This is a genomic window from Cellulosimicrobium sp. 4261 (assembly GCF_040546915.1).
GTDB classification, from domain to species: Bacteria; Actinomycetota; Actinomycetes; order Actinomycetales; family Cellulomonadaceae; genus Cellulosimicrobium; species Cellulosimicrobium cinnabarinum.
Map to the genome: position 1 here is coordinate 57,672 of NZ_JBEPOQ010000010.1, position 57,401 is coordinate 115,072.

Below are 57,401 nucleotides of genomic sequence, written 5' to 3' on the forward strand. Positions count from 1 at the left end.
CGGTCGCCTCGCGCTCCTGCGCATCTTCAACGGCGAGCTGCGCAAGGGCCAGGTCGTCGCGTGGGCGCGCCACGACGGCACGCTCCAGAGCGTGAAGATCACCGAGCTGCTGGAGACGAAGGCGCTCGACCGCGTCCCCACGGACAAGGCCCGCCCCGGCGACATCGTCGCGGTCGCGGGCATCGCCGACATCACGATCGGCGAGACGCTCACCGACCCCGACGACCCGCGCCCGCTGCCGCTCATCACGGTCGACGACCCGGCCATCTCGATGACCATCGGCATCAACACCTCGCCGCTCGCGGGCAAGGGCGGCAAGGGCCACAAGGTCACGGCCCGCCAGGTCAAGGACCGCCTCGACGCCGAGCTCGTGGGCAACGTGTCGCTGCGCGTGCTCCCGACCGACCGCCCCGACGCGTGGGAGGTCCAGGGCCGTGGCGAGCTCGCGCTGGCGATCCTCGTCGAGCAGATGCGCCGCGAGGGCTTCGAGCTCACGGTCGGCAAGCCGCAGGTCGTCACGCGCACCATCGACGGCAAGACGCACGAGCCGATGGAGCGCATGACGATCGACGTCCCCGAGGAGTACCTCGGCGCGGTCACCCAGCTCCTCGCCCAGCGCAAGGGCCGCATGGAGACCATGTCGAACCACGGCACGGGCTGGATCCGCATGGAGTTCATGGTCCCGGCGCGCGGTCTGATCGGGTTCCGCACGCGGTTCCTCACCGAGACGCGCGGCACCGGCATCGCGTCGTCGATCTCCGAGGGCTACGAGCCGTGGGCCGGTCCCATCGAGACCCGCACCACGGGCTCGCTCGTCGCCGACCGCGCGGGCAAGGTGACCCCGTTCGCGATGATCAACCTCCAGGAGCGCGGCTCGTTCTTCGTCGACCCCACGCAGGAGGTCTACGAGGGCATGATCGTCGGCGAGAACTCGCGCAACGAGGACATGGACGTGAACATCACCAAGGAGAAGAAGCTCACGAACATGCGGTCCTCGACGGCCGACAACTTCGAGAACCTCGTCCCGCCGCGCCACCTCACGCTCGAGGAGTCGCTGGAGTTCGCGCGCGAGGACGAGTGCGTCGAGGTCACGCCCGAGGTCGTCCGCATCCGCAAGGTCGTCCTCGACCAGACCGAGCGCGCCCGCGCGACGTCGCGCGCCAAGCGCGCCTGACGCCGCCCACCGGGTGACCGTCCCGCAGAGCCAGCAGGCCGCCGTCGTGCCCGACGGCGGCCTGCTGGCCGTCCACGCCCACCCCGACGACGAGACCCTGGCGACGGGCGCGCTCCTCGCGACCTGGGCCCGCGCGGGCGAGCCGGTCACCGTCGTGACGTGCACGCGCGGCGAACGGGGCGAGGTGATCGACACCCCCGCGCACCCGACGGGCGTCGGGCACCTCGAGGGTGACGGGCCCGCGCTCGCCGCGTTCCGGGAGACCGAGCTCGCCCGCGCGCTCGCCGCGCTCGGCGTGCGGGACCACGTCTTCCTCGACACGGTCGCGAGCCCGGGCGAGCCGTCCGACGGCGGCGCGCCCGCGCGGTTCGAGGACTCCGGGATGGCGTGGGTCGCCCCGGGCGTGGCCGGCGGCGTCGCGGCCGGGCAGCTCCCGCCGCGCGCGTTCGTCGGCGTCCCGCTCGACCAGGCTGCCGCGCGCCTGGCCGCGCTGGTGCGGGACCGGCGTCCCGCGGCCGTGGCGACGTACGAGGCGGGTGGCGGCTACGGCCACCCCGACCACGTCCGGGCCCACGACGTCACGGTGCGTGCGCTCGAGCTCCTCGCCGCGGACCGCGAGCCGGTGCCCGCGCTGTGGGAGGTCGTCGCCCCCGAGACCACGGTGCGCGCGGCGCGTCGCGCGCTCGCCGAGCACCCCGCCGCGCGGGGGCTGCTCGCGGCCGACCCGCGGCTCACGCTCCCGGACCCGGACGAGGAGCTGCCCCCGCTCGCGCGTCCCGACGCGTCGCTGCGCGCGCTCGTCGGCGTGCCGGTGGGTCCCGTGCTCGACGACGTGCTGGCCGCGATGCGCGCGCACGCGACGCAGGTCCAGCACGTGACGTCGGCGGTCGTCGGGGCGGGGGAGGAGCCGGTGCTGCTCGGGTGGTACGCCCTGAGCAACGACGTGCTGGCGCCCGTCCCTTCACACGAGTTCTACGCTCCCTCCGGCCCGGCTCTCCCGGGCGACCAGGTTCGCCCCGGACCCACCCGTTAGCCTGGGACCCGTGGAGACCGGTACGGGGCGGCTCGTGGGCCGCGGGGTGGCGTGCGCGCTCGTGGGTGCGCTCGTCGGTCTCGTCGGTACGGTCGCGCACCGGGCGCACCTCCTGGGCGTCGACCTCCCGGGCGGGGCCGGGCTCGGCATCGTGCTCGCCCTGCTGACCGTCCTCGCGGCGGCCACGCTCGCCCGCGCCTGGGGCGGGATGGCGGGTCTCCTGGGCTTCGGCGTCGGGTGGGTCGTCGTCGTGCAGCTCCTCTCGCTCGAGGGGCCGGGGGGCGACGTGCTCGTGCCGAGCGAGCCCGTCGGGTACGTCTGGATCTACGGCGGCATGCTCGTGGTCGCCGCGGCGGCCTTCCTGCCCCGGTCGTGGTTCAGCGACCGCCCGGTCCGCACGGCCCAGCACGGGCGTCCCACCAGGCACGACGGACCCGAGAACCCCCTCGCGTCCCGCTAGTATTCGCCGTGCGGATCCCCGCACACCCCTCGTCGTCGCGCGGACCGCCGCGCGCCTTTCGTCACGGAGACAGTGGATGGGTCAGCCGACCGACCGAGACGCCGATCTCGACTCCCCTCAGGACGCCGTGCCGGAGCCCGCCGAGACGGTCGAGCCCTCGGCTCCCGAGACGGCGCCCGGCCCCGACGCGCAGGCTACCGACGCTTCCGGTGACGTCCCCTCGACCACGCCGACGGACGGACCGGTGGACACCGTCCCGGACGCCTCCGCCCCGATCGCGCCCGTGGACCCCGGTCCGGCGGGCGTGGAACCGGTGGAGCCCGGCCCTGCGGCCGAGGATCCCGGCGCGATCCCGACGGACGACGTGCCGGCCCCCGCGGAACCGCAGGGCACCGCGACCGACGCAGCGACCGCGGGTGCGACCGGCACCGCCGCGACCACGGGTGACGCACCCGCCGTCGACGATCCCGCCGTCGACGCCGCCGCGCCGGGCACCGCGGCCCCGGCCCAGTCCCCGGCCGACGCGGACGCGCGTCCCGGAGCCGACGCGGCGACACCCGCCGCTGCGGCCGACAAGGCCGCCGACTCTGACGCGGTGACCGGCACGGACGCAGGCGCTGCTGCCGCGAGCCCCGCCGTCGAGCCCGACGCGGGCACGCAGGCGGAGAGCGGTACGGACGCGTCCGCCGCGGACGCCCCGGCGCCGGAGGTGTCGCGCGTCGACCCCGTCGAGGCGCCCGGCGCGCCGACGCCGACCACCCCCGACGATGCGGTCACCGACGTGCCGGCGGCCGGCGCTGCCGAGACCCCGGGGCACGCCGGCACCGCGGACGACGGCGACGAGGAGCCGTACGTCCCGCGCGTGTTCGCGTTCGACCCGAACGTCCCGGCCGTGCTCGTCCCTTCCCCGGGCGTGCAGGCCGATCCCTCGGCCGCCGCGGCGGCGGACGACGTCGACCAGGAGGCTCCCGCGTCCGACGCCCCGTCGGCCGCCCCCGACGCCACGGCCTCCGGAGCGCCGTCCGCGAGCGGCCCGTCGGTCGACGCGACGCCGACCGACCGGTCGGCCGCCCCGGCCGGGGGAGACCCGGCCGACGAGCGCGCGGCCGAGCGGACCGCCGTCGTGCCCGTGGTCGCCGGGCAGGAGGGCGACCAGGGCCGACCCGCGAACGGGGGGAGCGACACCGCGCCCGACGCGACGCAGGTGATCCCGCCCGTCGACCCGTGGTCCCGGCCCGCGCCCGTCGTGCGCACCTCGATCCTCTCGCCGGCCTCGCCCGACGAGCCCGCGGCCGCGAGCCAGACGCCGGACGCTGCCGCTCCGGCGGGGGCCACCGGCGCGGCTGACGGCCCCGGCACGACCGCGTCGGGCACCGCGCCGTCGGGCACCGCCGCGCCCAGCGCGTTCACGCCGGTCCCGCCCGACGACTCTCGCGAGGCCTCTCCCTTCGAGGGCTTCGACGAGGACGGTCCGCGGCGCGGCTGGGCCCGCGGGCTGCTGTGGACGGGGGTCGCCGTCCTGGTCCTGGGCGGCCTGTACACGGGCGCCCAGTGGTTCTTCTCCGACAAGGTCCCGAGCGGGACGAGCGTCGCCGGCGTCGACGTCGGCGGTCTGTCCCGGACGGCGGCCGAGGACCGGCTCGAGTCCGAGCTCGGGCCGCGCGCGGCCGAGCCGATCACGCTCGTGGCGGGCGAGGCGAGCACGACGCTCGACCCGGCGACGGCGGGCCTGACCTTCGACGCCGCGGGGACGGCGGAGGAGCTCACGTCGTTCTCGATGAACCCGGCGCGCCTGTGGCAGCACCTGTTCGGCGGCAAGGACGCGGAGCCCGTGGTCACGGTCGACGACGCGGCACTCGACGCCCAGGTCGAGGCGCTGCGCGGCAGCCTGGAGATCGAGCCCGTGGACGGGTCCGTGCAGTTCGTCGACGGCGCGCCCACGAGCACGCCGGCCGCCGACGGCTCGGCGCTGGTCACCGAGGAGGTGCCCGCGACCATCACGGAGAGCTGGCTCGTCACCGACGGGCCGGTCGAGCTGCCCACCGAGGCCGTCGAGCCCACGATCACGCAGGACGAGACGGACGCCGCGCTCGCCCTGGCGGAGAAGGTCGTGTCCGCGCCCGTCGTCGTCTCCGTCGGCGGCCAGTCGCCGGAGCTGCCCCCCGAGGCGCTCGCGGCGGCGGCCTCCTTCGCGGCGACGGACGGCGTCCTCACGCTGGCCTTCGACGGCCCCGCGCTCGTCCAGTCCGTGGTCGACCGGACGAACGACCTGCTCACCGCCGCGGACGACGCGCACTTCGTCTTCCGGGACGGCGCGCCGGTCATCGAGGGCGGCGAGCCCGGCACGACGATCGACCCCGCGGCCATCGCGACGGCCGTCACGACGGCCGCCTCGGGCGACGAGCGCACGGCGACGGTCGAGCTCGTCGAGTCGGACCCGGAGCAGTCGGTCGCGGCGCTCGAGGCGCTGGGGATCAAGGAGAAGGTGTCGGAGTTCTCGACGCCCGTGCCCAACGTCCCCGTCCGCACCGCGAACCTGAAGCGTGGGGCGGAGAAGGTGGACGGGACGCTCGTCAAGCCCGGGGAGACCTTCTCCCTCGTCGACACGCTGTCGCCCATCACGCTCGAGGGCGGCTACTTCGCGGCCGGCATCGTCGAGAGCGGGCGCCACACCGAGGGCGTCGGCGGCGGGCTGTCGCAGATGGCCACGACCACGTACAACGCGGGCTTCTTCGCGGGGCTCGAGGACGTCGAGCACCGGCCGCACAGCTACTGGTTCGAGCGCTACCCGGCCGGTCGCGAGGCGACGATCTTCGTCGGCTCGATCGACATGAAGTTCAAGAACGACACCCCGTACGGCGTCCTCATGCAGTCCTGGGTCGGTGGCGGCCAGCTGCACGTCGCGATCTGGAGCACCAAGTACTACGACGTCGAGACGTCGTCGAGCGGCAAGTCGAACGTGGTCCAGCCGACGACGGTCACGCACTCGGGCGCGGACTGCGCCCCGACGCCCGCGGGCAGCCCGGGCTTCTCCATCACGAACTACCGCAAGGTCTACCACGAGGGCGAGCTCGTCAAGGACGAGTCCTACCGGTGGACCTACAAGCCGGACAACGCGGTCGTCTGCGAGTAGGCCGGCCCACCCACACACCACGGAGGTCCCATGCTCGGACGCAGCGAACGGGAGTCGGGAGCGCAGGCGCTGCTCGCGGCCACGGCGGCGGGATGGGTCGACGGCGACCCGACGGAGGCGCTGCTCGACCTCGGGTCGACGACGGCGACGCTGTCGACCGTCGCGAGCATCGACGCGCTGTCCGCCGTCGTGCACCTGGGCCATCCCGCGCAGCCGTCGCACGAGCTCGAGCGCGCGCTCCTCGCGGCACCGCCGTCGCTCGTGCTGACGGGCGCGTCGGCGGTGCCGTCGCAGTGGGTCTGGGTCGGCCGGTCGACGGCGGCCCGCGACCTGACGGGGCACGTCGTCGTCGACGAGGCGGGGATGCGCGACCGGCGCCACGTGCTGCGCACGATGGGTGTCAGCCCGTCGCTCGTCCCGACCCGGACCACGCTGGACGAGCGCGTCGCGCTCGCCGGCGCCGACGGCAGCCTCGTCGTCGAGCGCTCGGTGGCCCACGGGCCGCTCGCCGCGCTCGGCTACGCCGAGCTCCCGGGCAGCGAGCTCCTCGGTGAGGGCGCTCCCGTCTGGTACGGCCTCCTGGAGAGCCGCGACGCGGCGCCTCGGGCCGAGGGCGTCGCCCAGGTGTGGCTCGCGTTCGGGCCCCGCGACGACCACCGCGGCTCGCTCCAGGAGACGCTCGCGCTGGTCGCCGCCGCCGGGATCGACCTGCAGCACCTGCGCAGCCACCGCTCGCAGGCCGGACCGCACATCTTCTTCTGCGCGTTCTCGTGCCCCGACGCGACGACGCTCGACGGCCTCGTCGCGGGGTTCGGCGAGCGAGGCGTCGCGCACCGGGTCCTCGCGGTCCTGCCCGGGCAGGAGTTCGTGCCCGGCCCCGACGCGCTCGAGCCACGCTGGGCGACCGCCCCCGACCCCGTCCACGCGTGAGCGTCGGGTACCTCGGCCCCGAGGGGTCGTTCACCCACCAGGCGGCGGCCGCGTGGTCGCAGGCGCACGGCCGGACCGCCGTCGGGCTCGCGGCACGCACCACCGTCGCGGACGTCTTCGCGGGCGTGGCGGCGGGCGAGCACGAGCGGGGCGTCGTCGCGATCGAGAACACGGTCGAGGGGTACGTGGTGCCCTCGCTCGACGCGATCGTCGGGAGCGCCAGCGTCGTCGCGGTCGACGAGGTCGTGCTCGACATCTCGTTCGACGCGTTCGCGCGCCCGGACCACGGCGAGCTCACGGAGGTCACCGCGCACCCGCACGGCCTCGCGCAGTGCCAGGGCTTCGTGCGCCGGACGGGTCTCGCGCCGGTCGCGGCGTCGTCGAACGCCGCCGCGTGCCGCGACGCCGGGCCGCACCAGGTCGCCCTCGGCCCGACGATCTGCGGCGAGCTCTACGGCCTGGAGACCGTCGAGCGCGCGGTGGAGGACTTCGCGGGCGCGCGCACCCGGTTCCTCGTGCTGGCGCCGCGCGCGGAGGCCGCCGCGGCGCTCGGCCGGGCGCGAGGTCACGGCGAGACGTCGTGGCGCACGATGCTCGCGGTGACGCCCGTCGTCACGGGACCCGGCGTGCTGGCGCGCATCACGCAGGCCTTCGGTGCGCGGGGCGTCAACCTGTCGAGCCTCATCACGCGACCGCTCAAGGCCGTCGCGGGCACGTACGTCTTCGTCCTCACGGTCGACGGCGCACCGTGGGACGCGCCGGTGCGCGCCGTCCTGGAGGACCTCGTCCGGGCCGGGGACGCGCTCAAGACGCTCGGGGTCGTGCCGGCGCGCGGCGAGCTCGACGAGTCGGTCCACGCCGACGTCGACGCCGCGCACGTCCCGGTGGGGAGCGTCGACGCGTCGACCGTCGCGGCAGATCGTGCGACGGGGCTCCTGTGGTGACCGCCGCGGGTGCCGCGCCGGAGCAGGCGGCGTCGCGCACGGTGGTCCGGGTCGGCGTCCTCGGCCTCGGCCTCGTCGGCGGCTCGGTCGCGCGGCTCCTGCACGAGCAGGGCGTCGAGGTGACCGGCTACGACGCCACGGCGACCACGCGCGCGGCGGCGCGTGCCGCGGGGCTCCGCGTCGTCGGCGACGTCGCGGAGGTCTGCGCCGACGAGCCCGACGTCCTCGTGCTCGCCGTGCCGCTGCGCGCGATGCGGGCGGTCGCGACCGACGTCGCCCGGCACGTGCGGGGCGCGACGGTCGTGACGGACGTCGGCAGCGTCAAGGGCGCGGTGCGCGACGCCGTCCGGTCCGCCGGGCTCGACGCCCGGTACGTCGGGGCGCACCCCATGGCCGGGACCGAGCACTCGGGCTTCGAGGCGTCCGACCCGGCGATGCTCGCGGGCGCGCGCTGGGCCGTGACGGTCGACGCGACCACGCGACCGGACGCGTTCACGGCCGTGCTGCGGCTCGTCACGGGCCCGCTCGGCGGCACGGTGCACGTGCTCACCGACGACGTCCACGACGAGTCCGCCGCGCTCGTCAGCCACGTCCCGCACGTGCTCGCGACCGAGCTCCTGGGCGTCGTCGCCGACGCCCCCGTGCGCGACGTCGCGCTGGGGCTCGCCGCGGGCAGCTTCCGCGACGCGACGCGCGTGGGGCGCACCGACCCGCGCCGGACCGAGGCCATGGTCACGGACAACGCCGCCTGGGTGGCGTCCGCGCTGCGCGTCGTCGTGCGCGACCTCGAGCAGCTCGTCCGCGCGCTCGAGACCAACGCGCCTGTGGGCGAGTTCTTCGACCGGCCCGACCCGGTGCGTGCCGCGCCGGGCGGCACCGGCGAGCCCGTGCGCGTGGACCTCGACGACGCGGGCACCTGGCGCGAGACGCTCACGGCGGCCGGGGCGCGGGGCGCCGTCGTCGTGGGCGTCGAGGACCGGACGGTCGTCGTCGCCTGAGGTCCGGCCACCGGAACCCGGCGCCGCCCGTGGCGGGCCAGGTCGTCGGTCGGCCCGGTCGTCAGTCCGGGCGTGACGCGGGTCGCCGTGGCGGCCGCGGCGGGACCGGCTTGCCGGCGACGATCGCGTCGAGCGGTACGGACACCAGGGGAGGGGCGTCGTCGCGCGGGCCGTGGCCGCGGTGCGGCAGGGCGCTGCCGCCGGCGTCCTCGCGCAGCACGAGCGCGGTCGCGGTGGTCTCCACGACCACCCCGATCACGTCGGTGAGGGGCTTGCCCGCTGCCGCCGCGTCGTCGGGCGAGAGCCTGCGGCGGACGACGACCCGCGTCCCCGGCGCCCACGTCGTCCAGGGCGAGTCGGGCACGCGGCGGCTCCTCGGGTCGTGTGACGTTCGTCCACGGGCTGGTCAGGGAGGGTCGGGCACCGCCCGACCTGAGCGATACTAGTCGTGCATGCCCCTGTCATGACCTCGCCCCTCGCCGGGCCGGGTCCGGACGAACCAGAAAGGTACTCGGTCGTGACTTACGTGATCGCTCAGCCGTGCGTGGACGTCAAGGACAAGGCGTGCATCGAGGAATGTCCTGTCGACTGCATCTACGAGGGCAAGCGGTCGCTCTACATCCACCCGGACGAGTGCGTCGACTGCGGCGCGTGCGAGCCGGTCTGCCCCGTCGAGGCGATCTACTACGAGGACGACGTGCCGACGGAGTGGAGCGACTACTACCGCGCCAACGTCGAGTTCTTCGACGACCTCGGCTCGCCCGGCGGCGCCGCGAAGATGGGTCTCATCGAGAAGGACGACCCGATGATCGCCGCCCTGCCGCCGCAGGCCTGAGCCCTCGGCGCCGGCGCTCGTGGGACTCGCCGACCTCTCCGGTCTCGCCTATCCCTGGGACACGCTGACCCCGTACGCGGAGCGCGCGCGAGCGCACCCCCGCGGCGTGGTCGACCTCTCCATCGGCACCCCGGTGGACCCGACCCCCGCCGTGGTGCGCGACGCGCTCGCCGCCGCGTCCGACGCGCACGGCTACCCGACGACGCACGGGACGCCCGCCCTGCGCGAGGCGGTCTCCGCATGGTTCGCCCGCCGTCGCGGCGTCCCCGGCCTCGATCCCGACGCCGTGCTCCCCACCGTCGGGAGCAAGGAGCTCGTGGGGCTGCTGCCCTCGCTCCTGCGGCTCGGTCCGGGCGACGTCGTCGTGCACCCGCGGACGGCCTATCCCACGTACGACGTCGGTGCGCGCCTGGCCGGCGCGACGCCGCTCGCGACGGACGACGTCGAGGAGTGGGCGGGCCGCGACGACGTGCGGCTGGTCTGGGTCAACTCGCCGAGCAACCCGACGGGCCGGGTCCTCGACGCCGCGCACCTCGCGCGCGTCGTCGCCGCGGCCCGCGAGATCGGCGCGGTCGTCGCGAGCGACGAGTGCTACGCGGAGCTCGCGTGGACGGAGCCGTTCACGACGACCGGTGTCCCGAGCCTGCTCGACCCGGCGGTGTGCGGCGGCTCGCACGAGGGTCTGCTCGTCACCTACTCGCTCTCCAAGCAGTCGAGCATGGCGGGCTACCGCGCGGCGTTCGTCGCGGGGGACGCCACGCTCGTCGCCGACCTGCTCGCGACGCGCAAGCACCTCGGCATGATCGTCCCCGCGCCGGTCCAGGCCGCGATGGTCGCGGCCCTGTCCGACGACGCGCACGTCGCCGCGCAGCGCGACGTGTACGCGCGCCGCCGCGAGGTGCTCGTCGCCGCGCTCACCGGCGCGGGCCTCGCGATCGACCACTCGGAGGCGGGCCTCTACCTGTGGTCGCGACCCGCCGACGAGGCCGGGGGCGACTGCTGGCGGACGGTCTCCGCGCTCGCCGACCTGGGCGTCCTCGTCGGGCCCGGGGCGTTCTACGGAACCGAGGGCGCGGGGCACGTGCGCGTCGCCCTCACCGCGACCGACGAGCGGGTCCACGAGGCCTCGGCTCGACTCTCCGGAGGCCTCCCGCTGGCGTGACCTGGATCACAGCGGGTGTGGTGTTCTCGTGACGGTTCCTGATTGGTCACGTGCGGGTGAGGCGGGGTACGGTCGACCGCGCGGCAACGGCGCGAGCAGCAGCAGGAAGGGAACCATGACCACCACTCAGCAGGCGAAGGTCCGCCTCCTCGTCGACGACCAGGCGCAGGACCTGCCCGTGGTCGCGGCGACCGAGGGCAACGACGGCATCGTCGTGTCCTCCTTGCTCAAGTCGACCGGCCTCGTGACCGTCGACCCCGGCTTCATGAACACCGCGTCGTGCGAGTCGAGCATCACGTACATCGACGGCGAGGCCGGCATCCTCCGGTACCGCGGGTACCCGATCGAGCAGCTCGCCGAGCGGTCGAGCTTCCTCGAGGTCGCGTACCTCCTCATCCACGGCGAGCTCCCCGACGCCGCGACCCTCGACGCGTTCGTCGAGCGCGTCAACCGCCACACGCTCGTGCACGAGGACTTCCGCACGTTCATGGGCACGTTCCCGCGCAACGCGCACCCCATGGCGGTGCTGTCGTCCGCGATCAACGCGCTGTCCACGTTCTACCCCGAGTCGCTCGACCCGTTCGACGACGAGACGGTCGAGCTCGCGACGGTCCTGCTCCTCGCGAAGTCGCGCACCATCACGTCCTACCTGCACCGCCGCCGCGTCGGCGAGCCGCTGCTCTACCCGGACTACTCGCGCGGGTACGTCGACGACTTCCTGCGCATGACGTTCGCGACGCCGTACCAGCAGTACGAGGCGGACCCGGTCGTGGTCGACGCGCTCGACAAGCTGCTCATCCTGCACGCCGACCACGAGCAGAACTGCTCCACGTCGACGGTCCGCGTCGTCGGGTCCTCGCACGCCAACCTCTACGCGTCCGTCGCGGCCGGGGTCAACGCGCTCTCGGGCCCGCTGCACGGCGGCGCGAACGAGTCGGTGCTCACCATGCTCGACAAGATCGCGGGCGCGGAGTACGACGTCGACACCTTCATGAAGAAGGTGAAGAACAAGGAGGACGGCGTCCGCCTCATGGGCTTCGGCCACCGGGTCTACAAGAACTACGACCCGCGTGCGGCGATCGTCAAGAAGTCGGCCGACGCCGTGCTCTCGACCCTCGGCAAGAAGGACCAGCTCCTCGACATCGCCATGGGCCTCGAGGAGATCGCGCTCAACGACGACTACTTCATCGAGCGCAAGCTCTACCCGAACGTGGACTTCTACACGGGCCTCATCTACAAGGCCATGGGCTTCTCGCCGGCCATGTTCACGCCGCTCTTCGCGCTGGGCCGCATGCCCGGCTGGATCGCGCAGTGGCGCGAGATGATGAAGGACCCGCAGACCAAGATCGGCCGTCCGCGCCAGGTCTACGTCGGCGAGACCGAGCGCGACTACGTCGCCGTCTCCGACCGCTGACGGCCCCTCCTCCGGACGCCGCGCCCCTCACCCTCGGTGAGCGGCGCGGCGTTCGTCGTCTGCGGTCCCGCGCCCGACGCAAGCCGGCGGCGGTCGGTCAGGACGCGTCGGGGACGGCGACGTGGACGCGCAGGGCGCCCGGGTCGAGCGGGGCGAGGTCGGCCGGGTCGGGGGTGGTCCACGTCGAGCCGTCGCGCGACCAGCGGCGGTCACCGACCTCGACGGCGACGACGTTCGTGGCGTCGGCCGTCGCGACGGCCCACTGGGCGACGGCCCACGCCGAGCGCTCGACGCCGCCGTCCTCCGCGGCCGCGGGGAGCGCGGACGCGTCGACGGCGACCGTGCCCCCGGTCCCGCCGTCGAACGGTGCGACGCGGACCGCGTCGCCGAGGTCGCGCGCGGCGCGCTCCCGGAACGGCTCGGTCGGGTCGCCGTCCTCCGGCACCTCCGCCGTGGGCACCGCAGCGAGGTCGCACGTGAGCGACGCGGGCGACCAGCCGGTCAGCGCGGACGCCCACGCGCGCGAGCGGGGCTCGTGCTGCGCGTACGCGTCGGGGAACGCGGACCGCTGGACGGTCTGCGCGGCGACGGTGACCTCCATGCCCTCGTAGCCCTCGACCGTCTCGAGCGCGTCGTAGAACGTGTTGGTCGAGTAGACGGGGTCCATGATCTCCGCGACGGTGCCCCACCCCTGGGAGGGGCGCTGCTGGAACAGGCCGACGGAGTCGCGGTCGCCGTAGTCGATGTTGACGAGCCGCGACTCCTGCAGCGCGGTCGCGAGCCCGATGGTGGCGGCGCGGGCGGGGAGCCCGCGCCGCACCGTGGCCCCGGTGATCAGTGCCGCGTTGTCCGCCTGCGTCACGGAGAGGTACCACGTGCGGCCGTCGGCGGTCGCGGCGCAGCGCTCCGCGACGGGCGTCGCGTCGTCGAGCCGGTTGAGCGCGACCACGACCGCGCCGACCCCCACCGCGGCCACCGTGACGAGGGTGACCGCGGTGCGCAGGGGGCGCCGTCGTGCCCGGACGCGACCCCGCGCCGGGGCGGCGGGGGAGCGCGGGGGCTGCGTCGTCGTCATCGTCGAGGCGGGGTGTGCTCGGGAGGGCCGGTCAGTTCGCGTGCAGCGCGGCGTTGAGCTCGACGCCCGCGCCGGTCCGCGAGACCGCCTCGACCCCGCCGGTCAGCGAGTTGCGCCGGAAGAGGATGCCGGACCGGCCGGCGAGGTCGCGCGCCTTGACGACGAGCGGCTCGCCCGCGGCGTCGTGCTGCCCGACGACCGTCACCTTGGTCCCCGCGGTGACGTACAGGCCGGACTCCACGACGCAGTCGTCGCCGAGCGGGATGCCGAGGCCGGCGTTGGCGCCGAGCAGGGAGCGCTGACCGACCGAGATGACCTCGCGGCCACCACCGGACAGCGTGCCCATGATGGACGCGCCACCCCCGACGTCGGAGCCGTCGCCCACGACGACGCCCGCCGAGATGCGCCCCTCGACCATCGACGTGCCGAGCGTGCCCGCGTTGAAGTTCACGAAGCCCTCGTGCATCACCGTGGTGCCGGCCGCGAGGTGCGCCCCGAGGCGCACGCGGTCCGCGTCGGCGATCCGGACGCCCGACGGGACGACGTAGTCCACCATGCGGGGGAACTTGTCGACGCCGAGCACGGTCACGGGCTGACCCGTCGCGCGCAGGCGCAGGCGCGTCTCCTCGAAGCCGTCGACGGCGCACGGGCCGTGGTTCGTCCACACGACGTTCGCCAGCACGCCGAAGAGGCCGTCGAGGTTCAGGCCGTGCGGCACGACGAGGCGGTGGGAGAGCAGGTGCAGGCGCAGGTAGGCGTCGGCGGTGTCGGCGGGGGCGGCGTCGAGGTCGATCTCGGTCCGCACCACGACGACGTCCACGCCGCGCAGCTCGTCGCGCTCCGCGAGCGCGTCGAGCGACGCGGGCACGGCGGCGTCCACCGGGGCGGCGCCGAGCTCCGGCGCGGGGTACCAGACGTCGAGGGTCGTGCCGTCGTCGGTGACGGTCGCCAGGCCGTAGGCCCACGCCGTACGCGGCTCGGACGCGCCCGCCGACGAGGCGGGCGCGGGGGTCGCAGAAGTCATGCGCCCCACCCTATCCGGCGCCGGTAGGGTGCTGGCGTGACCTCTCCCACCCCTGGTACCGGACCCGTGCTCGACCTCCGCGGCGACCTCGTCGCCCTGTTCCGCGCGGTGTGCGACGTGCCGTCCGTGAGCGGGGACGAGCGTGCGCTCGCGGACGCGGTCGAGGCGGCGCTGCGAGCGCTCCCGCACCTGGAGGTCGTGCGCGACGGCGACACGGTCGTCGCGCGCACGACGCTCGGCCGCGAGCGGCGCGTCGTGGTCGCGGGCCACCTCGACACGGTGCCGCTCACGGACCCGCCGAACCTGCCGACGCGCGTCGTCGGCGAGGGCGCGCACGCCGAGGTCTGGGGCCGGGGCACGGTGGACATGAAGGGCGGTGTCGCGGTCGCGCTCGCGCTGGCCGCGGAGCTCGACGCCCCGGCCCAGGACGTCACGTGGGTCTTCTACGACAACGAGGAGGTCGCCGCGGACCTCAACGGGCTCGGGCGCCTCGCGCGGAACCGGCCGGACCTGCTGGCGGCGGACCTCGCCGTGCTCGGGGAGCCCACCTCGGCGGGCCTCGAGGGCGGGTGCAACGGGACGCTGCGTGCCGAGGTGCGCGTGCCGGGCGTCGCCGCCCACTCCGCGCGCTCCTGGACGGGGACCAACGCGATCCATGCCGCGCACGAGGTGCTCGACCGCCTGGCCGCGTACGTGCCCCGGGACGTCGAGGTCGACGGCCTCGTGTACCGGGAGGGGATGAACGCCGTCGGGATCGCGGGCGGGATCGCGGGGAACGTCGTCCCGGACGAGTGCGTCGTCACGGTGAACTACCGGTTCGCCCCCTCCCGGAGCGTGGCCGAGGCCGAGCAGCACGTCCGCGACCTCTTCGCCGGCTTCGCGGTGACGCTCACCGACGCGGCGCCCGGCGCGCGGCCCGGGCTCGACGACCCGCTCGCGGCGGACTTCGCGGCGGCCGTCCTCGGGGTGACGGGAGGCGCGCCGGCTCCGAAGTACGGCTGGACCGACGTCGCGCGCTTCGCCGAGCTCGGCGTCCCGGCGGTGAACTTCGGGCCCGGGGACCCGCTGCTGGCGCACAAGGACGACGAGCGGTGCCCCGTCGGGCAGCTCGCGCTGTGCCGCGACGCGCTCCGTGCGTGGCTCACGGCCGCACCTGCGGCATAGGCTCGTGACCATGAGCGACACGGTGCGTGACCAGCCAGGTTCCGACGACGGCGTGCCCCAGAGCGGCACCGGGTACCGCAAGGGGCCGGTGCTGCTGCGCGGCGACCAGATCCCGCGCCAGACGACGGACCAGCGCCTCCTCGACTCGCGCGGCAGCGCGGACTGGGTGCACTCCGACCCGTGGCGCGTCATGCGGATCCAGAGCGAGTTCGTCGAGGGCTTCGGGGCGCTCGCGGAGGTCGGTCCGGCCGTCTCCGTGTTCGGCTCGGCACGCACCAGGCCGGACCACCCGGACTACACGCTCGCCGAGGAGGTGGGGCGCCTCCTCGTCGACGAGGGCTTCGCCGTCATCACGGGCGGCGGCCCCGGCATCATGGAGGCGGCCAACAAGGGCGCGTCGGACGCCGGTGGCCTGTCGATCGGCCTCGGGATCGAGCTGCCGTTCGAGCAGGGGATGAACCGCTACGTCAACCTCGGCGTGAACTTCCGCTACTTCTTCGCCCGCAAGACGATGTTCGTCAAGTACGCGCAGGGCTTCGTCGTGCTGCCGGGCGGCTTCGGCACGTTCGACGAGCTGTTCGAGGCGCTGACGCTCGTCCAGACGCACAAGATCACCGAGTTCCCCGTCGCGCTCGTCGGGACGGACTACTGGACCGGGCTGCTGGACTGGGCGCGCACCGCGGTCGTGGGCCGCGGCATGATCAGCGAGCACGACCTCGACCTCGTCCACCTGTGCGACGACCCGGCCGAGGCCGTCGAGTACGTGTGCGACCGCGGCGCCGAGCTGCGCGCCGAGGAGCGCGAAGCGACCGAGGAGCTCGCCCGGGCGCAGGCCGGCGACGCGAGCTGACGGGCGCGGCGCGATGACCGCAGGTCCGGGCGCGCCCGGCTCCGGCGCGGGCGAGCCGGGGGCGCCCACGCCCGGCGAGGGCGCGCCCGTCCCGCTGCCGCCCCTCGGGGTGCCCCCGCGCGGCACGTCGCTCGTGCTGCGCGGGCGCGAGCTCGACCGGCCCGCCGTGATGGCGATCGTCAACCGCACCGACGACTCGTTCTACGCCGGGGCGCGCCAGCTCGACGACCGCCAGGCGCTCGCCGCCGTCGAGCGCGCCGTCACGGAGGGCGCCGAGATCCTCGACGTGGGCGGGGTGCGTGCCGGGGTCGGTCCGGAGGTGACCCCGGGGGAGGAGATCCGCCGCGTCGTCCCGTTCGTCGCACGGGTGCGGTCCGAGTTCCCGGACCTCCTCGTCAGCGTGGACACGTGGCGCGCCGAGGTCGCGCACGAGGCGGCGCTCGCGGGCGCGGACCTCGTGAACGACACGTGGGCCGGGCACGACCCGCGGCTCGTCGAGGTCGCCGGGCAGCACGGGATCGGCGTCGTGTGCTCCCACACCGGGGGAGCGCGGCCGCGCACGGACCCCGTCCGCGTCGCCTACCCGGCCCGCCCCGGAGCGGCCGACCCGCGGGACGGCGTCGTGCAGGACGTCGTGACGACGCTCCGGGCCGCGGCCGAGCGGGCGGTGTCGTGCGGTGTCCCGCGCGCGTCGGTGCTCGTCGACCCGACCCACGACTTCGGCAAGAACACGTGGCACTCCCTGCACCTGCTCCGCCGCACCGAGGTGCTCGCCGGGCTCGGGTTCCCGCTCCTCATGGCGCTGTCGCGCAAGGACTTCGTCGGGGAGACGCTCGACCTCCCGGCCGACGAGCGCCTCGAGGGCACGCTCGCGGCGACGGCCGTCGCGGCGTGGCTCGGCGCGCGCGTCTTCCGCGCGCACGACGTCGCCGCGACACGTCGCGTCCTCGACCTGGTCTCCGCCGTCCGCGACGAGACGGCCCCGGCTGCGGCGCTGCGGGGCCTCGCGTGACGACGCCGCGCGCGGCCGCCCTGCCCGCGGCGCGGGCGCGGCTGCTGCGACCTGCGACCTGGCGGTGGTGGGTCCAGGTGCTCGCGCTCTACGCCCTCGCCCGGGCGGTGAGCGCCGTCGTCCTGCTCGTCGCCGCGCGGTCCCAGGAGCAGAACCTGTGGACGGACGCCGCGCCCTCGTACCTCGCCTACGTCGGCCGGATGTGGGACGCGAGCTGGTACGAGCAGATCTACCGGTCCGGCTACCCGGACACGCTCCCCGTGGGTCCCGACGGCGCCGTGCAGCAGAACGTGTGGGCCTTCTTCCCGTTGTTCCCGGCGCTCGTGCGCGCGCTCGACGCGGTCACGGGGCTCGGGTGGGAGGTGCTGGCCCCGACCCTCGCGCTGGTGTGCGGGGCGGGCGCGGTGCTCGTGGTCCACCGGCTCGTCGCGACGGCGGGGGCCGCCGCGGTCGAGCGACGCCCGGGCCTCCCGCTCGCGACCGTGCTGCTCGTGAGCGTCTTCCCCTCCAGCCCCGTCCTCCAGGTCGCGTACACCGAGTCCCTCGCCCTGCTCCTCGTGGCGGGTGCGCTGCTCCTGCTCGCCCGCCGTCGCTACGCCTGGACGACGCTCGTCGTCGTCCTCCTCGGCTTCTGCCGCGCGGTCGCGCTGCCGATGGCGGCGGTCGTGCTGTGGCACGGGTTCGTGCGGTGGCGCCGCGGGGACCTGCGCGGGGCCGACGCCGCCCGGCTGGGCGGCCTGCTCGTCGTCGCCCTCGGGAGCGGGCTCGTGTGGCCCTGGCTGTGCGACGTGGTGACGGGCGTGCACCAGGCGTACTTCCGCACCCAGGAGGCCTGGCGCGGCGGCGCGGAGGTCGTCCCGTTCGTGCCGTGGGTGGACGTCTCGCGATGGCTCGCGGGCGACGCCGGCCCGTGGCTCCTCGCGCTCGTCCTCGTGGCGTCCGCCGCGCTCGTCCTGAACCCGGTCGCGGCGCGCCTCGGCCCGGAGATGCACGCGTGGTCCGGGGCGTACCTGGCCTACCTCGTGGCGACCGTCCAGCCGGGCACCTCCCTCGTGCGCTTCCTCCTGCTGGCGTTCCCGCTCGGGGCGGTGACGGTCGGGTGGACGCGGTCGCGCACGTGGCTCGCGGCGGTGACCGTCGCGTGCGTCGTGGGGCAGGTGTGGTGGGTGTGGTCGCTGTGGCGGCTGGTCCCGCCGTCGGGGTGGCCGCCGTGACCGGGACGCCCGGGATGTCGGCACGCGTGAACTAGACTGTCCCCCGGGCGTCGTCCGAGGTCGGACGCCCCTCCTCGCGCGTGCGGGGTGGACTCGGGACAAACGGAAATGGAGTGCCATCGATGGCTGCGATGAAGCCGCGGACGGGTGACGGACCGCTGGAGGTCACCAAGGAAGGGCGAGGCATCGTCATGCGGGTCCCGCTCGAGGGTGGCGGGCGTCTGGTGGTCGAGCTCAACGCGACCGAGGCCAGCGAGCTGGGTGAGGCGCTCCAGGCCGTGGTGGGCTGATTGCCCGCACGTGAGCGCCGGGTCTCCGGAACCACGGAGATCCCGCGCGCGCTGCCGGAGGTGGTCGGCGCACGGGGCACGCTGAGCGACGCCCCGCTCGTCGACGAGTCACAGGCCGACGCGGTCGTGGTCGGCGTCGCGCCGCCGCGCGAGCCGGAGGACGGGCTGCAGCCGCGCGCCGGCACGGTCGACGCCACCGTGCGGTACGGCGTGGACCTCGCCGAGCTGGCCGAGCGGGCGGGCGGCCCGGGCTTCCGCGGCGCGGCCGGCGAGGTCGTGCGCGTGGACCTGCCGCGGGCGCACGTCGGGTCGACGACCCGGCTGCCGTGGGCGGGCCTGCCGCCCCGTCTCCTGCTGCTCGGCGTCGGCGCCGGGACCGCGACGGACCTGCGCCGCGCCGGTGCCGCGCTGGCCCGGGCGTCCCGCGGCCTCGAGCGGGTCCTGAGCGCCGTGACCGCGGACGCCGGTGCCGCCGAGGTCCGCGCCTACGTCGAGGGCTACCTGCTCGCCGCGTACGCCCAGCCGCGACGGGGCGAGGCGCCGGCAGGCACGGAGACCGCCGCCGCGCAGCTCGTGCTGCTCACGCCGCCCGACCGTCCCGACGTCGCGGCACCGATCGAGGCGGCGACCCGCGCGGCCGCCGCGACGTGGCTCGTGCGCGACCTCGCGAACACGCCGTCCGACGTCAAGGACCCCGCCTGGTTCGCCGACCGCGCGCTCGGGCTGGCCGACGAGCTCGGCCTCGACACCACCCTCCGCGGCCCCGCCGAGCTCGCCACGGAGGGCTTCGGCGCGCTCCTGGCCGTGGGCGCCGGCTCGGCGCGCGGGCCCCGGCTCCTCACCGTCACCTACGACCCCGCGGACCACGGCGTGGCCCCGGCGAAGGGCCGTTCCGCGCCTCGCCACGTGGTCGTCGTCGGCAAGGGCATCACCTACGACACGGGCGGCCTGTCCATCAAGCCGCGCGAGGCGATGGTGCCCATGAAGACCGACATGGCGGGCGCCGCCGTCGCGCTCGCCGTCGTGCTCGGGGCCGCCCGTGCACGCTCGGACCGGCGAGTGACCGCCGTGCTGCCGCTCGCGGAGAACCACGTCGGCGCGGCGTCGTACCGCCCGGGCGACGTGCTGCGCACGTGGTCGGGCCGCACGGTGGAGGTCGCGAACACCGATGCCGAGGGCCGCCTCGTCCTCGCCGACGCCGTCGCGTACGCCGTGCAGGAGCTCGCTCCCGACGTGCTCGTGGACGTCGCGACGCTCACCGGCGCGGCCAGCGTGGGCCTGGGTCGGGGCCACGGCGCGCTGTTCGCGACCGACGAGGAGGTCGCCGACGCGCTCGAGCACGCCGCCCTCGCCACGGGCGAGCGGGTGTGGCGGATGCCGCTCGTCGAGGACTACGCGGGTGCGCTGCGCTCCGACGTCGCCGACCTGCGGCACGTCCCGGTCGAGAGCCCCGGCGGCGGGGCGATCACGGCCGCCCTGTTCCTCCGGGAGTTCGTGGGCGACGTGCCCTGGGCCCACCTCGACGTCGCGGGGCCCGCGCGCGCGACGGCGGACCGCCACGAGGTCGTGGCCGGGGCGACGGGCTTCGGCGCCCGGCTGCTGCTCGAGGCGCTCGACCGGCTCTGACGCGCCGGGTCAGCGGCGGACGGCGAGCAGGAGGCCGTCGCCGCTGGGCAGCAGCGCCGGCAGCACGCGCTCGTCGGACCGGAGCGACCGGCCGACCTCCCGGACGATCGTCGTGACCTCGTCGCGCCGCGCGGGGTCGGCGACACGGTCGTGGGACAGCGCGCCGTCGACCGCCAGCACGCCGCCCGGGCGCAGGAGGCGCAGCCCCTGCTCCACGTACTCGGGGTAGCTGTGCTTGTCCGCCCCGACGAGGACGAGGTCGTACGCGGCGTCGGTGAGGCGGGGGAGCACGTCGCTCGCGCGGCCCGGGATGGTGCGCGTGCGGGACGCGGGCACACCCTCCTCCGCGAACGCGGCCTTGGCCGCGCGCTGGTGCTCGACCTCGACGTCGATGGTCGTCAGCACGCCGTCGGCGGGCATGCCACGCAGGAGCCAGATCGAGGCGACGCCCGTGCCGGTGCCGATCTCGACCACCGCGCGGGCCGCGAGGGACGCGGCGAGGACCTGGAGCACCGCCCCGACGCCGGGGAGGACCGCGGGGCAGCCGAGCTCGGCCGCACGGTCGCGTGCCCGCAGGAGGACCTCGTCCTCGGGGACGAACTCCTCGCTGTACACCCAGCTCGCCGCCTTCGCGCTGCGGTGGGTGCCGACGTCGCTGGTGATCGGGTCCTCCTGGTGGTCCGTCGTCCGGCCCCGGGGCCGGGCCGGGCGCTGTCTCGGATCGTACCCGCCCCCTCCCACACCGGCCCGTTCCCGCGCCGCGCGCGTGTGCACGGGCGGTGGACGTCACGCGCACGTCCCGCGCGGGGCGGGGAACACGCGCCAGGCGTGGCGCGTTCTTCTGGGACGATGGACCACGTGGACGACGCACGACCCAGGACCGGCACGCACGGCACGCAGGACGCGGGCACGTGGGTGCCGCCGTCGTGGGACGCGATCGTGCGGGAGCACTCGGCGCGCGTCTACCGGCTCGCCTACCGCCTGACGGGCAACCGCCAGGACGCGGAGGACCTCACGCAGGAGACGTTCGTCCGGGTGTTCCGCTCGCTGTCGAGCTACACCCCGGGCACGTTCGAGGGCTGGCTCCACCGGATCACGACCAACCTCTTCCTCGACCAGGTCCGGCGCAAGCAGCGCATCCGGATGGAGGCCATGGGCGACGACGACGGGCACTACCCGGCGCGCGCCGAGGCCCAGCCGGAGCGCGGGTTCGAGCACGCGAACCTCGACCACGACGTCCAGCGCGCGCTCGACGCGCTCTCGCCCGAGTACCGGGCCGCCGTCGTGCTGTGCGACATCGAGGGCCTGTCCTACGAGGAGATCGCCGTGACGCTCGGCATCAAGCTCGGCACGGTCCGCTCGCGGATCCACCGCGCGCGCTCCCAGCTCCGCGCCGCCCTGCCGCACCGCGACCCCGCGGAGCGCCCGGCGTCGGACGACGCACCGACCGCCGTGGGCGCCCGGGGGGTGGCGTGACCCATCTCGGCTCGCGGCTCTCCGCGCTCGTCGACGGGCAGCTGTCGCCCGCCGAGGCGGAGCGCGCCCTGGAGCACGTGGCCTGCTGCCCGCGGTGCGCGGCCGAGCTCGCCGCGGCCCGGGCGGCCCGGCGCGCGCTGAGCGCGGCCGGACCGGTGGAGCCGGCGCCGGACCTCGCCGCACGCCTGCTCGCGCTCTCCGCCGAGATCCCGCCGACGGACGGCGACCCGCTGCGTGCGGCACCCGCACCGAGCGACCCCTGGGCCGCCTCCGCGACGCTCCCGCGCGGCGCCTGGAGCGGCGACGTGCGCCGGGGCTCGCTCCGGCGGCGCGTCGTCGGTCTCGTCGTCGGCGGCGTCGGGGTCGCCGCGGTCGGCCTCTTCGCGCTGGGGGAGAGCCCTCTCGTGACGCCCGACCTGCACCGCAGCGACCCGCTCACCGTGCTCGCGCAGGCGGCGCCCCGGACCACCGGCGCGCTCGTCGTCGGCGGGGTGCGCACCGACGGCCCGGACGGCGGCACGGGCGCCGCGTCGGTCGTCGACGGCGGCGCGTCCGCGCTCGCGGCCCTCGCGGCGCAGGGCTGGTCCTGCCCCACACCGCTCCCGGACGGCTTCCGCGTGGCGGACGTGCGCGACGACGCGCGGCGCGGCGTGCTGGAGATCGACCTCGAGGCGCCCGGCGGGGAGGCGGTCGTGCGCGAGCAGGCGGGACTGCTCGACACGTCGGCGATCGCCGGCAGCGAGACCTGGGACGTGGACGGCCGTCGGGTGCACGTGCTGTCTCAGGAGCCGTGGCACGTGGTGTGGCAGTCGGGCGACACGGTGATCGACGTCGTCGCGGACACCGAGCAGGAGACGGTCGCCGCCCTCGTGGCGGCGTTCCCGGCCCGTGACTACGATGCCGGGGTCCCGGCGCGCATCTCCCGGGGCTGGACGACCATGACAGGAGCGCTCGGCACCTCATGACCGACCCCCAGACCGGACCGGAGCAGCCCGGTCCGCGCGACGCTGCGCCGAACCCGTTCGCGCCGCCGTCGGCCTACCGCAGCGTGCCCGTCCCGCCGTCCGCCGACGCGCCACGTCCCACCGAGGGCGGGGCGTCGGGGCACGTCCCGCCCGCGTACGGCCCGGGACCGGTCCCGCCGCCGCCCGCAGCGCCCGCGCCCACGGAGCCCTCGACCGCGGGGTCCACGGACCCCTGGGAGCGGCTGAGCGCGTTCGGCCAGCCCGAGGCGCCGACGCGCCCGGGCGGGTCCGTCGACCCGACCCTCGTGGGCGTGCCCCGCGGCGCCGTCGGGGCCGCGCCGCGGCGTGGCCTGCGCCCGGCCGCGGTGGCGGGCGTCGCGGTGCTCGCGCTCGTCGCGGGTGCCGTCGGCGGCGTCGCCGCCGATCGTCTCGCCGACCCGCGATCCTCCGGCTCGTCGGTCTCGGCGCTGCCGCCCGCGAGCGTCGAGCCCGGCGCGGACCGCCCGGACGGGTCGGTGGCGGACATCGCCGCGACCGTGCTGCCGAGCGTCGTCTCGCTCCAGGTGCGCGGCGCCGACGGCGTCGCGACGGGCTCCGGGTTCGTGCTGCGGGAGGACGGCTTCATCCTCACGAACAACCACGTCGTCGCGTCGGCCGCCGACGGTGGCGACATCGTCGTGCTCTTCTCCGACGGGCACGAGAGCCCTGCCGAGCTCGTCGGGCGGACGGTCGACTACGACCTGGCGGTCGTCAAGGTCGAGGACTCGGGCCTCACGCCGCTCGCGCTCGGCGACTCCGACGCGGTGGTCGTCGGGGACCCGGTGGTGGCGATCGGTGCGCCGCTCGGGCTGAACGGGACCGTCACCACGGGGATCATCAGCGCGCTCAACCGCCCGGTCCAGGCCGGCGCCGCGGCGGAGACGGCCTTCATCAACGCGATCCAGACGGACGCGGCGATCAACCCGGGCAACTCCGGCGGCCCGCTCGTCGACGGCCGCGGCCAGGTCGTCGGCATCAACTCGGCCATCGCGCAGCCGCCGGGGAGCGGCGAGGCCACGGGCAGCATCGGCCTCGGGTTCGCCATCCCGTCCAACCAGGCCCGTCGTACCGCCGAACAGCTCATTGCCGACGGCGTCGCGACGTACCCCGTGATCGGCGTGCTCCTCGACCAGCGCTACCAGGGTGAGGGCGTGCAGGTCTCGACCGACGCGCAGTCCGGCACGCCCGCGGTGACGCCCGACGGCCCGGCGGACGCGGCCGGGATCCGGCCCGGGGACGTGATCCTGTCCATCGACGGCCGGCCCGTCACGGAGTCGGACGAGCTCATCGTCGCGATCCGGGCGAAGGCACCGGGGGACGCGGTGACCCTGCGCGTGCGGACCGGCGACCAGGAGCGCGACGTGCGCGTCGTCCTCGACGAAGCCACGAGCGAGTAGTCTGTCGGCGTGTTCGGGATCAACGGAGCCGAGTTCGTCGTGCTCCTCATCGTGGCGGTCGTCGTCATCGGTCCCGAGCGCCTGCCGCGCTACGCGGAGCAGCTCGGGGCGTTCGTGCGGTCCGCGCGGGGATACCTGCGCGACGCGAAGTCGCGCGTGGACGCGGAGCTCGGCGAGGAGCTGTCGGACGTCGACTGGGCCAAGCTCGACCCGCGCCAGTACGACCCGCGCCGGATCGTGCGCGAGGCGCTCCTGGACGACGATCCGCTGCCCGAGCGCGTCTCCCCGCCCCCGCCGCCCGCGCCGGTCGCGCAGACGGGGCCTGCCCCGTTCGACGACGAGGCCACCTGACCCCGCTCTCGGACCGCGGCGCGACGGGCGATTCGTTCCGGCGCCCGAGCACCTGTCAGAATGGGGCAATGTCCATCGAGGCGACGCACATCGGTCCGGCACCGGTCCCGGAGACCACGCAGGAGCCCGGGAGCCCGACGGGCACCCGGCCACGGATCCTCTCGGGCATGCAGCCCACGGAGGACTCGCTGCAGCTCGGGAACTACATCGGTGCGCTGCGCCAGTGGGTCTCCCTCCAGGACGCGTACGACGCCCTGTACTGCGTCGTGGACCTCCACGCGCTGACCGTCAACCCGGACCCGGAGCGGCTCCGCGAGCGCACGCGCCGCACGGCCGCGCAGTACCTCGCCGGCGGCGTGGACCCGGACCGTTCCGCGCTGTTCGTCCAGTCGCACGTGCCGCAGCACGCCGAGCTGTCCTGGGTGCTGTCGTGCCAGACGGGCTTCGGCGAGGCGGGCCGTATGACCCAGTTCAAGGACAAGTCCGCGAAGCAGGGCGCCGACGGCACGACCGTCGGGCTGTTCACGTACCCCGTGCTCATGGCGGCGGACATCCTGCTCTACGACGCGGCCCTCGTGCCGGTCGGCGAGGACCAGCGCCAGCACCTCGAGCTCACGCGTGACCTCGCCGAGCGGCTCAACGCCCGCTTCGGCGACGGGACGGCCGTCGTGCCGGAGGCCCACATCGTCCGGTCGGTCGCGAAGATCTACGACCTCCAGGAGCCGACGGCGAAGATGAGCAAGTCCTCGTCGAACGGCAAGGGCGTCATCTGGCTGCTCGACGACCCGAAGGTCGCCGCCAAGCGGATCCGGTCGGCCGCGACCGACTCCGGCACCGAGATCCACTACGACCCCGTCGCCAAGCCCGGGGTGTCGAACCTGCTGACCATCTACTCGGCGCTCACCGGCCGCGACGTCGAGGCGATCGCCGCCGAGTACGACGGCCAGGGGTACGGGCGCCTCAAGGTCGACCTGGCGGACGTCGTCGTCGACTTCCTCGTGCCGTTCCAGGAGCGCGCGAACACGTACCTGGCAGACCCTGCCGAGCTCGACGCGGTGCTCGCGCGCGGTGCGCAGAAGGCCCGCGAGATCGCGGCCGGCACGCTCGCGCGCATCTACGACCGCGTCGGCCTGCTGCCCGTGGGCGGGACGACCGCGTGAACCTCCCGGAGCGCGAGCCCCATCAGGTGCGGATCGGCATCGCGATCGAGGTGCCCGAGCCGTTCGCGACCCAGCTCCAGGACGCGCGCGCACGCTTCGGCGACCCGCTCGCACGGTCGATCCCGCCGCACGTGACGCTCCTCGGGCCGACGGTCCTGGACCGGACCGCGCTCGACACGGCGCGTGCGCACCTGGCCGAGGTCGCGTCGACGGCGTCGCCGTTCCGCCTCCACCTGCGGGGGAGCGCGACGTTCCGGCCCGTCTCGCCCGTGGTGTTCGTCCAGGTGGTCGAGGGCATCGCGGAGTGCGAGCACCTCGAGAGCGCGATCCGCACCGGCCCCCTCGCCCAGGACCTGCGGTTCAACTACCACCCGCACGTGACGGTCGCCCACGAGGTGCCGGAAGCGGCGCTCGACGCCGCGTTCGACCAGATGGCGACCTACGAGGCGCAGTTCGACGTCGCGGGCTTCTCGCTCTACGAGCACGGGGACGACGGCGTCTGGCGCCCCGAGCAGCTGTTCCCGCTCGGCGCGGATGCCGGGGGAGCGACCGCCTCGTAGGGTTCGGGGCGTGACGCCGCCCCGCCCTGCCGCACCTCGCGCGGTCGCACGCACGCGCGAGCGGGTGGACGCGCTCGTCGAGCGCTGGAAGGACAGCCGGCCCGGCCGTGCGACCTACCGGTACCTGTACGCGCGCGGCGCGCTCCTGTGCGGCGGCATCGCGTACTCCGCGCTGTTCTCGCTGTTCGCCGCGCTGACGATCGGCTACACCGTCTTCATGCGGATCCTGGGCGGACGCCAGGAGCTCATGGACGTCGTCTTCGGGGAGATCAACGAGCTCGTCCCCGGGCTCATCGCCCTCGACGGCCAGCCGGGCGCCATCCGGCCCGACCAGCTCCTGCTGGACTCCGGGCTCAGCGTCACGAGCGTCGTCGCGGGCGTGGTGCTGCTCTTCTCCGTCGTGTCGTTCATGTACCACCTGCGTGGCGCCGTGCGGACCATGTTCGGCGTGAGCGACGTCGGCCAGAGCCCGGTGCTCGCCCGGGCGCGCGCCCTCCTCGGCTTCTTCCTCCTCGCGCTCTTCCTCCTCGTCTCCGCGGTGGCCGGCATCGCCGTCACGTCCCTGGGCAACCCGATCCTCGAGGCGATCGGGTTCTCCGGGGGGCCCGCCGTCCTCGTGACCGGTGCGGGCCTCGTCGTGAGCGTCCTGCTCGACGCGCTCGTCGTGGTCGTCGTCGTGCGGCTCCTCGCCGGCGTGCGGGTCCGACGCCGCGACCTCCTCGTCGGGTCGCTCACCGCTGCCGTCGGGTTCGGCGTGCTCCGCTACCTCGGGTCGTCGTTCGTCGAGAGCAGCGCCACGCGGAACGCGCTCCTGGCGTCGTTCGCCGTCCTCGTGACGCTGCTTCTCCTCGTCAACTTCACCGCCCGCATCCTCCTGGCCGTGTGCGCGTGGATGGCGAACCCGCCGCGCCCGCCCGACCCGGTGCCCGACGGCGCCCGGCACGCGCGCGACGGCCGTCCCGAGCTGCCCGTGCTCGGCGGCGACCAGACGAGCGACGGCCGCCACCTGCGGGCGCCGCGCCACGCCGTCGGGCACGCGCGGGACGACGTCGAGCACGGTCGCCCGGAGGTCGAGGACGCCCCCGACGGCGTTCCGTCGGTCGAGGAGGACGTGCGCGCCGGCCACGGCTCGCACCGTCCCTGGAGCCCCGTCGTCCGCGGTGTCCGGCGGGCCCGCCTGCCGCGCGGCACGTGACCGCGTGCGCGCGGCGCGTCGAGGTCGGCACCTGCGGCCGAGATCGGCACGTGCAGCTGCCGATCTCTACCGCGGCTGCCGACCTCGGTCGGGACTGCCGAACGCTGGTGCGGACGCCGCGCGCCACGGCGCCACCCGGGCACGACGAAGGGCGCCGACCGTACGGTCGGCGCCCTTCGTCGGCGGTGCGGGGGTGTCAGAACGCGCGGGTGATCATCGCGCGCTTGACCTCCTGGATCGCCTTCGTGACCTCGATGCCGCGGGGGCACGCCTCGGTGCAGTTGAAGGTCGTGCGGCAGCGCCACACGCCCTCCTTGTCGTTGAGGATCTCGAGGCGCTGCGTGGCGCCCTCGTCGCGGCTGTCGAAGATGAACCGGTGCGCGTTGACGATGGCGGCCGGGCCGAAGTACTGCCCGTCGGTCCAGAACACCGGGCAGGACGACGTGCACGCGGCGCACAGGATGCACTTGGTGGTGTCGTCGAAGCGCTCGCGCTGCGCGGCGGACTGGAGGCGCTCCTTGCTCGGCTCGTTCCCGGACGTGATGAGGAACGGCATGATCTCGCGGTAGGACGCGAAGAACGGCTCCATGTCCACGACGAGATCCTTGACCACGGGCAGGCCCTTGATGGGCTCGACCGTGATCGGCTTGTCGGGGTTGACGTCCTTGAGCAGCGTCTTGCACGCGAGCCGGTTGCGGCCGTTGATGCGCATCGCGTCCGAGCCGCACACGCCGTGCGCGCACGAGCGGCGGAACGTCAGGGAGCCGTCGTGCTCCCACTTGATCTTGTGCAGGGCGTCGAGCACGCGGTCGGTGCCGTGCGCCTGGACGGTGAACTCGTCCCAGTACGCCTCCTCGCCGTGCTCCGACTCGGGGGAGTAGCGGCGGACGCGGAGCGTGACCTCGAACGAGGGGATCTCCCCGGCCTTGGCCTCGGCGACCGGGCTCTCGAGTGTGGCAGTCATCAGTACTTCCGCTCCATGGGCTCGTACCGGGTCTGGGTGACGGGCTTGGAGCCCAGGGCGACCTTGTAGCCGTCGAACTGCTCGACGTGGTCGAAGTAGCCCGCGACGTGCCCGTCGGCGACGTCGCTGGCGGACGTCGGCCGGCGGTAGGCCATCGTGTGCAGCATGTAGTTGGCGTCGTCGCGGTCCGGGAAGTCCTCGCGGTAGTGGCCGCCGCGGGACTCCTTGCGGTTGATCGCCGCGACCACGGTGACCTCGGCGATGTCGAGGAGGAACCCGAGCTCGATCGCCTCGAGGAGGTCGGTGTTGAACAGGCGGCCCTTGTCCTGCACGGACACGTTCTTGTAGCGCTTCTGCAGGTCGCGGATGTCCGCGAGGGCCTGGTTGAGCGACTCGCCCGTGCGGAACACCTGGGCGTTGGCGTCCATGGTCTCCTGGAGCGCCTTGCGGACGTCGGCGACGCGCTCGCCGTCGGGACGGTTGCGCATCTCCTCGAGCTGCGCGACGACGGCCGCGGCAGGGTTCTCCGGGAGCTCGCTGTACGACGCGGTCGCGGCGTAGGCGGCCGCGGTGCGGCCGGCACGCTTGCCGAAGACGTTGATGTCGAGCAGCGAGTTGGTGCCGAGACGGTTGGAGCCGTGCACGCTGACGCACGCGACCTCACCGGCCGCGTAGAGGCCCTTGACGACGTTGTGGCTGTCGCGCAGCACCTCGGCGTCGACGTTCGTCGGGATGCCGCCCATCGCGTAGTGCGCGGTGGGGTACACGGGCACGGGCTCGGTGTACGGCTCGATCCCGAGGTACGTCCGCGCGAACTCGGTGATGTCGGGGAGCTTGGCGTCGATGTGCGCGGGCTCGAGGTGCGTGAGGTCGAGCAGGACGTAGTCCTTGTTCGGCCCGGCACCGCGGCCCTCGCGGACCTCGTTCGCCATGGACCGGGCGACGATGTCGCGCGGGGCGAGGTCCTTGATGGTGGGGGCGTAGCGCTCCATGAAGCGCTCGCCGTCCGCGTTGCGCAGGATGCCGCCCTCGCCGCGGGCGGCCTCCGAGAGGAGGATGCCGAGGCCCGCGAGGCCGGTCGGGTGGAACTGGAAGAACTCCATGTCCTCGAGCGGCAGGCCGCGACGGTAGGCCAGCGCCATGCCGTCGCCGGTGAGCGTGTGCGCGTTGGACGTCGTCTTGAAGATCTTGCCCGCGCCACCGGTGGCGAAGATGATCGCCTTCGCCTGGAAGACGTGGATCTCGCCGGTCGCGAGGTCGTAGGCGACGACGCCGGTCGCGGTGACCGTCTCGTCGTCGGGGATCTCGCCCGCGGAGAGGTCGTGGTCGGTGATGAGGTCGAGGACGTAGAACTCGTTGAAGAACTCGACGTCCTGCTTGACGCACTGCTGGTAGAGCGTCTGGAGGATCATGTGCCCGGTGCGGTCCGCGGCGTAGCACGAGCGGCGCACCGCGGCCTCGCCGTGGTTGCGGGTGTGCCCGCCGAACCGGCGCTGGTCGATGCGGCCCTCGGGCGTGCGGTTGAACGGCAGGCCCATGCGCTCGAGGTCGAGCACCGCGTCGATGGCCTCCTTGGCCATGATCTCCGCGGCGTCCTGGTCGACGAGGTAGTCGCCGCCCTTGACCGTGTCGAACGTGTGCCACTCCCAGTTGTCCTCCTCCACGTTCGCGAGCGCGGCGCACATGCCGCCCTGCGCGGCGCCCGTGTGCGAGCGCGTGGGGTAGAGCTTGGAGATGACGGCCGTCCGGACCTTGCCGGACGACTCCAGCGCCGCGCGCATCCCGGCGCCGCCTGCGCCGACGATGACGACGTCGTACTGATGGGTTTGCATCGGGGTCGATGCCTCCTGGGAGAGAGCCGGGTGGAGCGAGAGGAAGACGGGGGCGTGCGGTGGTGCGGTGCTCAGGCCGTGCAGAACGACGCGAGCAGCTCGGCCGGGGCGTTCGCGGGGCAGGGATCGAACGTGAAGATCACGAGCGTGCCGAGGACCGTGACGATCGTGAAGGCGAGGTACAGCGCGAGCTTGAGGACGAGGCGGGTTCCGTCCCGCTCCGCGTAGTCGTTGATGATCGTCCGGACGCCGTTGGTGCCGTGGAACATGGCCAGCCAGAGCATGAGCAGGTCCCAGATCTGCCAGAACGGCGAGGCCCACTTGCCGGCGACGAAGCCGAAGTCGATCGCGTGCACGCCCTCGCCGACCATGAGGTTGACGAAGAGGTGACCGAAGATGAGGACGATCAGCACGACGCCGGAGGCCCGCATGAAGATCCAGCTGTACAGCTCGTAGTTGCTGCGCGTGGCCTTGCGGCGCTTGTACGGGTCGCGCGGGCTCGCGACCTCGACCGTGGGTGCGGCGGCCATCAGTGCCCCCCTCCGAAGACGTTCATCAGGTGGCGCGGCAGGAACCCGGCCATCGTCACGACGAACAGCCCGACGACGACCCAGAGCATCGTGCGCTGGTACCGCGGGCCCTTGGACCAGAAGTCGACCAGGATGATGCGGATGCCGTTGAAGGCGTGGAACACGATGGCCGCGACGAGCCCCGCCTCACCGATGCCCATGATCGGCGTCTGGTACGTCCCGATGACGGCGTTGTACGCCTCGGGCGAGACCCGCACGAGCGCCGTGTCGAGCACGTGCACGAGCAGGAAGAAGAAGATGAGCACGCCGGTCACGCGATGCGCGACCCACGACCACATGCCTTCACGGCCGCGGTAGAGCGTGCCAGCTGGTGCACTGGGCACTTTGGGGGCCTCCTGTGGCGAGATCAGGGGGGAGATGTCACGTTCCGGCCGTGGCCCGGAACTCCCTCAGTCCGGACCCCGGGACCGTCGTCGGCATCGGTCTCAGGGCTTCCACCATAGTGACATCGACGTCATGATGCGGACCGCCGGGTGCGGCGGAACCGCGCTCCGCGGGGGGTTTGTGACTGATCCCACAGCCCGCGGGGGAACTGCGGCCCTCACTATGCTGGCCCTCATGGCCTCTTCGCCGCACGACTCCTCCGGCCCGTCCGGGTCGCCGATCCCCGGCTTCTTCGCCGTCGTCCCCGCGGGAGGCGCCGGCACCCGGCTGTGGCCGCTCTCGCGCGCGGGCTCGCCGAAGTTCCTGCTCGACCTCACCGGCTCGGGCCGCTCCCTGCTCCAGGCCACGGTGGACCGGCTCGTGCCGCTCGCGGGGGAGCACGGCGTCGTGCTCGTCACGGGGGACCGGCACGTCGCGGCGGCGCGCACGCAGCTCCCGGCCCTCCCGGCCGAGAACGTGCTCGCGGAGCCGTCGCCCCGGGACTCGATGGCGGCCATCGGGCTGGCCGCGGCGGTGCTCGACGCACGGCACGGCGACGTCGTCGTCGGGTCGTTCGCCGCGGACCAGGTGATCACGGGCCGTGACTCCTTCGAGTCGTCGGTGCGGGAGGCGGTGGAGGCGGCGCGCGCCGGGTACGTCGTGACGATCGGCATCGCGGCGTCGCGGCCGTCGACGGCGTTCGGGTACGTGCACAGCGGCGCCCCGCTCGGTGTCGCGGGCGCGCCGACCGCGCAGCACGTGCGCGGCTTCACGGAGAAGCCCGACGCCGCGACCGCGCAGCGCTACCTCGCGTCCGGGGAGTACCGCTGGAACGCCGGCATGTTCATCGTGCGCTCGTCGGTGCTCCTCGGGCACCTCGCGGACCAGCGCCCCGAGCTGCACGACGGCCTGCGCGCGATCGCGGCCGCGTGGGACGGGCCCGACCGCGACCGCGTGCTGGCGGAGCGGTGGCCCGCGCTCGAGCGGATCGCGATCGACCACGCGGTGGCCGAGCCGGTCGCCGCGGTCGGCGGCGTCGCCGTGGTCCCCGGCACGTTCGGGTGGGACGACGTGGGCGACTTCAACTCCCTCGCCGCCCTCCTGCCGTCCGTCGACGGGGCGGGCTCCAAGGTGCTCGGCGACACGGGGCGCGTCGTGCGCCGCGAGAGCGCCGGCTCGGTCGTCGTGCCGGCGAGCGACCGCGTCGTGACCGTCCTCGGTCTCGACGACGTCGTCGTGGTCGACACCCCGGACGCGCTCCTCGTCACGACGCGGGCGCGCGCGCAGCAGGTGAAGTCGATGGTCGACACGGTGCGCGAGCTCGGGATGGACGAGCTCCTGTGAGCGCCGACGTGACCCTCGCCGCCCGCATCGGGGCCGCCGTCGCGCGGCACGTGGACGAGGTCGTGGCGATCCGCCGGGACATCCACGCCCACCCCGAGGTCTCGCGCGCCGAGACGCGCACGACGGCGCTGCTCGCCGACCGCCTGCGCGCCGCGGGCCTCGAGCCTCGCCTCCTGCCGGGCACGGGGCTGGTGTGCGACGTCGGCCCGGAGCCGGGCACGGCCACCGCCGGCGTGCCCGACGGCGCGGCCGTCCCGCCGGGCCGTGTCGCCCTGCGCGCGGACATCGACGCGCTGCCGCTGCAGGACCGCTGCGGCCTCCCGTGGGCGTCGACCGTGCCGGGTGTCGCGCACGCGTGCGGCCACGACGTGCACACGGCGGTCGTGCTCGGTGCCGGGCTCGTGCTCGCGGACCTCCACGCCCAGGGCGAGCTGAGCCGCGGCGTGCGGCTCGTGCTCCAGCCCGCGGAGGAGGTCCAGCCGGGCGGGTCGCTCGACGTGCTCGCGGCCGGGGCGATGGACGGCGTCGACGAGATCTACGCCGTGCACTGCGACCCGAAGGTCGACGTGGGCCGCATCGGCACGCGGATCGGCCCGATCACGTCGGCGTCCGACGAGGTCTCGGTGACGATCGCGTCCCCGGGCGGCCACACGTCGCGCCCGCACCTGACCGGCGACGTGGTGTACGCGCTGGGCCAGGTCATCACGCAGGTCCCCGCGGTGCTCGGCCGTCGGCTGGACCCGCGCTCGGGCGTGAACCTCACGTGGGGCGCCGTCCACGCGGGCTCCGCGCACAACGCCATCCCGAGCACCGGCACGGTCCGCGGCACCCTGCGCTGCCTCGACGTGCGCGCGTGGGAGTTCGCAGGGCAGGTGCTGCACGACGCCGTGGAGCAGGTCGTCGCGCCGTACGAGGTCGAGGTGACCGTGCACCACACGCGCGGCGTCCCGCCTGTCGAGAACGACGAGCGCTGCACCGGGCTGCTGGAGGCCGCCGCGCGCGACGTGCTCGGCCCGGACAGCGTGGTGCTCACCGAGCAGTCGCTCGGGGGAGAGGACTTCGCCTGGTACCTGACGAAGGTGCCCGGGGCGATGGCACGCCTCGGCACGCGGACGCCGGGCGGGCGCAGCTACGACATCCACCAGGGCGACCTCCAGGTGGACGAGCGCGCGATCGGCCTGGGCATGCGGCTCCTGGCGCGCGTCGCCGCGGGCCAGGACGGGTGACGCGGTCCCGACCCGTGGACAGGGGTGTGTCACGCCTCAGACGCAAAGTGACGCTTGCATAACGAAGCGCCCGCGTTACCGGCAAGTAACGTGCTGGACCCCTCGGGCTGATTAGTGTTCGGTCGTATAGAGGCCGACGGACCGGTCCTCCCGTGCAACGGCGCAGGGGAGGACCCAGGGGTCCTTCCCTGCGCGGCAGTGCTACGAGAACGACAGGAGCTATCAGGTGAAGAGAGCGACTCAGGTCACCGCCCTCGCGGCGGTCGCCGCGCTCGCGCTGGCCGCGTGCGGTGCTGCGCCCGAGGACGACGAGACCACCGGCGGCGGCGAGGGCACCGCGGGCGGCAACTCCGACTTCTCCGCGTGCATGGTCTCCGACGCCGGCGGGTTCGACGACCAGTCCTTCAACCAGTCCGGCTACGAGGGCCTCCAGCAGGCGAAGGACGAGCTCGGCATCACGACGCACGAGGTCGAGTCCCAGGCGGACACGGACTACGGCCCGAACATCGACAGCCTCGTCCAGCAGGGCTGCAACCTCATCATCGGCGTCGGCTTCCTCCTCGAGGACCCGATCCAGTCGGCGGCCGAGGCCAACCCGGACGTGCACTTCGCGCTCATCGACTCGGCGTTCAGCAACCCGGGCGCCACGGCGGCCGACCCGCCGGAGGCGGTCGAGATCGACAACGCGAAGCCGATCCTGTTCAACACCGCGGAGGCGGCGTTCCTCGCCGGGTACCTCGCGGCGGGCATGACCGAGACGGGCACGGTCGCCACGTTCGGCGGCATCCAGATCCCGTCGGTCGCCATCTTCATGGACGGCTACGTCGACGGCGTCGCGAAGTACAACGAGGACAACGGCACCGACGTCAAGGTGCTCGGCTGGGACAAGGAAGCGCAGACCGGCACGTTCACCGGCGACTTCGACAACCAGGCGAACGGCCAGAACGTCACGCAGGGCTTCATCGACCAGGGCGCGGACATCATCATGCCCGTGGCCGGCCCGGTGGGTCTCGGTGCCGCCGCGGCGGCCGAGAGCGGCGGCGCGAAGATCATCTGGGTCGACTCGGACGGCTTCCTCACGACGGACTACGGGAGCATCATCCTCACGTCCGTGATGAAGCAGATCGGCCCGGCGGTCTTCGACACCGTGAGCGAGTCGGCGGACGGCAACTTCACGAACGAGCCGTACGTCGGCACGCTCGAGAACGAGGGTGTCGGCCTGGCGCCGTTCCACGACTTCGAGGACGCGGTCCCGGCCGAGCTGCAGGACCAGCTCGCCCAGTACCAGGAGCAGATCATCGCGGGCGACCTCGTCGTCGAGTCGCCGAACGCGCCGTGACGCGACGCTGAACCCGCCGGCCGCCCACGGGCGACCGGCACCGGTGGCCCGGGCCCAGCGCCCGGGCCACCGTCATGACGACGACGGTGTCGTCGGGGCCGCGACGACGCGCCGCGCTCCCACGAGTGCGGTTCGATGGAGTACCTCGAAGAGATCGGGGTCGACACCGCGGTACGACTGCGAAGCACGAGGAGAGGCAGACCGGTGAAGCTGGAGCTGCGAGGGATCACGAAGGTCTTCGGGTCCCTGGTCGCCAACGACCACATCGACCTGGTCATCGAGCCCGGCGAGATCCATGCCCTGCTCGGGGAGAACGGGGCGGGCAAGAGCACGCTCATGAACGTGCTGTACGGGCTGTACGACCCGGACGACGGGCAGATCCTCGTCGACGACGTGCCCGTGCAGTTCGCGGGCCCGGGCGACGCGATGGCCGCCGGCATCGGCATGGTGCACCAGCACTTCATGCTCGTCCCGGTGTTCACCGTCGCCGAGAACGTCGCGCTGGGGCACGAGCCCGTGAAGGGCGCGGGTCTCATCGACGCGCGCCGCGCGCGCCGCCTCGTCCAGGAGATCTCGGACCGGTTCGGGTTCGAGGTGAACCCGGACGCGATGGTCGAGGACATCCCCGTCGGCGTGCAGCAGCGCGTCGAGATCATCAAGGCGCTGTCGCGCGACGCGCGCGTGCTCATCCTCGACGAGCCGACCGCGGTCCTCACGCCGCAGGAGACGGACGAGCTCATCGCGATCATGCGCGAGCTCAAGGCCGCGGGCACGTCGATCGTCTTCATCACGCACAAGCTGCGCGAGGTGCGGGCGGTCGCCGACCGCATCACGGTCATCCGCCGGGGCAAGGTCGTCGGCACGGCCGACCCGAGCGCGAGCGAGACCGAGCTCGCGTCCCTCATGGTCGGCCGGTCCGTCTCGCTCGGCGTGGACAAGGCACCCGCGGAGAGCGGGGACACCACGTTCCACGTCGACGAGCTCACGGTCATGGACGACGCCGGCACGCCCGTCGTCGACCGCGTGAGCCTGGAGGTCGCGCGCGGCGAGATCCTCGTCGTCGCGGGGGTCCAGGGCAACGGTCAGACCGAGCTCACGGAGACGATCGTCGGGCTGCGCAAGCCGGTCGCGGGCTCGATCCTGCTCGACGGCAAGGAGCTCGTGGGGCGCAGCGTGTCCCAGGTGCTCGAGGCGGGCGTGGGCTACGTGCCCGAGGACCGCAGCACCGACGGGATCATCGGGACGTTCTCCGTCGAGGAGAACCTCGTGCTCGACCTCGTGACGTCCGCGCCGTACTCGCGCGGCGGTGCGCTCGCGCGCGGCACGATCCGCGCGAACGCGGAGCAGCGCATCGGCGAGTTCGACGTGCGCACCCAGTCGGTCGAGACGCCGGCCGGCACGCTCTCCGGCGGCAACCAGCAGAAGGTCGTCCTCGCGCGCGAGATGTCGCGCCCGCTGCGACTGTTCATCGCGTCGCAGCCGACGCGCGGCCTCGACGTCGGCTCGATCGAGTTCGTGCACCGGCGCATCGTGCAGGAGCGCGACCACGGCACCCCCGTGATCATCGTGTCGACGGAGCTCGACGAGGTGCTCGCCCTCGCCGACCGGATCGCCGTCATGTACCGCGGCCGTGTCGTCGGGGTCGTGCCCGGCGACACCGACCGCGACGTCCTCGGCCTCATGATGGCCGGGGTCCCGCTCGAGGAGGCCGTCGTGCAGGCCGCCGAGCACCACACGACCCTCGGCGAGGCGGACGCCGTCGCCGAGGACGCGCCGTCGGACGCCGCGCAGGACGCGGCCGCCGCCCGCGAGGAGGAGATCCAGTGACCCAGCAGGCAACGCCCGACGACGCGTCGGCGCTCCCGCCGACGGCGGCTCCGCCGAGCGACCCCCAGAAGCCGGAGGCGCCCGCCGGGCAGAGCATCCTGCGCGAGATGCTCGAGAGCAGCTGGCTCGTCTCGCTCCTCGCGATCGTCGCCGCGCTGGTCCTCGGCGGCGTCCTCATCGCGGCGGCCGACCCCGCGGTCCAGGAGGCGGCGTCCTACTTCTTCGCGCGCCCCTCGGACTTCTTCCAGGCCGTCTGGGACGCGGTGTTCGGCGCGTACGCCGCGCTCTTCCAGGGCGCGGTCCTCAACGTCGACGCGCCCGACGTCTCGCGGGCGCTGCGCCCCCTCACCGAGACGATGACGGTCGCGACGCCGCTCATCCTCGCGGGCCTCGGGCTCGGCATCGGCTTCCGCGCGGGCCTGTTCAACATCGGTGCGCAGGGCCAGATCATCCTCGGCGGCATCTTCGCCGGGTTCGTCGGCTGGACCTTCGCGCTCCCGCCGGGGCTGCACCTCCTGCTCGCCGTGCTGGGCGCCGCGCTCGGCGGGGCCCTGTGGGCCAGCATCGCGGGCGTGCTGAAGGCTCGCACGGGCGCCCACGAGGTGATCGTCACGATCATGCTCAACAACATCGCGATCTACCTCGTCGCGTACCTGCTCACGACGAAGCCGTTCCAGGCGCCGGGCAGCTCCAACCCGATCAGCCCGCGCATCCCGGGGAACGCGCAGTTCCCGCTGCTGCTCGGCGAGGGCTTCCGCCTCCACGCCGGGTTCGTCCTCGCGCTGCTCGTCGCGGTGGGCGTGTGGTGGCTCATGGAGCGCTCGACGCTCGGCTTCCGCTTCCGCGCCGTCGGGGAGAACCCGAACGCGGCCCGGACGGCGGGCATGTCGGTCCCGTGGACGACGGTGTGGGTCATGGCCATCGCGGGTGCGCTCGCCGGGCTCGCGGGCAGCGCGCAGGTGCTCGGCACGGAGCACGTGCTCACGGCGGGCGTCGCGGCGAGCTTCGGGTTCGACGCGATCACGGTGGCGCTGCTCGGGCGGTCCCGGCCGCTCGGCACGGTGCTCGCCGGCCTGCTGTTCGGCGCGCTGCGCGCGGGCGGGTTCGTCATGCAGGCCCGCACGGGCACGCCGATCGACATCGTCCTCGTCGTGCAGTCGCTCATCGTGCTCTTCATCGCCGCGCCGCCGCTCGTGCGGGCGATCTTCCGCCTCCCGACACCGGGCGGCCCGACGCGCGCGGAGCGGCAGGCAGCCCGCCGTCGCGCGAAGGCCGTCCCGTCCACGACGACCACCCAGGAGGCCGGAGCATGAGCACCGCGACCACGACCCCGGCACCGGCCTCCGCGCCGGAGCGCGCGGCCAAGCCGCTGCCGCCCATCAGCTGGAAGGCCCCGGTCGCCTACGCGGTCATCGGGCTGCTGGCGCTCGTCTTCTTCGCGCTGCTCCCCGCGGGCGGCCAGGAGACGACGTTCCGCCTCTCGACGGCGAAGGACTTCTTCCAGATCGAGCCGGTCACCGTCAGCTCCACCGGGGCGGCGCTGTTCCTGTCGATCCTCGCGCTGCTCCTCGCCGGCCTGTCGTTCTGGGCCGCGCGCGACCGGCGCAAGGTCGGCGTGTGGCTGCCGATCGTGTACGGCGTCGCGGTCGTCTTCGCGTTCCTGTCGTGGGCCGGGGCCGGGAAGTCGGCGATCCCGCTGACGGGCCTGCTCCAGGGCTCGCTCTTCCTCGCGGTCCCGCTCGTGTTCGGTGCGCTGTCCGGTGTGCTGTGCGAGCGCGTCGGCATCATCAACATCGCGATCGAGGGCCAGCTCCTCGCCGGGGCGTTCCTCGCCGCCGTCGTCGCGTCGCTCACGTCGTCGGCGTACGCGGGCCTCATCGCGGCGCCGGTCGCGGGCGCCCTCGTGGGCGTGCTGCTCGTGATCTTCTCGGTGAAGTACTGGGTGAACCAGATCATCGTCGGCGTCGTGCTCAACGTGCTGGTCGTCGGCGTGACGAGCTACCTGTACTCGACGGTCCTCACCGAGGACCCGGCGACGTGGAACGCGCGCAACCCGCTGCCCGTCATCGAGATCCCGGTGCTGTCGCAGATCCCGGTCGTCGGGCCGGTGCTGTTCCGCCAGACGCTCCTCGTGTACCTCATGTACGTGGTCGTGATCCTGCTGCAGGTCTTCCTGTTCCGCAGCCGCTGGGGCCTGCGCCTGCGCGCGGTCGGCGAGCACCCGAAGGCCGCCGACACCGTCGGCATCAAGGTCAACGCGACGCGCGTGCGCAACACGATCCTCGGCGGCGCGGTCGCCGGCCTGGGCGGCGCGTTCTTCACCGTCGCCGCGGGGCTCGCGTTCGGCAAGGAGATGACGGGCGGCAAGGGCTTCATCGCGCTCGCCGCGATGATCCTCGGGCGCTGGAACCCCGTCGGCGCGCTCGTCGCGGCGCTCCTGTTCGGGTTCTCGGACAACCTCCAGACGGTGCTCGGCATCGTCGGGACGCCGATCCCGAGCCAGATCATGCTCATGACCCCGTACGTCGTGACGATCTTCGCCGTCGCCGGCCTCGTCGGGCGCGTGCGTCCGCCGGCCGCCGAGGGCATCCCCTACGTCAAGTGAGGACGGCATGACGGACGTGCACGACGGCGGCACCCGGCCGGGCGGGGGGACGGACCCGGACGGGTCCGCCGCCGGGCCGGCCGTCGACTGGGACGCGCTGCGCACCGCGGCGCGCGAGATCATGACCCGCGCCTACGCGCCGTACTCGGGCTTCCCCGTGGGCGCGGCCGCGCTCGTGGACGACGGCCGCGTCGTCGTCGGCTGCAACGTGGAGAACGCGGCGTACGGCGTGACGCTGTGCGCGGAGTGCTCGCTCGTGAGCTCGCTCGTCGGCTCGGGCGGCGGACGCCTCGTGGCGTTCGCGTGCGTCGACCGGCACGGCGCTCCGCTCATGCCGTGCGGCCGGTGCCGCCAGCTCCTGTGGGAGCACGGGGGCCCCGACCTGCTGGTCGAGACGGTGCGTGGTATCAAGACGATGAGGGACGTGCTGCCCGACGCCTTCGGGCCCGAGGATCTGGAGGAGCGCTCGTGACCAGCGACGACGTGGCCACGCAGGACGGCATCGAGGACGACGGCGAGGACCGCGGCACCGAGGGGCCGGCCCCGGAGAGGTTCGACGCGGTCGACGTCATCCGGACCAAGCGCGACGGGGCGCGGCTCGCGCCCGAGCAGATCGACTGGGTGGTCGACGCCTACACGCGCGGCGTGGTGGCCGAGGAGCAGATGGCCGCCCTCGCGATGGCGATCTACCTCAACGGCATGGACCGCGCCGAGATCGGTCGCTGGACCCAGGCGATGATCGCGTCGGGCGAGCGCATGGACTTCTCCGGTCTGTCGCGCCCGACGGCGGACAAGCACTCGACCGGGGGAGTGGGCGACAAGATCACCCTGCCCCTCGCGCCGCTCGTCGCGGTGTACGGCGTCGCGGTGCCGCAGCTCTCCGGCCGCGGCCTGGGCCACACCGGCGGCACGCTCGACAAGCTCGAGGCCATCCCCGGGTGGCGCGCGGCGCTGACCAACGCGCAGATGATGAACGCGCTCGAGCACGTCGGCGCCGTGATCTGCCAGGCGGGCTCGGGCCTCGCGCCCGCCGACCGGCTCCTGTACGCGCTGCGCGACGTCACGGGGACGGTCGAGTCGATCCCGCTCATCGCGAGCTCGATCATGAGCAAGAAGATCGCGGAGGGCACGGGCGCGCTCGTGCTCGACGTCAAGGTCGGCTCCGGGGCCTTCATGAAGGAGATCGGCTCGGCGCGCGAGCTCGCGCGCACGATGGTCGACCTCGGGACCGACGCCGGCGTGCGCACGGTCGCGCTGCTCACCGACATGTCGACCCCGCTCGGTCTCACGGCGGGCAACGCGCTCGAGGTGCGCGAGTCCGTCGAGGTGATGAAGGGCGAGGGGCCGCAGGACGTCGTCGACCTCACGGTCGCGCTCGCGCTCGAGATGCTCGCGGGCGCAGGCCGCCCGCAGGACGAGGACGACGTGCGCCACGCCCTCCTGGGCGGGCGCGCGCTCGACAAGTGGCGCGAGATGATCGCGGAGCAGGGCGGCGACTCGCGCGCCCCGCTGCCCGTCGCACGCGAGCGCGAGCACGTCGTCGCCGACCGCGACGGGGTGCTCGAACGGCTCGACGCGTACGCCGTCGGGGTCGCGGCGTGGCGTCTCGGGGCGGGCCGGGCCCGCAAGGAGGACCCGGTGCAGGCGGGCGCGGGCGTCGAGCTCTTCGCGAAGCCCGGCGACACCGTCCGCAAGGGCCAGCACCTCATGACCCTGCACACCGACACCCCGGAGCGCTTCGAGCGCGCGGTGCAGGCCCTCGACGGCGCGTGGTCCGTCGCGGAGCCCGGCACCGTGGTCGAGCGCGGCTCGGTCGTCCTGGACCGCGTCGACTGAGCGTGACGGGCGACGAGCAGCCCTCGCCCGAGCCGGCCGACACGCGCCGGCCGCGGTCGGTGTACGGCGTGGGGACCGAGCCCGACGCGCGGTTCAGCCTCGCGAACGAGCGCACCGCGCTCGCGTGGGTGCGCACCGGGCTGGGCCTGGTCGCGGGCGGCGTCGCGCTGACGTCGTTCGCGACGTTCGCGGGCATGGTGGGCCTGCTCGACGTCGTGGCGGGCGTCGCGTGCCTCGCCGGCGCCGGGTTCGCGGGCTATGCGCTCGTGTCGTGGCGCCGCAACGAGCGGGCCCTGCGGCTGCGGTGGCGCCTCCCGGCGCCGAGCGGCCTGCCCGTGCTCGTCGTCGGCGTCGTCGTGCTGGCCCTGCTGCTCGCGGGCTACGCCGTCGGGGCGGCGACCGGAGGGTGAGCGTGCCGTCGCGGGAGCCCGGCGCCGCGGCGCCGCGGGACGAGGGCCTGCAGCCCGAGCGTACGGCGCTCGCGTGGCAGCGCACGGTGCTCGGCGTCGTGGTCGGTGCGCTCGTGCTCGCCGCCGCCGGGCTGCGGTCCGGTTCCGTGGTCACGGTGTGCGCGGCGGTCGCGGTCGCCGTGCTCGCGCTCGTCCCCGCCGTGCTGCGGCCCCCGACCGGCGGGCTCCCGCGCGACGGGCGGCTCCACTCGTGGTCGTTCCTCGTGCGCGTGGGCGGCCTCGTCGTGGTGCTCGCGCTGGTGGGGGCCGCGTGGGCGTTCGGCCGGGTCCTCGGCGGTGCCGCGTGAGGCGCGGGCTCGGGGCGCTGCGGGCGACCGACGTCGCGCGCCTCCTCCCCGCGCGCGTCCTCCCGCCGCCCCCGCCACCCGGCGCGCACGCGCCCGACGCCGCGACCTCCCGCGTCCTCGACCTCGCGCGTCGTGCGGGCCACCCGGAGCACCGCGTGGACGCGCTCGCCGCGACCCTCGACGCCCTGCGACCGGTGGACCGGCGGGCCGTCGTCGACCCGCTGCGCCGGCTCGACGGACCCGCCGCGGGTCCCGGTGTCCGGACGCTGGAGATCGCGGGCGCGCCCGCGCGCCAGACCGACGGGACGACGTGCGGCTCGGCCGTCCTGGGACTCCTCGCCGCGGCGGGCGACCCGGTGCTCGCGCTGTGGCTCGCCACCGGGCTGCGCCCGGGGGAGGCCGCGCACCACGAGCCGGCGGACGCGCGCACCCGCTCCGGTGTCGAGCGCTTCCGGAGGCTCCAGCAGGCGCTCAAGCGCCGGACGAACCGGCACGGGCTCGGACCGCTGCCGTGGCCCGCGGCGCTCGGGACGCCGCCCTGGGGCGCCGCCCGGGCCGCGCGGTACGCGGACGTGGCGTTCGTGGACCGGGTCGTCGCGGGGCCGGGCGCGCAGCGCGTCGGGAGGGCGGCGCTCGTGGCCGCGTCGCGCGGGGTGCCCGTGCCGCTCTTCACCGGTGGAGACGTCGCGCTCGGCCTCGCGACCGCGGTCCCGCGCCACGTCGTGCTCCTCACCGACGCCGACGAGGCGGCGGGGTGGTGCCGGGTCTACGAGCCGTCGTCGGGCACGCTGCACACCCTCCCGGCGGGGGCGCTCCTCGACGGCGCCCGGGTGCCCGCGACGCGTCGTGCGCTCGGAGGCTGGCCGCACGTGTGCTGGGCGCTCCTGCCGGGCGGCCGCGCTGGCGAGGGCGCGCGCCCGGCGGCAGGATGGGCGCAGCCGCCACGACCGTGGTGAGCACGCCGATCGTCGAGGAGGAGTCGCGATGAGCACCGTGCCCGGGAACGACGCATGGCGGGACGCCGGTCTGGACGAGCAGGGCGAGGAGGCCGTCAGCCTGGTGGAAGAGGTCGAGGACGACGACCCCGGGGTCGAGGACCCCGTGCACGAGGTCGACGAGTACCAGCCGCGCACCCCGCGCCCCGACCTGGAGGGCGAGGCCGCCGAGGCCGACGTCGTCGAGCAGGCGTCCGCGGTGCCCGGCAGCGACGACGACTACGCCTGACCGCCCGCACCACCCGAACCGACCCGGCCCGGCCGGTACCCTCGGCGCGAGGCCGAGCGTACCGGCCGGTACCGTGAGCGCATGACCACCGAGAACGCCCCGCTGACGGTCGACGTCATCCGCGCGCTGCCCAAGGTCGTGCTGCACGACCACCTCGACGGCGGGCTCCGCCCCGCCACCATCCTCGAGCTCGCCGCCGACGTGGGGCACCAGCTCCCCGCGGACGACGCCGAGGCGCTCGGCGCCTGGTTCGCGGAGTCCGCGGACTCCGGGTCGCTCGTGCGCTACCTCGAGACGTTCGACCACACGATCGCCGTCATGCAGACGCGTGACGCCCTCGCCCGCGTGGCCCGCGAGGCCGTGCTCGACCTCGCGCGCGACGGCGTCGTGTACGCCGAGCAGCGCTGGGCGCCCGAGCAGCACCTCCAGCGCGGCCTGACCCTCCAGGAGACGGTCGACGCCGTGCAGTCGGGCATCGAGCAGGGCGTCGCCGAGGTGGCTGCGGAGGGGCGGACCATCCGCGTCGGGCAGCTCGTCACCGCGATGCGGCACGCCGACCGCTGGTCGGAGATCGCGGAGCTCGCGGTCGCGAACCGCGGCAACGGTGTCGTCGGCTTCGACATCGCGGGCGCGGAGGACGGCTTCCCGCCCTCGCGCCACGTCGAGATCTGGCGCTACCTGGCCGAGCAGAACTTCCCCGTGACGATCCACGCGGGCGAGGCGGCGGGCCCGCAGTCGATCGCCGAGGCCGTCCACCTCGGTCAGGCGAGCCGCATCGGCCACGGCGTCCGCATCGTCGAGGACATCGCGTTCGACCCGGAGTTCCCGCACAGCGCCGAGGGCGAGCCCGGGACGGCTGCGCTCGGCCTCCTCGCGCACTGGGTGCGCGACCACCAGATCCCGCTCGAGCTGTGCCCGTCGTCGAACGTGCAGACCGGGGCGGCGACGTCGATCGCCGACCACCCGATCACGCGCCTCAAGGAGCTCGACTTCGCGGTCACGCTCAACACCGACAACCGGCTCATGTCGCGCACGACGATGACCCAGGAGATGGCGCTCCTCGTCGAGCACGCCGGCTGGACCATCGACGACCTCGCGGACGTCACGATGACCGCCGCGTGGAGCGCGTTCGTGCACCACGACGAGCGTCGTGCGCTCGTCGACGACGTGATCCTCCCCGGCTACCAGCAGATCGAAGGAGCGCAGCTGTGAGCGACGCGACCGGCACGCAGCCCCTGGACGCGGCGGGCCTGGCCCGCTTCGTCGACCACACGCTGCTCAAGCCCGAGGCCACCCCCGCGGACGTCGCGGCGCTCGTCGAGGAGGGCGTCCGCCTGGGCGTCTACTCCGTGTGCGTCTCCCCGTCGATGCTGCCCCTGGACCCGGCGACCACGCGCGAGCGCGGGCTGCTGGTCGCGACGGTGTGCGGCTTCCCGTCGGGCAAGCACCACAGCGACGTCAAGGCGTTCGAGGCGGCCCGCTCCGTCCGCGACGGCGCCGACGAGGTCGACATGGTGATCGACGTCGGCGCGGCCAAGGCCGGCGCGTGGGACGCGGTGCGCGACGACGTCGCGGCCGTCCGCGCCGCCGTCCCCGCCGACAGGGTCCTCAAGGTCATCATCGAGTCCGCCGCGCTCACGGACCACGAGATCGTCGAGGCGTGCCGCGCGTCCGAGGCGGCGGGCGCCGACTTCGTCAAGACCTCGACCGGGTTCCACCCGGCCGGCGGCGCGTCGACGCACGCCGTCTCGATCATGGCCGAGACCGTCGGCGGTCGCCTGGGCGTCAAGGCGTCGGGCGGCGTCCGCACGCTGGCCGACGCCCTCGCCATGATCGAGCACGGCGCCACGCGCCTCGGGCTGTCCGGCACCGCCGCCGTCCTCGCGGGGTTCGACGGCGCAGACGCGCCCTCCGCGGGGGACACGGGCTACTGACGCCGTGGCACGTCTCCTCGACCTGTTCCTGTCGGAGGCGGGACCGGCCACCCGCGCGCGGGTGGCCGCATGGTCCGTCTCGGGCGACGGCTGGACCGAGATCCCCGGGGACGTCGTGGACGTTGAGCTCTTCCGGGCGGAGCGCGTCGCCGTGATCAGCGGGGTCCTCCCTCCCGACGGCGAGGAGCGGGTCCCGCTGGACGCGTTGCTCGCTGCCGTCGCGGAGGTCTGACGAGCCGGGGTCCCCGGGCACCGGAACGTTCCGGCGACCGGGAACCCCGGCTCGTGGTGGCTCAGAGGCCGAGCGCGCGCGTCATGTCGGCCTTGACGCGGTCGAGGCGGTCACGGGCGAAGGCCCGTGCGGCGGTGAGGTCGTCCTGCGAGGCGTCCGGGGCGACCGGGACCACGACCTCCAGGTAGCACTTGACCTTCGGCTCGGTGCCGCTCGGGCGCACGATGACGCGCGTGCCGTCCGCGGTGAGGATCCGCACGCCGTCCGTCGGCGGGAGCCCGTCCAGGCCCGCGGAGAGGTCGGTGACGTCGGAGACGCCGGCCCCCGCGAGGGTGCGCGGGGGAGCGGCCCGCAGGTGCGTCATCGTCTCGCCGATGCGGTCCAGGTCCTCGAACCGGGCGGAGAGCTGGTCGCTCACGTGCAGGCCGTGGGCGCGCGCCAGGTCGTCGAGCGCGTCGACGACCGTGCGACCCTCGGCCTTGAGGCGGTTCGCGAGCTGCGCGACGAGCAGCGCCGCGCTGATGCCGTCCTTGTCCCGGACGTGGGCCGGGTCGACGCAGTAGCCGAGCGCCTCCTCGTAGCCGAACACGAGGCCGTCGACGCGCGAGATCCACTTGAACCCCGTGAGCGTCGTCGCGAAGCCGAGCCCGTGCGCGGCCGCGATCTTCCCCAGCAGTCGTGACGACACGATCGAGCAGGCGAGCACGCCCCCCGGGGCGCCCGACGCGGCGACACGGCGCGCGACGTCGTCGCCCAGGAGCGCGCCCACCTCGTCGCCGTGCAGCATGCGCCAGCCGTTCGACCGGGCCGTCTCCGCGCCCTGGTAGGTCCCGACGCGCGGGTCGAGCACCGCGACGGCGCACCGGTCGGCGTCGGGGTCGTTGGCGAGCACGACGTCGGCCGCCGTGTCCTGCGCGACGGCGAGCGCGAGGTCCATCGCGCCCGGCTCCTCGGGGTTGGGGAACGCGACGGACGGGAAGTCGGGGTTCGGGTCGAGCTGCTCCTCGACCGGCACGACCGTCGTGAAGCCCGCGTCGCGCAGGACGTGCGCGACCGTCTCGCCGCCCACGCCGTGCAGCGCCGTGGTGACGACCTTGAGGTCGCGCCGTGCGCCGTCGGACAGCGCGAGGACCGACCGCTCGTAGGCGACGACGACCTCGCGGTCCAGCACGGTCCACCCGGACGACGCGCGCGGGACGGACCGCGCCGGCCCGACGGCCGCGATCGCGGCGGCGATGTGCGCGTCGTACGGCGGGACGATCTGGGCGCCCTGGCCCGAGTCGGTGACGACGCGGCCGCCGAGGTAGACCTTGTACCCGTTGTCGGCGGGCGGGTTGTGGCTCGCGGTCACCATGACGCCCGCGTCGGCGCCGAGGTGGCGCACCGCGAAGGCGAGGACGGGCGTCGGCAGGGCCGACGGCAGCACGAGCACGTCGAGGCCCGCGGCCGTGAGCACGGCCGCGCTGTCCACCGCGAACGTGCGGGAGCGGTGCCGCGCGTCGAACCCGATAACGACGCGCGGGCGCGCCGCGCCGCCCGCGCCCGCCGGGCCGAGGGTGTCGAGCAGGTAGGCGCCCAGGCCCGCGGCCGCGCGGATCACGACCGCGCGGTTCATGCGGTGCGGCCCCGCCTCCATGCGCCCGCGCAGGCCCGCCGTGCCGAACTCGAGCGGGCCGGAGAACCGGTCCTGCAGGTCGGTGAGCGCCCGCACCCGCACGTCGTGCTTGCGCGGGTCGGGGGAGTCGACGAGCTCGAGCAGACGGCGGAGCTCGTCCTGGTCGCCCGCGTCGACGTCGTCGTCGATCCACGCCGTGACGCGCGCGAGGAACGCCGCGTGGTCGGTCCCCGGGTCGAAGGTCGGGTCGTCGGCCGGGTCGGCCCGGTGCCCCGCAGTGCGGTCCGTCATGTCACACCAGCTTCGCGATGTCGGCCAGGAGGGCGCTGATCCGGGGTCCCGCGGCCTGGCCGGCCTCGATGACCTCGGCGTGGGAGAGCGGCGTCGGGCTGATCCCGGCGGCGAGGTTCGTCACGAGCGAGACGCCGAGCACCTCCAGGCCGCAGTGCCGGGCCGCGATGGCCTCGAGCGTCGTGGACATGCCGACGAGGTCGGCGCCGAGGACCCCGGCCATCCGGACCTCGGCGGGCGTCTCGTAGTGCGGCCCGGGGAACTGGGCGTACACGCCCTCGGGGAGCGTCGGGTCGACACGGTGGGCGAGCTCGCGCAGGCGCGGCGAGTACACGTCGGTGAGGTCGACGAACGTCGGCCCCTCCAGCGGGCTGCGTGCCGTGAGGTTGATGTGGTCGGAGAGGAGGACGGGCGTGCCCGCGCCCCACTCCTGGTTGAGCCCGCCGCAGCCGTTCGTGAGGATGAGCGTCTCCGCGCCCGTCGCGGCGGCCGTGCGCACGCCGTGCACGACGGCGCGCACCCCCTTGCCCTCGTACAGGTGCGTGCGCGAGCCGAGCACGAGGGCGTGCCGCACGGAGCCGTCGGCGCGCTCGACCCGGATGGACCGCGTCACCGAGAGGTGACCCGCGACCGCCGGTGCGGAGAAGCCGGGGATCTCGTGCGTCGGGACCTCCGCGACGACCTCGCCGAGCAGCTCCGCGGCGCCGCCCCAGCCCGACCCGAGCACGAGGGCCATGTCGTGGCCGTCGACCCCGGTGGCCTGCGCGATGTGGTCGGCCGCGGCCCGGGCCACGAGGAAGGGGTCGGTCGCGGGATCGTCGAGCGGGGGTGTGCTCGGAGGCGTCGTCGTCATGGTCGCAAGGCTAGTCCGTCCCCGGGCGGGCGACCTGACGAGCACCGGCGTCCGACGCGGCGCGCCGGACCTGCCGCGACGTCTCGCATGCTGACACCGGGGGACGCGACGGCCTGACAGAATGTGCGGCGTGACGCACGTGAGCATGGACTCCTCGACCGCCCCCGACAGCACCCGCATCGTCGTCGTGGGGGGTGGGCCCGGCGGCTACGAGGCCGCCCTCGTCGCCCGTCGCCTCGGCGCCGACGTCACGGTCGTCGAGCGCCACGGGCTCGGCGGCGCGGCCGTCCTGACGGACGTCGTCCCCTCCAAGACGCTCATCGCCACCGCCGACTGGATGACCATCGCCGAGCGCGCGGCCGAGCTCGGCATCCGCCTCCCCGTCGACACCGCCAAGGCGCAGCACCCCGCGATGCGGCGGCACATCGTCGACCTCGAGGCCGTCAACACGCGCGTCATGGCGCTCGCGGCGGCGCAGTCCGCCGACATCCACGCGCGGCTGGAGCGCGAGGGCGTGCGTGTCGTCATCGGCGAGGGTCGGCTCGACGGCCCCGAGCGCGTCGTGGTCGACGCGCCCGACGGCACCGACGGCCCGCTCGTGCTCGACGCCGACGTCATCCTGCTCGCGCTCGGCGCGACGCCGCGTGTGCTGCCCACCGCGCAGCCCGACGGCGAGCGCATCCTCACGTGGACGCAGCTCTACAACCTCTCCGAGCTCCCGGAGCGGCTCATCGTCGTGGGGTCGGGCGTCACCGGCGCCGAGTTCGCGGGCGCGTACAACGCGCTGGGCTCCGACGTCGTGCTCGTGTCGAGCCGCGACCGCGTGCTCCCCGGCGAGGACGCCGACGCCGCCGAGCTGCTCGAGGGCGTGTTCCGCTCGCGCGGCATGACGGTCATGTCCCGCTCGCGCGCCGAGTCCGCCGAGCGCACCGAGGACGGCGTCCGCGTCACGCTCTCCGACGGCCGTGTCGTCGAGGGCTCGCACGTGCTCATCGCCGTCGGCGCGATCCCTTCCACGAGCGGCATCGGGCTCGAGGAGGCCGGGGTCCGGCTCACGCCCAGCGGGCACGTCGAGGTGGACAAGGTGTCGCGCACGTCGGTGCGCGGGATCTACGCCGCGGGCGACTGCACCGGCGTGCTGCCCCTCGCGTCCGTCGCGGCGATGCAGGGCCGCGTCGCCATGTCGCACGCGCTCGGCGACGCCGTCGTGCCCATCAAGCTGCGGACCGTCGCGGCGAACATCTTCACCGCGCCCGAGATCGCGACCGTCGGCTACAGCGAGGAGCAGCTCAAGGCGCAGAGCAGCAAGTACGTGACGACCGTGCTGCCGCTCGCCCGCAACCCGCGCGCCAAGATGCTCGGCATGCGCGACGGCTTCGTCAAGCTGTTCGCGCACCCCGAGGCCGGGGTCGTGCTGGGCGGCGTCGTCGTCGCCCCTCGCGCGAGCGAGCTCGTGTTCCCCATCACGCTCGCGGTCTCGCACCGCCTCACGGTCGACGACGTCGCGTCGGCCTTCACGGTCTACCCGTCGCTCAGCGGCTCGATCGCCGAGGTGGCACGCATGCTGCACCACCGGGAGGACTGAGCGCCTGTCGGCCGTCCCGACAGACGCGGGTTCAGGCCAGCGCGGCGGCCAGCCGGCGGGCGCTCGCGGCGACATCCTCCGTTCCCGTGACGAACGTGCGGTGCGCGAGGCTCCGCGTCCCCGGGTCGTCGAACCACTCGGCGAGGAAGTCGTGCCCCGCCGGTCGCCAGTCGGTGCCCTTGGTCGCGAGGGAACGGGCCCGCAGCACGCCGAGCGCGTGCTCGCGGTCGGTGCTCGGCAGCACGAGGACGACGTGCGGCACGGACGCGAGCGCGGCGCGGACCCGGGCGAGCTGCGCGGGGTCGGTGTACGACGCGTGGCCGGCGCCGAGCGCCAGGACCGTGCCGGGATGCTCCGCGACCGCGCGCTCGGCGGCGTGCGCGCGGGCGGGCTCCCACTCGCGCTCCGCCGCCACGCGGCCGACCACGCCGACGCGCTCGACGAGGCGGTCGACGCTCCACCCGACCTCGGGGTAGTACCGGTCGGCCACGGCGTCGAGGTCGACGAACGGCACCCCGAGCCGCTGCGCGACGAGCGCGCCGAGCGTCGACTTGCCGGTCGCCGCGGGCCCGAGCAGGACGAGGAGCGGAACCTCCGGCACGTCAGAGCCGTCCGTCGAGACGCAGGCTCCCGTCCGCCCAGGCGAGCTCGGTCAGCTGGAAGCCGGGGAACGTGTGCTCGAGCACGCCGCCCAGCAGCGCCTGCACGTCGACCGCGACGCGCGCCTCGGGCAGCACGCGCACGGCCTCGGGCGGCAGGCCGTGCGAGCGCAGCGCGCCCTGCAGCGGTGCCTCGACGAATCCGAGGAGCTTGTGGGCGGGCAGGCCGGCGGCGCTCGCCTCGACCGCGAGCACCGCGGTGCCCGCGACGACGGACTCCACGCGCAGCGTCGCGCGGACGACGGGGACGAGCCGCGCCGCGAGCCGGAGGGCCGACGGCGGGTCGGGCACCTCGCGCAGGTCGACGACGACCCGGACGTCGTCGCCCTCGCTCGCGACCGACCGCACGTACGGCGGCAGGCCGCCCGTCGCGCGGGCGATCTCGACGGCCTCGGTCACGGTCAGCTCGATGCGCACCCGTCGACCCTAACCCGCCTCCCCGTGCCCGGTCGGGGGGCACGGGGACCAGGACCTCAGGCCGGAGCGGGCCGGACGAGGTCTCAGTCCTGCGCGCGGAGGTCGGCGAGGAGGGGGCGGTGGTCGGACGTCGTGACGTCGAGGACCTCGACCGACCGGAACGTCACCGCGGGCGAGCCGAGGACCCAGTCGATGCGGTGCGCCGGGGCGACCGCGGGAGACGTGAGCGCCGCGGGGTCGCCCGCGACGTCCTGCCCGCTCTCGAGCCCCGCGTCCTCGAGCAGGACGATCTCGTCCCAGCCCGGCTCCGCGTTGAGGTCGCCCGCCAGGACGTACGCCTCCTCGACGGGCTCCGCGGCGAGGAGCGCGTCGAGCTGGTCGAGGCGCGTCGGGGTGTTCTCCTCCCGGTGCTGCACGTGCACGGACGTCACGCGCACCGGGACGCCCGCGGCGTCGACCGTCGCGGAGAGGGCCGAGCGTTCCTGGGGACCGGCGCCGTAGGGGAGGGCGTGGTGCACGACGTCGGTCAGGTCGCCCCGCAGCGGGTCCCAGAGGATCGCGTTGCCGAACTGGCGGTCGGCCGCGGGCGCGAAGACGACGCGCATGCCGGTCGCGCGCGCGAGGTACGTCGCCATGTCGGCCCCGCCGCCGAGCACCCAGCCGCGGGACACCTCCTGGAGCGTGACGACGTCGGCCCCGGACCCCGCGATCGTCGCCGCCATCTCGTCGAGCCGGACCGACGGGTCGGCGCTCACGCCGTAGTGCAGGTTCCAGTCCAGCAGCCGGAGGTCGCCCACGGGGTAGTCCGCGACGGCGGACGTCGTCGTCGGCACGTGGACCTGGGGGACGCCGACGAGCGCGAGGAGCGCGACCGCGCCCCCGAGGGTGAGCGCGAGCGGTCCGCGCTCCTGGCGGGAGGCCGGCTCGTCGGGGCTCGTCGGGGCGGGCCGGGCACGCCGCCCGGCGACCACGGCGGGGACCGCCACGGCGAGCGCGGCCGCGACGGGCAGCAGGACGTGGGGGAACGGCAGCGGTACGTCGTACTCGAGCTGGTAGCCCAGCAGCGGGACGGCGGCGCCGAGGCCCGCGGCGCTCGCGGCACCGGCGAGCCGGAGCCAGGTGAGCGGCAGCGCCGGGCGGGTCAGCGCGAGGGCGAGCATGCGCGCCGCGACGGGGACCAGTACGACGAGCAGGGCGAGCAGCGCCCAGCCCCACGCGCCCGGCCCGTCCACGCGGGGGACCGCGAGCAGGACGACGGCGACGCCGACCACGAGCACCGCGGGCGAGAGCCACCACGCACCGGGCCCGGACCGCGCGGCGCGCGGGACGGCCCACGCCGTGAGCAGCGCGGCGACGGCGAGACCGGCGACCGCGAACGGGAGCGCGACGCCCGTCTGCGCCGCCGCGAACGCCGGGTTGACCAGCACCTGCACGGCGAGCGCGACGAACGGGCCGAGCACCCACAGCCCGCGCGACCCCGGCAGGGCGTCGCGCCCGCGCAGCACCCACGCGCAGGCGAGCGCCGCCCCCGTGACGGCGACCGTCACGACCCACGCGCCGACGTCGGCCCGCCAGTAGGCGTCCCACGTGCCCAGGGTCGCGCTGAGCGCCGCCGCGAGGAGGGCGCCGAGCACGACGCCCAGGGCCACGAGGCGTCCCCGCGCGAGGCCGTCGGTCGCGCCCGCGCGGGCGCCGCTCGCGAACCCCGCCACGAGGACGAGCACGCCGATCCCGAGGGCGACCGTCGCGAGACCCACGCCGTACCGGACGAGCCCGAGGTCCGCGCCCGAGGCGATCGCCGCGCCGATCCCCTGGAGCACGAGCCGCGCCAGGACGAGCGCGGAGACGGCGAGCAGCACCACGCGGCCGGTGAGCTCGAGCCGCGCGGCGATCATCGCGACGAGCAGCCCCGGCGCCGCGTACGTCGCGAGGGCCGTCAGGGCCACGGTGACGACCCCCGCGGAGAACGCGTGGTCGAGCAGCGGGCCGCTCGACCGCACGAGCTCGACCACCGTCGCCGTGACGGTGACGACGAGGAGCAGCGTGGCGAGGTCGGCGCGGTCGCGCGGGACGGCAGGGGCCTGCGCGGGGTTCACGAGACGTGACGCTACCGTCCCGGGCGCGCGCGGCACTGGGCGGGCTCGGACGGGAGCCAGGCGCGTCCGGACGCCGGGGCCGGGCCCGGTCGTGCGCCCGGTGCCGCCGTCAGTCCTCGGGCGCGCCGTCGAGCAGGGCGCGCAGACCCGGCCAGGCGTCCCCGAAGGCCGGCAGGAGGGGCAGGCCCGCGACGTCGTCGACCGGGACCCAGCGGACCTCGATGCTCTCGGCGTCGGTCGCGCGCGGCTCGACCGACGCGCCGTCCGCGACCTCCGCGAGGACCGTCGTGTAGCGCCACGGGCCGTGGTCGAGCACGCGCTCGGCGACGACGCGCACGGCCGCGGGGTCGAGTCCCGCCTCCTCCTCCGCCTCCCGCAGAGCGCCCTGGGCCGGGGTCTCGTCCGGCCCGACGGCGCCCCCGGGCACGCCCCACGTGCCGCCCTGGTCCGACCACGGTGCGCGGTGCTGGAGCACGACGTCGGTCACGCGCCCGGCACCGTCGCGCCGCGCGAGCAGCAGCCCGGCCGCACCGAACAGCCCCCAGTGCCGGCGGCCGCACGCGCACTCGACCCAGCCGTCGCCGGGCTGGAGGTGGCGGGGGAGCCGGGCCGGCGGCTCGTCGGGGTCGCGGGGGGCGGTCGGGATCGTCACGAGCCCCATGCTGCCAGCCCGGTGCGGCGCCCCGCCCCGTGCGGTGGTGCGCCGTCGGCGAATTCCATGGACCGTGTGGGTGGTGACCGGCACGATGTCCGGGTGAGCCATACGCCGTACGAGAACACCGACGCCGCGACGGCGGACGCCGTCGACCGTCCCGCCGAGGACGACACGCTCGCCCGGCCCCGGTGGCGCCGGGACACGGCCGTGTTCCTCTCGGGGCAGACCGTCTCCCTGTTCGGCTCGATGCTCGTCCAGTACGCCGTCATGTGGCACCTGACGATCGAGACGAAGTCCGGCTCCGTGCTCGCGCTGAGCACGCTCTTCGGGTTCCTCCCGCAGGCCGTCGTCTCCCTCTTCGGCGGCGTGTGGGCGGACCGGGTGAACCGCAAGGCGCTCGTCATCGCCGCCGACGGCACGATCGCGGTGACGACGCTCGCGCTCGCGCTCCTCATGCTCGGCGGGGCCGACGACCTCTGGCTCATCTACGCCGCGCTGGCCGTCCGCTCGACGGGCGCCGGGATCCAGACCCCGGCCGTCGCGGCGCTCCTCCCGCAGATCGTGCCGACGAGCAGGCTCCTGCGGGTCAACGGCATCAACCAGTCGATCCAGTCCGCGATGATGCTCCTCGCGCCCGCGGTCGCCGCGGCCCTCTACGCGAGCATGTCCCTCGTCGCCGTCTTCTTCGTCGACGTCGTCACGGCGGTGATCGGGATCGGGCTCCTCCTGCTCGTGCCCGTGCCGACGCTCGTGCGTGCGGCCACGGGCGAGCGAGCCGGATACTTCGACGACCTCGTCGAAGGGTTCCGCTACCTGGGGTCGCACCCGTTCGTCCGGTGGGTCCTGGGCCTCTACGCCGTCGTGTTCCTGCTCATCGTCGCGCCGTCGTACCTCACGCCGCTCATGGTCGCGCGCACCTTCGGCGAGGAGGTCTGGAAGCTCACCGTCAACGAGGTCGCGTTCTCGGTCGGGATGCTCCTCGGCGGTGTGCTGCTCGCGACGTGGGGCGGGCTGAAGAACCGGATCGCGATGATCGTCGGCTCGACGTTCGTCTTCGGCGTCCTGTCCGTCGCGATGGGCGTCTCGACGAACATGTGGGTGTTCTTCGTCTTCATGTTCCTGCTCGGGCTCTCCGTGCCGCCCTTCTCCACGACGTCGATGACCGTGCTCCAGGAGACCGTCGAGCCGGAGCGCCAGGGCCGGGTGTTCGGCTTCGTCGGCATCGTCATGGCGGTCTCGATGCCGCTCGGGATGGTCGTGTTCGGCCCGCTCGCGGACCGCTTCTCCGTCGAGTCGCTGCTCGTGGTCTCCGGGGTCCTCATGTTCCTCGTCGTGACCGTCGCCGTCGTGCTGCCCTCGGGCCGCCGGGCGATCCGCGCCGCCGCCCTGTCCGGCTGACGGCGGGAAGACCGCGAGCTCGGCACTCGCGGTCGGGATCGGCAGTCACTGCTGCCGATCGCGACCCCGACTGCCGAGCTCGGTCGGAGGTGTCGATCTCGGGACGACCGCGGCTGCCCCGTCGGACGCCGGGCGGGACGCGCAGGTCAGTCGACGATCTCGCAGATGGCCGTGCCGGAGCTGACGCTCGCGCCCGCGGTCGCCGAGAGCGAGCGGACGGTGCCGGCGCGGTGGGCGAGGAGGGGCTGCTCCATCTTCATCGCCTCGAGCACGACGACGAGGTCGCCCTCGGCGACCTGGGTGCCGTCGGCGACGGCGACCTTGACGATGGTGCCCTGCATGGGGGAGGCGAGCGTCGTGCCCGACCCGCCGCCGTTGGACTTCGCGGCGCTGCGGCGCGCGGGGCGCCGGGCGGCGTTGGCGGTGCGGGCACGCCCGGCGGCCATGCCGAGCCCGGCGGGCAGCACGACCTCGAGCCGCTTGCCGCCGACCTCGACGACGACGCGCTCGGTCGCGAGCGGCTCGTCGTCCTCGTCCGCGGGCGCCGCCGGGGCCGGTGCGAGCGTGGCGAGCCGGTCGGCGAACTCGGTCTCGATCCACCGGGTGTGCACCCGGAACGGCTCGTCGTCGGTGGGGACGAACGCCTCGGCGTCGAGCACGGCGCGGTGGAACGGGACGACGGTCGGGATGCCCTCGACCTCGAGCTCGCGCAGGGCGCGGCGGGCGCGCTGGACGGCCTCCGCGCGCGTGGCGCCGGTGACGACGAGCTTGGCGATCATCGAGTCGAACGCGCCGGAGATCGTGTCGCCCTCGACGACGCCGGAGTCGACGCGGACGCCGGGGCCGGACGGGAACCGCAGGCGCGTGATGCGTCCCGGGGCGGGGAGGAAGTTGGCGGCCGGGTCCTCGCCGTTGATGCGGAACTCGATCGAGTGGCCGCGCACCTGGGTGGAGGTGTACCCGAGGGGCTCCCCGGCGGCGATGCGCAGCTGCTCGCGCACGAGGTCGATGCCGGTGACCTCCTCGGAGACGGGGTGCTCGACCTGCAGGCGGGTGTTGACCTCGAGGAAGGAGATGGTGCCGTCGGAGCCGACGAGGAACTCGCACGTCCCGGCGCCCACGTACCCGGCCTCCCGGAGGATGGCCTCGGAGGCCTTGTACAGCTCGGCCTCCTGGGCGGCGCTGAGGAACGGCGCGGGCGCCTCCTCGACGAGCTTCTGGTGGCGACGCTGGAGCGAGCAGTCGCGCGTGGAGACCACGACGACCGTGCCGTGCTCGTCGGCGAGGCACTGGGTCTCGACGTGGCGGGGGGTGTCGAGGTACCGCTCGACGAAGCACTCGCCGCGACCGAACGCGGCGGTCGCCTCGCGGACGGCCGACTCGTAGAGCTCGTCGATCTCGTCGGTGGTGCGCGCGACCTTGAGGCCACGCCCGCCACCGCCGAACGCCGCCTTGATCGCGATGGGGAGCCCGTGCTCGGCCGCGAACGCGTGGACCTCGCTCGCGTCGGCGACCGGGTCGGGCGTGCCCGGGACGAGAGGGGCGCCCGCGCGGTGCGCGATGTGGCGGGCGCTGACCTTGTCGCCGAGCGCGTCGATCGCGGCAGGCGGCGGCCCGATCCAGACGAGCCCGGCGTCGAGCACGGCCTGCGCGAACTCGGCGTTCTCGGCGAGGAACCCGTACCCGGGGTGCACGGCGTCGGCGCCGGAGCGGCGCGCGACGTCGAGGAGCTTCGCGATGTCGAGGTAGGTCTCGGCCGCGCGCGTGCCGCCGAGCGCGAACGCCTCGTCGGCGAGGTGCACGTGCAGGGCCTGGCGGTCGGGGTCGGCGTAGACCGCGACGGACGCGATGCCGGCGTCGGCGCAGGCGCGCACGATCCGGACGGCGATCTCGCCACGGTTGGCGACGAGGACCTTGCTCAGGGGGCGGGTGGGGTTCGCGGGCACGGCTCACGGTAACGCGTGCGCACGGCGCGGTTCACGCTCCTGCGCGCGGTACCGGACAAGATTGGAGAACAAACCAAGCCGCGCCGAGGGCGGTTGTCGGAAACCTCCATAGCGGCCCGTCCCTGGGCTCCGTGAGGTGCGCCGGGTTGTCCGCCCTCGACAACGCGGCGCACGCGCGACGCGTCAGGCGCGCAGCGCGTGCCAGGCCACCCCGACCTCGCGCAGGAGCGACCGCACGAGCGGCAGGCTGATCCCGACGACGCCGTGGTGGTCGCCCTCGATCCGCTCCACGTACGGGCCGCCGAGGCCGTCGACCGTGAAGGCGCCGGCCA

General features: G+C 74.7%; 56 protein-coding genes (2 of these 56 cut by a window edge). 40 read left to right on the forward strand and 16 right to left on the reverse strand.

Annotated elements, in window-relative coordinates; genetic code table 11:
- From typA to ABIE39_RS13350, 7 genes are all read left to right on the forward strand, one after another.
- Positions 1–1,174 carry the 3' portion of a translational GTPase TypA gene (typA, locus tag ABIE39_RS13320; RefSeq protein ID WP_175008011.1) on the forward strand. The gene continues 737 nt to the left of window position 1, outside the view, so 1,174 of the gene's 1,911 nt are visible here — the last part of the coding sequence; the start codon falls outside the window, past its left edge; it ends in the stop codon at positions 1,172–1,174.
- A gap of 13 nt (positions 1,175–1,187) precedes the next feature.
- Positions 1,188–2,207, forward strand: coding sequence for a PIG-L family deacetylase (locus tag ABIE39_RS13325; protein WP_354052117.1), 1,020 nt, complete (start codon positions 1,188–1,190; stop codon positions 2,205–2,207).
- A 10-nt stretch (positions 2,208–2,217) separates the two neighbouring features.
- On the forward strand, positions 2,218–2,667 hold the full coding sequence (locus ABIE39_RS13330) for a hypothetical protein (RefSeq protein WP_186810349.1): 450 nt from the start codon (positions 2,218–2,220) through the stop codon (positions 2,665–2,667).
- A gap of 244 nt (positions 2,668–2,911) precedes the next feature.
- Positions 2,912–5,800 (forward strand): VanW family protein, encoded by a 2,889-nt coding sequence (locus ABIE39_RS13335; protein ID WP_354052119.1) that lies wholly within the window; start codon positions 2,912–2,914, stop codon positions 5,798–5,800.
- Between the two features lie 30 nt (positions 5,801–5,830).
- Positions 5,831–6,730, forward strand: a complete 900-nt coding sequence (locus ABIE39_RS13340; protein ID WP_354052121.1) for a hypothetical protein — start codon at positions 5,831–5,833, stop codon at positions 6,728–6,730.
- Positions 6,727–7,674, forward strand: coding sequence for a prephenate dehydratase (locus tag ABIE39_RS13345; protein ID WP_354052123.1), 948 nt, complete (start codon positions 6,727–6,729; stop codon positions 7,672–7,674). Before ABIE39_RS13340 ends, ABIE39_RS13345 begins: the two co-directional genes overlap by 4 nt.
- Complete coding sequence (locus tag ABIE39_RS13350; protein ID WP_354052125.1) at positions 7,671–8,672, forward strand: prephenate dehydrogenase; 1,002 nt, start codon at positions 7,671–7,673, stop codon at positions 8,670–8,672. The genes ABIE39_RS13345 and ABIE39_RS13350 overlap by 4 nt, the downstream gene beginning before the upstream one ends.
- Before the next feature lie 61 nt (positions 8,673–8,733).
- On the opposite strand, the gene ABIE39_RS13355 is transcribed toward ABIE39_RS13350, so the two are convergent.
- A complete protein-coding gene (locus ABIE39_RS13355) occupies positions 8,734–9,036 on the reverse strand; it encodes a putative acetyltransferase (protein ID WP_175008014.1) in 303 nt (100 codons plus the stop codon).
- Positions 9,037–9,189: 153 nt separating this feature from the next.
- On the opposite strand from ABIE39_RS13355, the gene fdxA reads away from it, so the two are divergent.
- The 3 genes from fdxA to ABIE39_RS13370 all read left to right on the forward strand — a co-directional run bounded on the left by fdxA (position 9,190) and on the right by ABIE39_RS13370 (position 12,083).
- Positions 9,190–9,507, forward strand: coding sequence for a ferredoxin (fdxA, locus tag ABIE39_RS13360; protein ID WP_024841122.1), 318 nt, complete (start codon positions 9,190–9,192; stop codon positions 9,505–9,507).
- A gap of 19 nt (positions 9,508–9,526) precedes the next feature.
- Positions 9,527–10,669, forward strand: a complete 1,143-nt coding sequence (dapC, locus tag ABIE39_RS13365; RefSeq protein ID WP_354052128.1) for a succinyldiaminopimelate transaminase — start codon at positions 9,527–9,529, stop codon at positions 10,667–10,669.
- Positions 10,670–10,784: 115 nt separating this feature from the next.
- Complete coding sequence (locus tag ABIE39_RS13370; RefSeq protein WP_021482791.1) at positions 10,785–12,083, forward strand: citrate synthase; 1,299 nt, start codon at positions 10,785–10,787, stop codon at positions 12,081–12,083.
- A gap of 97 nt (positions 12,084–12,180) precedes the next feature.
- Here ABIE39_RS13370 and ABIE39_RS13375 read toward each other — a convergent pair whose 3' ends face one another.
- A complete protein-coding gene (locus ABIE39_RS13375) occupies positions 12,181–13,158 on the reverse strand; it encodes a hypothetical protein (RefSeq protein WP_186810350.1) in 978 nt (325 codons plus the stop codon).
- A 31-nt stretch (positions 13,159–13,189) separates the two neighbouring features.
- Positions 13,190–14,182 (reverse strand): 2,3,4,5-tetrahydropyridine-2,6-dicarboxylate N-succinyltransferase, encoded by a 993-nt coding sequence (dapD, locus tag ABIE39_RS13380; RefSeq protein ID WP_175008016.1) that lies wholly within the window; start codon positions 14,180–14,182, stop codon positions 13,190–13,192.
- Between the two features lie 36 nt (positions 14,183–14,218).
- Between dapD and dapE the strand changes: the two genes are divergently transcribed.
- The 6 genes from dapE (at position 14,219) to ABIE39_RS13410 (ending at position 20,338) form a co-directional block, all read left to right on the forward strand.
- The gene (gene dapE / locus ABIE39_RS13385; protein ID WP_255437016.1) at positions 14,219–15,346 is read left to right on the forward strand and encodes a succinyl-diaminopimelate desuccinylase; all 1,128 of its coding nucleotides are present in this window, start codon (positions 14,219–14,221) and stop codon (positions 15,344–15,346) included.
- 10 nt (positions 15,347–15,356) lie between these two features.
- Positions 15,357–16,196, forward strand: coding sequence for a TIGR00730 family Rossman fold protein (locus tag ABIE39_RS13390; RefSeq protein WP_175008017.1), 840 nt, complete (start codon positions 15,357–15,359; stop codon positions 16,194–16,196).
- Between the two features lie 13 nt (positions 16,197–16,209).
- Complete coding sequence (folP, locus tag ABIE39_RS13395) at positions 16,210–17,208, forward strand: dihydropteroate synthase (RefSeq protein WP_209827358.1); 999 nt, start codon at positions 16,210–16,212, stop codon at positions 17,206–17,208.
- On the forward strand, positions 17,205–18,422 hold the full coding sequence (locus ABIE39_RS13400) for a hypothetical protein (protein ID WP_209827360.1): 1,218 nt from the start codon (positions 17,205–17,207) through the stop codon (positions 18,420–18,422). The genes folP and ABIE39_RS13400 overlap by 4 nt, the downstream gene beginning before the upstream one ends.
- A gap of 122 nt (positions 18,423–18,544) precedes the next feature.
- Complete coding sequence (locus ABIE39_RS13405) at positions 18,545–18,712, forward strand: DUF3117 domain-containing protein (protein ID WP_064506638.1); 168 nt, start codon at positions 18,545–18,547, stop codon at positions 18,710–18,712.
- Positions 18,713–20,338 (forward strand): M17 family metallopeptidase, encoded by a 1,626-nt coding sequence (locus ABIE39_RS13410; RefSeq protein WP_175008020.1) that lies wholly within the window; start codon positions 18,713–18,715, stop codon positions 20,336–20,338. It abuts the gene before it with no gap.
- Positions 20,339–20,347: 9 nt separating this feature from the next.
- On the opposite strand, the gene ABIE39_RS13415 is transcribed toward ABIE39_RS13410, so the two are convergent.
- Positions 20,348–20,953, reverse strand: a complete 606-nt coding sequence (locus ABIE39_RS13415) for a class I SAM-dependent methyltransferase (protein WP_499278612.1) — start codon at positions 20,951–20,953, stop codon at positions 20,348–20,350.
- Positions 20,954–21,187: 234 nt separating this feature from the next.
- Between ABIE39_RS13415 and sigE the strand changes: the two genes are divergently transcribed.
- The 7 genes from sigE (at position 21,188) to ABIE39_RS13450 (ending at position 27,481) form a co-directional block, all read left to right on the forward strand.
- Positions 21,188–21,814, forward strand: a complete 627-nt coding sequence (sigE, locus tag ABIE39_RS13420) for an RNA polymerase sigma factor SigE (protein WP_083385296.1) — start codon at positions 21,188–21,190, stop codon at positions 21,812–21,814.
- Positions 21,811–22,779 (forward strand): zf-HC2 domain-containing protein, encoded by a 969-nt coding sequence (locus ABIE39_RS13425; protein WP_175008021.1) that lies wholly within the window; start codon positions 21,811–21,813, stop codon positions 22,777–22,779. Before sigE ends, ABIE39_RS13425 begins: the two co-directional genes overlap by 4 nt.
- On the forward strand, positions 22,776–24,215 hold the full coding sequence (locus ABIE39_RS13430; protein ID WP_175008022.1) for a trypsin-like peptidase domain-containing protein: 1,440 nt from the start codon (positions 22,776–22,778) through the stop codon (positions 24,213–24,215). Before ABIE39_RS13425 ends, ABIE39_RS13430 begins: the two co-directional genes overlap by 4 nt.
- 9 nt (positions 24,216–24,224) lie before the next feature.
- Positions 24,225–24,566 (forward strand): twin-arginine translocase TatA/TatE family subunit, encoded by a 342-nt coding sequence (locus tag ABIE39_RS13435; RefSeq protein ID WP_175008023.1) that lies wholly within the window; start codon positions 24,225–24,227, stop codon positions 24,564–24,566.
- A gap of 68 nt (positions 24,567–24,634) precedes the next feature.
- Positions 24,635–25,726, forward strand: coding sequence for a tryptophan--tRNA ligase (gene trpS, locus ABIE39_RS13440; RefSeq protein WP_175008024.1), 1,092 nt, complete (start codon positions 24,635–24,637; stop codon positions 25,724–25,726).
- On the forward strand, positions 25,723–26,286 hold the full coding sequence (locus tag ABIE39_RS13445; protein ID WP_108048052.1) for a 2'-5' RNA ligase family protein: 564 nt from the start codon (positions 25,723–25,725) through the stop codon (positions 26,284–26,286). Before trpS ends, ABIE39_RS13445 begins: the two co-directional genes overlap by 4 nt.
- A 10-nt stretch (positions 26,287–26,296) precedes the next feature.
- Complete coding sequence (locus tag ABIE39_RS13450) at positions 26,297–27,481, forward strand: YihY/virulence factor BrkB family protein (RefSeq protein ID WP_354052134.1); 1,185 nt, start codon at positions 26,297–26,299, stop codon at positions 27,479–27,481.
- Positions 27,482–27,677: 196 nt separating this feature from the next.
- Here the strand turns inward: ABIE39_RS13450 and ABIE39_RS13455 are convergent, their stop codons facing one another.
- The 4 genes from ABIE39_RS13455 to sdhC form a co-directional block, all read right to left on the reverse strand.
- Positions 27,678–28,445 carry a succinate dehydrogenase iron-sulfur subunit gene (locus ABIE39_RS13455; RefSeq protein ID WP_354052136.1) on the reverse strand — a complete coding sequence of 256 codons (768 nt, stop codon included), beginning with the start codon at positions 28,443–28,445 and terminating at the stop codon, positions 27,678–27,680.
- Positions 28,445–30,277, reverse strand: coding sequence for a succinate dehydrogenase flavoprotein subunit (gene sdhA, locus ABIE39_RS13460; protein WP_175008026.1), 1,833 nt, complete (start codon positions 30,275–30,277; stop codon positions 28,445–28,447). The genes ABIE39_RS13455 and sdhA overlap by 1 nt, the downstream gene beginning before the upstream one ends.
- Positions 30,278–30,348: 71 nt before the next feature.
- Entirely contained in the window at positions 30,349–30,807 is a 459-nt protein-coding gene (locus ABIE39_RS13465) for a succinate dehydrogenase hydrophobic membrane anchor subunit (RefSeq protein WP_141388663.1), read from the reverse strand.
- Entirely contained in the window at positions 30,807–31,190 is a 384-nt protein-coding gene (gene sdhC, locus ABIE39_RS13470; protein ID WP_021481379.1) for a succinate dehydrogenase, cytochrome b556 subunit, read from the reverse strand. Before sdhC ends, ABIE39_RS13465 begins: the two co-directional genes overlap by 1 nt.
- 235 nt (positions 31,191–31,425) lie before the next feature.
- Between sdhC and ABIE39_RS13475 the strand changes: the two genes are divergently transcribed.
- The 15 genes from ABIE39_RS13475 to ABIE39_RS13545 all read left to right on the forward strand — a co-directional run bounded on the left by ABIE39_RS13475 (position 31,426) and on the right by ABIE39_RS13545 (position 45,554).
- Positions 31,426–32,574: a sugar phosphate nucleotidyltransferase gene (locus tag ABIE39_RS13475; protein ID WP_175008028.1), complete on the forward strand. Its 1,149-nt coding sequence runs from the start codon at positions 31,426–31,428 to the stop codon at positions 32,572–32,574.
- Positions 32,571–33,800, forward strand: a complete 1,230-nt coding sequence (locus tag ABIE39_RS13480; RefSeq protein ID WP_175008029.1) for an amidohydrolase — start codon at positions 32,571–32,573, stop codon at positions 33,798–33,800. The genes ABIE39_RS13475 and ABIE39_RS13480 overlap by 4 nt, the downstream gene beginning before the upstream one ends.
- Before the next feature lie 226 nt (positions 33,801–34,026).
- A complete protein-coding gene (locus ABIE39_RS13485) occupies positions 34,027–35,139 on the forward strand; it encodes a BMP family ABC transporter substrate-binding protein (protein ID WP_175008030.1) in 1,113 nt (370 codons plus the stop codon).
- A 204-nt stretch (positions 35,140–35,343) separates the two neighbouring features.
- A complete protein-coding gene (locus ABIE39_RS13490; RefSeq protein WP_175008031.1) occupies positions 35,344–36,966 on the forward strand; it encodes an ATP-binding cassette domain-containing protein in 1,623 nt (540 codons plus the stop codon).
- Positions 36,963–38,279, forward strand: coding sequence for an ABC transporter permease subunit (locus ABIE39_RS13495; protein ID WP_499278611.1), 1,317 nt, complete (start codon positions 36,963–36,965; stop codon positions 38,277–38,279). Before ABIE39_RS13490 ends, ABIE39_RS13495 begins: the two co-directional genes overlap by 4 nt.
- Positions 38,276–39,571 carry an ABC transporter permease subunit gene (locus ABIE39_RS13500; RefSeq protein ID WP_175008032.1) on the forward strand — a complete coding sequence of 432 codons (1,296 nt, stop codon included), beginning with the start codon at positions 38,276–38,278 and terminating at the stop codon, positions 39,569–39,571. Before ABIE39_RS13495 ends, ABIE39_RS13500 begins: the two co-directional genes overlap by 4 nt.
- A gap of 7 nt (positions 39,572–39,578) precedes the next feature.
- Complete coding sequence (locus tag ABIE39_RS13505; RefSeq protein ID WP_175008033.1) at positions 39,579–40,043, forward strand: cytidine deaminase; 465 nt, start codon at positions 39,579–39,581, stop codon at positions 40,041–40,043.
- A 29-nt stretch (positions 40,044–40,072) separates the two neighbouring features.
- Complete coding sequence (locus ABIE39_RS13510) at positions 40,073–41,407, forward strand: thymidine phosphorylase (RefSeq protein ID WP_175008206.1); 1,335 nt, start codon at positions 40,073–40,075, stop codon at positions 41,405–41,407.
- Between the two features lie 2 nt (positions 41,408–41,409).
- Positions 41,410–41,817 carry a YidH family protein gene (locus tag ABIE39_RS13515; RefSeq protein ID WP_354052140.1) on the forward strand — a complete coding sequence of 136 codons (408 nt, stop codon included), beginning with the start codon at positions 41,410–41,412 and terminating at the stop codon, positions 41,815–41,817.
- On the forward strand, positions 41,814–42,164 hold the full coding sequence (locus tag ABIE39_RS13520; RefSeq protein WP_209827372.1) for a DUF202 domain-containing protein: 351 nt from the start codon (positions 41,814–41,816) through the stop codon (positions 42,162–42,164). The genes ABIE39_RS13515 and ABIE39_RS13520 overlap by 4 nt, the downstream gene beginning before the upstream one ends.
- The gene (locus ABIE39_RS13525; RefSeq protein ID WP_354052142.1) at positions 42,161–43,120 is read left to right on the forward strand and encodes a hypothetical protein; all 960 of its coding nucleotides are present in this window, start codon (positions 42,161–42,163) and stop codon (positions 43,118–43,120) included. Before ABIE39_RS13520 ends, ABIE39_RS13525 begins: the two co-directional genes overlap by 4 nt.
- 28 nt (positions 43,121–43,148) lie before the next feature.
- Positions 43,149–43,388, forward strand: a complete 240-nt coding sequence (locus tag ABIE39_RS13530; protein ID WP_074809280.1) for a hypothetical protein — start codon at positions 43,149–43,151, stop codon at positions 43,386–43,388.
- A gap of 81 nt (positions 43,389–43,469) precedes the next feature.
- Entirely contained in the window at positions 43,470–44,600 is a 1,131-nt protein-coding gene (locus ABIE39_RS13535) for an adenosine deaminase (protein WP_354052144.1), read from the forward strand.
- Entirely contained in the window at positions 44,597–45,322 is a 726-nt protein-coding gene (deoC, locus tag ABIE39_RS13540; protein ID WP_194522314.1) for a deoxyribose-phosphate aldolase, read from the forward strand. The genes ABIE39_RS13535 and deoC overlap by 4 nt, the downstream gene beginning before the upstream one ends.
- Before the next feature lie 4 nt (positions 45,323–45,326).
- Positions 45,327–45,554: a hypothetical protein gene (locus ABIE39_RS13545; protein ID WP_354052145.1), complete on the forward strand. Its 228-nt coding sequence runs from the start codon at positions 45,327–45,329 to the stop codon at positions 45,552–45,554.
- Positions 45,555–45,615: 61 nt separating this feature from the next.
- On the opposite strand, the gene ABIE39_RS13550 is transcribed toward ABIE39_RS13545, so the two are convergent.
- A complete protein-coding gene (locus ABIE39_RS13550) occupies positions 45,616–47,460 on the reverse strand; it encodes a phospho-sugar mutase (protein ID WP_354052147.1) in 1,845 nt (614 codons plus the stop codon).
- 1 nt (position 47,461) lies between these two features.
- Positions 47,462–48,313, reverse strand: a complete 852-nt coding sequence (locus ABIE39_RS13555) for a purine-nucleoside phosphorylase (protein ID WP_194216541.1) — start codon at positions 48,311–48,313, stop codon at positions 47,462–47,464.
- Positions 48,314–48,434: 121 nt separating this feature from the next.
- Here ABIE39_RS13555 and ABIE39_RS13560 point away from each other — a divergent pair, with 121 nt between their 5' ends.
- Positions 48,435–49,898 carry an NAD(P)H-quinone dehydrogenase gene (locus ABIE39_RS13560; RefSeq protein ID WP_409334159.1) on the forward strand — a complete coding sequence of 488 codons (1,464 nt, stop codon included), beginning with the start codon at positions 48,435–48,437 and terminating at the stop codon, positions 49,896–49,898.
- Between the two features lie 31 nt (positions 49,899–49,929).
- Here the strand turns inward: ABIE39_RS13560 and ABIE39_RS13565 are convergent, their stop codons facing one another.
- The 4 genes from ABIE39_RS13565 to ABIE39_RS13580 all read right to left on the reverse strand — a co-directional run bounded on the left by ABIE39_RS13565 (position 49,930) and on the right by ABIE39_RS13580 (position 53,716).
- The gene (locus tag ABIE39_RS13565; protein WP_209827383.1) at positions 49,930–50,499 is read right to left on the reverse strand and encodes a shikimate kinase; all 570 of its coding nucleotides are present in this window, start codon (positions 50,497–50,499) and stop codon (positions 49,930–49,932) included.
- Between the two features lies 1 nt (position 50,500).
- Positions 50,501–50,974 carry a hypothetical protein gene (locus tag ABIE39_RS13570; protein ID WP_061267660.1) on the reverse strand — a complete coding sequence of 158 codons (474 nt, stop codon included), beginning with the start codon at positions 50,972–50,974 and terminating at the stop codon, positions 50,501–50,503.
- Positions 50,975–51,057: 83 nt separating this feature from the next.
- The gene (locus ABIE39_RS13575) at positions 51,058–53,070 is read right to left on the reverse strand and encodes an endonuclease/exonuclease/phosphatase family protein (protein ID WP_175008041.1); all 2,013 of its coding nucleotides are present in this window, start codon (positions 53,068–53,070) and stop codon (positions 51,058–51,060) included.
- Positions 53,071–53,179: 109 nt separating this feature from the next.
- On the reverse strand, positions 53,180–53,716 hold the full coding sequence (locus tag ABIE39_RS13580) for an NUDIX hydrolase (protein ID WP_255437051.1): 537 nt from the start codon (positions 53,714–53,716) through the stop codon (positions 53,180–53,182).
- A 108-nt stretch (positions 53,717–53,824) separates the two neighbouring features.
- Here ABIE39_RS13580 and ABIE39_RS13585 point away from each other — a divergent pair, with 108 nt between their 5' ends.
- Positions 53,825–55,123 carry an MFS transporter gene (locus tag ABIE39_RS13585; protein WP_342779535.1) on the forward strand — a complete coding sequence of 433 codons (1,299 nt, stop codon included), beginning with the start codon at positions 53,825–53,827 and terminating at the stop codon, positions 55,121–55,123.
- 146 nt (positions 55,124–55,269) lie between these two features.
- On the opposite strand, the gene ABIE39_RS13590 is transcribed toward ABIE39_RS13585, so the two are convergent.
- Both ABIE39_RS13590 and ABIE39_RS13595 read right to left on the reverse strand, forming a co-directional pair.
- On the reverse strand, positions 55,270–57,069 hold the full coding sequence (locus ABIE39_RS13590; RefSeq protein WP_354052151.1) for an acetyl/propionyl/methylcrotonyl-CoA carboxylase subunit alpha: 1,800 nt from the start codon (positions 57,067–57,069) through the stop codon (positions 55,270–55,272).
- A 183-nt stretch (positions 57,070–57,252) separates the two neighbouring features.
- Positions 57,253–57,401, reverse strand: the 3' end of a protein-coding gene (locus ABIE39_RS13595; protein ID WP_175008044.1) for a Maf family nucleotide pyrophosphatase. Its footprint extends 508 nt past the window's final position; only the last 149 of its 657 coding nucleotides appear in the window; its start codon lies beyond the right edge, outside the window — the gene reads right to left on this strand; its stop codon occupies positions 57,253–57,255.

Coding starts and splice junctions, on each gene's coding strand:
- ABIE39_RS13340 (WP_354052121.1), top strand. CDS start 5,831: ATGCTCGGACGCAGCGAACGGGAGTCGGGAGCGCAGGCGCTGCTCGCG.
- ABIE39_RS13370 (WP_021482791.1), top strand. CDS start 10,785: ATGACCACCACTCAGCAGGCGAAGGTCCGCCTCCTCGTCGACGACCAG.
- ABIE39_RS13375 (WP_186810350.1), bottom strand. CDS start 13,158: ATGACGACGACGCAGCCCCCGCGCTCCCCCGCCGCCCCGGCGCGGGGT.
- dapD (WP_175008016.1), bottom strand. CDS start 14,182: ATGACTTCTGCGACCCCCGCGCCCGCCTCGTCGGCGGGCGCGTCCGAG.
- ABIE39_RS13390 (WP_175008017.1), top strand. CDS start 15,357: ATGAGCGACACGGTGCGTGACCAGCCAGGTTCCGACGACGGCGTGCCC.
- folP (WP_209827358.1), top strand. CDS start 16,210: ATGACCGCAGGTCCGGGCGCGCCCGGCTCCGGCGCGGGCGAGCCGGGG.
- ABIE39_RS13405 (WP_064506638.1), top strand. CDS start 18,545: ATGGCTGCGATGAAGCCGCGGACGGGTGACGGACCGCTGGAGGTCACC.
- sigE (WP_083385296.1), top strand. CDS start 21,188: ATGGACCACGTGGACGACGCACGACCCAGGACCGGCACGCACGGCACG.
- ABIE39_RS13430 (WP_175008022.1), top strand. CDS start 22,776: ATGACCGACCCCCAGACCGGACCGGAGCAGCCCGGTCCGCGCGACGCT.
- trpS (WP_175008024.1), top strand. CDS start 24,635: ATGTCCATCGAGGCGACGCACATCGGTCCGGCACCGGTCCCGGAGACC.
- ABIE39_RS13455 (WP_354052136.1), bottom strand. CDS start 28,445: ATGACTGCCACACTCGAGAGCCCGGTCGCCGAGGCCAAGGCCGGGGAG.
- sdhA (WP_175008026.1), bottom strand. CDS start 30,277: ATGCAAACCCATCAGTACGACGTCGTCATCGTCGGCGCAGGCGGCGCC.
- ABIE39_RS13465 (WP_141388663.1), bottom strand. CDS start 30,807: ATGGCCGCCGCACCCACGGTCGAGGTCGCGAGCCCGCGCGACCCGTAC.
- ABIE39_RS13475 (WP_175008028.1), top strand. CDS start 31,426: ATGGCCTCTTCGCCGCACGACTCCTCCGGCCCGTCCGGGTCGCCGATC.
- ABIE39_RS13500 (WP_175008032.1), top strand. CDS start 38,276: ATGAGCACCGCGACCACGACCCCGGCACCGGCCTCCGCGCCGGAGCGC.
- ABIE39_RS13505 (WP_175008033.1), top strand. CDS start 39,579: ATGACGGACGTGCACGACGGCGGCACCCGGCCGGGCGGGGGGACGGAC.
- ABIE39_RS13530 (WP_074809280.1), top strand. CDS start 43,149: ATGAGCACCGTGCCCGGGAACGACGCATGGCGGGACGCCGGTCTGGAC.
- ABIE39_RS13535 (WP_354052144.1), top strand. CDS start 43,470: ATGACCACCGAGAACGCCCCGCTGACGGTCGACGTCATCCGCGCGCTG.
- ABIE39_RS13550 (WP_354052147.1), bottom strand. CDS start 47,460: ATGACGGACCGCACTGCGGGGCACCGGGCCGACCCGGCCGACGACCCG.
- ABIE39_RS13555 (WP_194216541.1), bottom strand. CDS start 48,313: ATGACGACGACGCCTCCGAGCACACCCCCGCTCGACGATCCCGCGACC.
- ABIE39_RS13560 (WP_409334159.1), top strand. CDS start 48,435: ATGTGCGGCGTGACGCACGTGAGCATGGACTCCTCGACCGCCCCCGAC.